Below are 43,829 nucleotides of genomic sequence, written 5' to 3' on the forward strand. Positions count from 1 at the left end.
TGCACTCATTCCCTAATACCCCACCCCCAACCCCTCCCCGCTTGCGGGGAGGGGAGCGTTTGCGCTCTTCAAATGCGGGGTGGGGTTCTTTATTTTTGATTTATGCAAGAGGTCTAATTATTAAAACATCGCCAACGAGAAAATCTAATTGTCCCTCGCCAATGGGACGTCCTTTATAATTTACTGCTACTGGATGTTTAGATTTATGAGGTATGCCCCGCATCTCAAATTCCACCTTCAGCGCCTTATGATACACCTCCTCCAGAAATCCAGGTCCCAACAGCCGATGCACCTCAATCGCTGCACCAATCACCTCCCCCGTCAGCCGATACATATCCTCTCCTAACTCTCTTCTCTCTGCGCCCTCTGCGCCTCTGCGGTTCGTTTCCATATGGCAAAATTTATTAAAGTCCATCTTCCTTAGTTTTCCCAGCATGACCGCAACAAACTCAAATCTCCCCAGTCTCTACGACCCCTTCTCCACCGAAGCCAAATGGCAAAAGTTTTGGGAAGAAAACCAAATTTACAAAGCAGACCCCAACAAAGGTGGCGAACCCTACTGCATCGTGATTCCCCCACCAAACGTCACCGGCAGCTTACACATGGGTCATGCCTTCGGGGATGTGCTAATGGATACTTTGGTGCGCTATCACCGCATGAAGGGATGCAACACCTTATGGCTACCCGGAACCGACCACGCCAGTATCGCCGTACAAACAATTCTGGAAAATCAACTTAAGGCAGAAGGTAAAACTCGCTACGATTTAGGACGTGAGAAGTTTCTCGAACGCGCTTGGCAATGGAAGCAGGAATCTGGGGGAGCGATTGTTAATCAGTTGCGACGTTTGGGTGTCTCGGTTGACTGGTCGCGGGAACGGTTTACTTTGGATGAGGGTTTATCGAAAGCTGTTTTAGAAGCTTTTGTTCAACTTTACGAAGAAAAGCTGATTTATCGCGGTGAGTATTTGGTAAACTGGTGTCCGGCTTCGCAGTCAGCGGTGTCTGATGTCGAGGTGGAAAATCAAGAGGTTAATGGTCATCTTTGGCACTTCCGCTATCCGCTAACTGACGGTTCTGGTGATGTAGAAGTGGCGACAACGCGACCAGAAACGATGCTGGGTGATACGGCTGTGGCGGTTAATCCTAATGATGAGAGATATAAGCATTTAATTGGTAAAACTGTGACTTTGCCAATTATGCAGCGAGAAATTCCGATTATTGGTGATGAGTTTGTTGATCCGACTTTCGGCACCGGTTGCGTAAAGATAACTCCGGCACATGATCCGAATGATTTTGAAATGGGTAAGCGTCACAATCTGCCGTTGATCAATATTATGAATAAAAATGGGACTCTCAACGAAAATGCTGGCGAGTTCCAAGGACAAGACCGCTTTGAGGCAAGAAAAAATGTGGTTTCTCGCTTGGAAACTGACGGCTTTTTGGTGAAGGTGGAAGATTATAAGCATAGCGTTCCTTATAGCGATCGCGGAAAAGTCCCCATTGAACCTCTCATCTCTACTCAATGGTTTGTCAAAATTCGCCCCCTCGCAGATCAAGCGCTGGAATTTCTCGATGAGAAAAATTCCCCGGAGTTTGTCCCCCAACGCTGGACTAAGGTTTATCGTGATTGGTTGGTGAAGTTGAAAGATTGGTGTATTTCTCGCCAATTATGGTGGGGACACCAAATCCCGGCTTGGTATGCTGTTAGTGAAACCGACGGCGAAATTAAGGACAATACGCCATTTATTGTGGCAAAATCAGAAGCCGAAGCTTGGGATAAAGCTAAATCACAATTTGGGGAAAATGTCAAGCTACAACAAGAGCCAGATGTGTTGGATACCTGGTTTTCTGCGGGATTGTGGCCCTTTTCGACTTTAGGATGGCCCGAACAAACTCAGGATTTAGCAACTTATTACCCCACCAGTACTTTAGTAACTGGCTTTGACATCATCTTTTTCTGGGTAGCCAGAATGACAATGATGGGTGGGCATTTTACGGGGCAAATGCCATTTAAAGATGTTTACATCCACGGGTTAGTATTAGATGAAAATGGGCAGAAGCAGTCTAAGAGTAAAGGTAATGGCATCGATCCGCTGTTGCTGATTGACAAATATGGCACTGATGCTCTGCGCTACACTTTAGTTCGGGAAGTAGCGGGTGCTGGTCAAGATATCCGCTTGGAGTACGATCGCAAAAAGGATGAATCAGCATCGGTGGAAGCATCGCGCAACTTTGCTAACAAGTTGTGGAATGCAGCGCGATTTGTGATGATGAATTTGGATGGATTGGGGACTAGGGACTGGGGACTGGTGACTGGGAAAGAGTCTTTGCCATCCCTCGAACTGAGCGATCGCTGGATTCTCTCCCGGTACAACCAAGTTATTAAACAAACCCGCAATAACATCGACAACTACGGACTAGGTGAAGCGGCAAAAGGACTTTACGAATTTATATGGGGTGATTTCTGCGACCAGTATATTGAATTGGTGAAATCTCGCTTGCAAAAAGATGCCGATCCTGCATCGCGTAAAGTCGCACAGCAAACCTTAGCTTATGTGTTGGAAGGCATTTTAAAACTACTTCATCCTTTAATGCCTCACATCACTGAGGAAATTTGGCAAACTCTCACCCAACAACCAGAAGAATCACCGCAAACGATATCTTTACAAAGCTATCCAGAGGTAGAGACAAATTTAATCGATCCCAACCTAGAAGAACAATTTGAATTGCTGATTGGTACTATCCGCACAATTCGGAATTTGCGAGCTGAAGCGGATGTGAAGCCAGGGGTGAAGGTAACGGTGAATTTGCAAAGCGACAGCTTAAAAGAACGAGAAATTCTTACCTCTGGACAGTCTTATATTAAAGATTTGGCAAAGGTTGAGACTTTAACTATAGCTGGCGAACATCAACAAACCGTAGTTGCGAAAAACCCTTTGAGAGGTTTGAAGACAATTGGTTTGATTATTGTGGTGCTTGTTTTTACTCGGTTGGCTTTGGTTATTGGAGATGAAATTAACGATATTCCTATTTTAGGAACTTTCTTTCAAATGGTTGGTCTTGGTTATACGACTTGGTTTGTCAGCCAAAATTTAGTCATGGCTAAAGCTAGACAAAAGTTATGGGGTGCGTGGTTCAAGCCGACTACTGATACTAATATGCGGGTGATAGAATCACCACAGCCACAAGAGACTACTGAAGCGATCGCTGGTGTTGTTGGTACAGTACAAGTGCTACTTCCTTTAACGGGTGTGGTAGATATAGAGGCATTAAGTGGCAAAATACAAAAACGCCTCAGCAAAATAGAAGGGGAAATTAACTCACTCACTACCCGGTTAAATAATCCCAAATTTGTGGATAAAGCCGCAGCTGAGGTAGTGCAAGCAACGCGGGATGCTTTAGCAGAAGCTGAAAAACAAGCAGAAATTTTGCGCGATCGCCTGCGTGGTTTAGCATAACTAAAAGTGAGAGTTAGGAGTTATGAGTTATGAGTTATGAGTTGAATTTTGTTTTTAATTCAAAACTCAAAACTTAAAACTCCTCACTCCTCACTCTTAACTTTTAACTTTTACCATCATGCTCTATCTAGCTCAGGTGCATAAAAACAAATTTCTCGATCAGCACCAGTTGCGTTTGTTGGCACGTCAGGAAGCTGACAGCTTCTGGGCGATAATCCCAGAAGAAGCTTTCATTCTCCTGGGAAAAGGCAGCTCTATAACTGAGAAATTGCTCGTTTTAGTTGAGCTTTCCTCCACAGGAGACATCGAAAGACTCGAAGATGCCACCAATTGGGTAATGGATCTGGTACAAACCTACCTCACCACTGGCATCACTCCGGAATTTTTGCATCAAGAAGCCGAAAGAGCAGAACAATGGCGTCAATCTTTAACTTTGCAAAACCAAGAACTAGCGCGTCGTTCCCTAGAGTTAGAAGCGCGGAGAGAGCAAATTCAAGCTCTAGAAGAAAGTCTCAAACGCGATAAAAACGGTAATCAGCGCGAGGATGATTGTGGTTAAATTACAGTTATCAGTTAATCGCAGTGGAAATAGGTTCTAGACAACAAAGGTAACAGTTTTCTATCTCTCTCGTGTTTAAAATATCTTCCCATAGGCAGAGGTGCGTGTTTTATCAAGAATATTTGTATAACCAAATACTTTTAATTAAAAAATATTTATAATAAAAATAAATATAAAAATACTCCTTAAGTTTGATATAAGACATGCTTTTAGTATGAAGTTGTAATTTGCAAAGCCATAGAGAATGTATAAACATCATCAATAAATTCTTTTTGGCTGGGGAGACAATTATGTTTAACATTGGAGATTACGTCCTAAATAAAAAAAATGGATATCTGGGCAAAGTGATCGGTTATGGACACCAATTAATCGATAACGTCTATACAACTACGCTTCAAGTCCTAGTAGCTGAAAATAAAAATTCTCAGAAAAGAGAAGTTGTCATAGAAGACATCATTTCTGCATGGACTCTTAATGTAGCTAATTAGCGTTTGTACCTTTTTATAAGCTAAATTTTTTGGCTGGTGCAATATGTTGTTATTGCCTGACAGAAATTAGATGATCTCATAAATGAGCGCAAAACATATCGTCAGTAGCGATAATTCATGAATTATCGCTACAAAAATTAAGGAACTGGCAATATTTTTTTGCGTAGTTGATTCTAAATTATTAATATATTCAAAGGATAAATTTTATGATGACGCGAGACATTATTTTTTGTTTACAAGAAGCAGCTTTAGAGTTTATCTTCCAAAAATCATTTAAACCTAAAAATCCTTCTGAATGTTTCATAAATCCGGACTGTGGCTGTAAGAATCCAGGAAAAGAACTTAAGTGTGAAGACTGTCCTGACCTTGAAGCTTGCTTGTCTGGTTTCAAAAATGCAGTCAGTTCTCGAAACAATATCAAATATCAACCTTCAGATGGTTGCAGCAAGTGACCGGAGCGCGATCGCGCTGCGAATATTTATGCACAAAGAAAGAATTTTGTTTAATTGTTTCAATGCCTATACAATATCTAGGGAAATTTTCAATTTGATTTCTGAAAATATTTTAAAACTTTCTTTTGCATAACTTAAGTAAGATGCCGAACTTCGCATAAGTTCATAATATTTAATAAAGCTGATTAAATTGATATCGCCGTTTTCTCCAATCAATAATCTCAAGAAATCCAAAACTTTAAAGGGAAAAATAAACATGAAGCCTTTTGACTTATCTAAAACCGTTTTGGCTAGTGTCTTTGCCGTCAGTTTAGCTTCTATATCTTTACCTCCGTCTGTTTCTGCTCAAACTGGAAGTTCAGGTAGCGGTAGTGGCACTGGTACAACAGGTACAACAGGTACTGGTACTGGTACAACAGGTACTGGTACTGGTACAACAGGAACTGGCACAGGTACAACCGGTACTGGTACTGGTACAACAGGAACTGGCACAGGTACAACCGGTACTGGTACTGGTACAACAGGAACTGGCACAGGTACAACCGGTACTGGTACAGGCACTTATGGAACTGGCACAGGTACAACCGGTACTGGTACAGGCACTTATGGAACTGGCACAGGTACAACCGGTACTGGTACAGGCACTGGTACAACAGGTACTAGCACTACAGGCACTGGTACAACAGGTACTTATGGAACAGGCACTGGTACAACAGGAACAGGCACAGGTACAACCGGTACTGGTACAGGTACTTATGGAACAGGCACTGGTACAACAGGCACCGGCACAGGTACTTATGGAACAGGCACTGGTACAACAGGCACCGGCACAGGTACTTATGGAACAGGCACTGGTACAACAGGCACCGGCACAACTGGCACTGGCACTGGTACAACAGGCACCGGCACAACTGGCACTGGCACTGGTACAACAGGCACCGGCACAACAGGCACTGGCACTGATACAACAGGCACTGGTACAGGTGGCATTCCGGGTACAGGCACAACTGGCACTACGGGAACAGATAGCACGGGTACAGGCACAAGCGGTACTGGTACTGGCACTACGGGAACAGATAGCACGGGTACAGGCACAACAGGTACTGGTACAACCGACACCACGGGCAGTGGTACAACGGGCACAACGGGTACTGGTACAACCGACACTACAGGCAGTGGCACAACGGGTACTGGTACAAATACTACTACCACGACTTCCACTCAAGTAAGACGCGATCGCCATTCTAACTGGGGTTGGCTAGGATTGCTTGGTCTTGGTGGTTTAGCAGGTTTAGTTCGCAAAAAAGAAGAACCTAAAGTTTACCGCGATCCTAATGAAGTCACAAGTTCTCGCTCTAAATATTAATTTAGTCGGCATTTAATTAGAATTCACAAGTTAGAAGTCGAAGTTATAACTTCTAGCTTGTGAGTTCTGACTCTAAAAATGCTGCCGTAGCAGAATTCACATCTAAAAATAACGTCGCCTGCGGTTGTTGACGTAATATAGAAGCGGGACATTTAATGTTAATTGACTCCTGCAACATCTGCTTTACTACCTGAGCTTTACGTTTTTCAGGTGCTAGGCAGATAATTTTTTTTGCAGAGCAAATCATTGGGATGGTGAGGGTAAAAGCGTACTGGGGTACATTTTCCAGATGAGGAAAATAACCAGTGTTGACTTGTTGTTGTCGGTTTGCTGCATCCAGTTTTACCAATTTAACGCTATATGAATCTTGGAAATTTGCTACAGATGGATCGTTAAAAGCGATGTGTCCGTTTTCACCAATACCGAGACAGCATAAATCAATTGGTTGTGCTTTGAGTAAATTGGTATAGCGATCGCACTCTGCCAAAGGTTGTAATGCATCACCTTCTATATAATGAAATTGCTTAGGCTGTACCCGCTTCTCTACACGCTCTTGCAAATAGCGTCGAAAACTCGCAGCATGGTCAGCAGCAATTCCTAAATATTCATCTAGATGAAACATCGTCACTCGTGACCAATCTACACCACCTAACTTTATCAAAGCATCCAGAAATTTCAGTTGAGAATTACCAGTCGCTAATAATATAGTCGCAGAATCTCTTGAAGTCAAAATGTCTTGTAAATACTTTTGGGCGATTTCTGCTGCATCTTGCGCCATTTCGGTTTCAGAATTGTAAATCTGCACCGTCAGATCATCGACGCGAAAAAATTTTGTAGCGGATAACATTCGATTACAAGGAATTTGGTCAAAATTGTCAGAATTAAGACAGTAATAAAAACACCGCAATCCCGTAGAGACGTTCCGCACCGAACGTCTCTACAATATACCGGAACGTCTCTACAATATATATGATTTATCGGACATGATATTAATCATATTTCTTTTTCCTGATTAACAAGAACAAAACAACAATGTAAACTATCTACATCAACTTTACAATATTTTACATTAAAGCAAAACACCATGCTGACTGCAATTCTCTTTGACCTAGACGGAACTATTGTTAATACTGATCCTATCCACTACATAGCGTGGCGGGAAATGCTTAAAAATTACAGCATGGAAATTGACGAAAACTTATACAAATTAAGAATGAGTGGACGGCTTAACCCAGCAATTATCAAAGACATCCTGCCACAATTATTACTAGAAGAGGGGGTAAAACTTGCCGAAGAAAAAGAAGCGCTTTTTCGCGAATTTGCCGCAGATTTGCAACCGCTAGCCGGATTTTCTCAACTTATAGAATGGACAAAGACACATCAATTAAAACGAGCTTTAGTAACTAATGCCCCTAGATTAAATGTAGAATTTCTGCTAGAAATTTTAGGAATTAAAGAAGCTTTTCATACAGTGGTGATTGCAGGAGAAGATATAACAGGTAAACCCGATCCTGCACCTTATCTAGTTGCAATGAATAATTTGGGGATACAAGCAGCGGATGCGATCGCACTCGAAGATTCTCCCTCAGGTATTCGTTCTGCTGTTGGTGCAGGTTTACGCACCATCGGTATCACCTCGACCCACGACGCTTCAGTATTACAAGAAATTGGCGCATTTATGGCGATTTCTGATTTTGCAGACTTGCAACTGTGGACTTTGCTAAATTCGTTGATTGATGAGGATGTGAGTGCGATCGCTAACCCCACATAAATAGAAGGAATCAACAAACACCCAGCCCCCAGACAAAGCAATCTCTACAATATCTGTATAAAGCTTCCCTACTTTCACAGAGAAGCTTTTTTTGTCATTTAAAATATCAGCATATTCACTGCACTGTATTCTTACAGTATCAGTTAAAGTTTAGATGAAGCTTAGTAAGGTAATATACATATCCCTTCAACAAAATTTTCACATAAATTCAATTTCAAGCAGGATAGCGCCTATGTATTACTGTTTGCAATAAAAAATAATCATTTTTGATAATTTTTCCCTAGTCATCCTGACGACTCAGAGTAATCCATGTCTGCGGATTATACTGATACGTTTTCTCTGAAGATGGCTTTGTACATATGGAACTACCCAGGAAGGGTAGGTGCTTTGTTGCACATATTTTTATAAAAATACATAACTAGCACAGGGTTTATATATATGTCTGTATTAGAAATGCAGTCTATCTCAAATTCGCTGCAAAATTTGAAAAGCCTTGATGTACTCAAAAAATTATTTTGGAGTCAATTAAACTACGAAAGAGTTAATAAACAGCTTGGAGTACGAAAATTAACAGATGCAGTCAAAAATGAACTGCTAGACGAACCCTTATTATTAGCTTCCGGGGGTGCAAACAACGCTTTCCATATTATTTATGCGCGTTTAAAATCAGAAAATTTATCCAGACAAAGCGAAAGAAGCGTTGTCAATAATCTTCTGAAAGAACATCCCTACGCTTTATTTGTATTTTCCAATAAATCACAATCGCGGTGGCACTTTCTCAATGTTAAGTATGACAATTCGGCTCAAAAGCGTAAATTATTCCGTCGCATTACCGTTGGAGAAGGTGAACAATTACGCACAGCAACAGAAAGAATAAGTTTGTTGGATTTGGAGTTAATCAAGCCAGATGCATCACCTTTAGATATTCAGACATGCCATGATGAAGCGTTTGATGTTGAAAAAGTAACTCAGGAATTCTTTAAACAGTATCGTCAAACATTTGAGAAAGTTGAAAAATTAATTCAAGGAATGGGAGGAGATGAACGTAAGCGTTTATTCACCCAAAAGCTATTTAACCGTTTGATGTTTATTGGCTTTATTCAGAAAAAAGGTTGGCTGAAATTTAAAGGAGAAACTGATTATTTATCAGCTTTGTGGTCAGCTTATCAAGATGAATCCGGCACATCAAACAAAAACTTTTATAGAGATAGACTTTCACACCTTTTCTTTTTTGGACTAAATAATCCTCAAGAACACGATATAGCCGGAATCAATAACGGCGGTTTTCTTAAAGAGTTAATTGGTACTGTTCCTTATTTAAATGGTGGTCTTTTTGAGCAAGATGAAGATGATAAAAATCCTCAAATTATCATCCCAGATGATTGTATAGACAGTATTCTTCACGACTTATTTCAACGTTTTGCTTTCACGGTTACAGAGAGTACACCGCTAGATGTCGAGGTAGCGGTAGACCCAGAAATGCTGGGTAAAGTCTTCGAGGAACTCGTAACAGGAAGGCATGAATCTGGAAGTTATTATACTCCCAAACCGATTGTATCTTTCATGTGTCGGGAAGCTTTGAAAGGGTATATCAAAACTCAGGTTTCCGGAGATAAAGCCGATGCGATCGCACAATTTGTAGATGAGCATATTCCCGATAATATTAATAATCCAGAGGCAATTTTAGAAGCATTGCGGCGCGTTAAATGTTGCGACTTGGCGGCAGGTAGCGGCGCTTATATACTAGGAATGCTTCACGAGTTATTAGATTTACGTCAATGTTTATTTGCGAATAAAGGACTAGATTCAAAAACAGTATATGAACGCAAGTTAGATATTTTAGAGAATAATCTTTATGGTGTAGATATTGACATTTTTGCAGTCAATATTGCTCGATTAAGGTTGTGGCTATCGCTAGCGGTGGAATACGAAGGAGATAACCCGCCACCGCTACCCAATCTCAAATATAAAATCGAAGTTGGAGATAGTTTGATTGCGCCTAGTCCTGCAACCACAGGGATGGTTAGGTCTGAATTTATCAGCCAATATCGCCAAAAGAAAGCTGAATATATGCGAACTCATGAAGGTGGTAAAAAGCGAAAGTTAGAAGAGGAAATTAATCAGTTAAAAACTCAAATTGCCTTAGTAACTCATGGTAGTACCAAGGTAGCTGGGTTTGATTGGGCTGTAGAGTTTGCAGAAGTGTTTGCAGATGGTGGGTTTGATATTCAAGTAGCAAATCCACCGTATGTAAGACAGGAATTAATTAAAGATTTAAAGCCGACATTACAAAAGGTTTACCCGGCTGTTTATACTGGAACCTCTGATTTATATTGTTTCTTTTATGCCCGTGCTTTGCAGCTTTTAAAACCTGGTGGAATGTTGGCGTTTATATCTTCTAATAAGTGGTTTCGCGCTAAGTATGGGGAAAAATTGCGAAAGCATATTGCTGATACTTGCCATGTTCACAGCATCACAGATTTTGGAGAGTTACCAGTATTTAAAAGTGCTGCTACTTTTCCAATGGTTTTTATTGGTCAGAATGGAAAAGCTAATAAATCAACTATTTTCACACAAGTTAAATCTTTAGAATCTCCTTATCCCGATGTTTTAGCAATTATTCGAGAGAAAGGCGAAACTTTACCGAATAATGCTCTAAATGGTTCAAACTGGACGCTAACTGATACCTCTTCTGCAAATCGTCTAAAAAAGATGGAAGCAGCAGGTATTCCGTTAGGTGAGTATGTTAATGGTCAAATTTATTATGGTGTTAAGACTGGGTTTAATAAAGCATTTGTAATTGATGGTGCAAAACGAGCAAAATTAATTGCACAAGACCCTAAAAGTACAGAAATTATTAAGCCATTAGCTGTAGGTGATGATGTTCGTCAGTGGAGAATTAACAATCAAGATAAATGGTTAATTTTTACGCGACGAGGAATTGATATAAATGCTTATCCTGCTATCAAAGCTCATTTAGCGCAGTGGCAAAAAGAATTAACACCTAAAATGAATAGTCAGCAATCTATAGGACGTAAACCGGGTAGTTATAAATGGTACGAAATTCAGGATAATGTAGCTTATTTTGATGAATTTAATAAACCTAAAATTATATATCCAGACATTGCTAAAGAATCACGCTTTACTTTAGATAACAATGGGTTTTATTTGCTGAACTCAATTTACTTTATCTGTTCAGACGACCTTTATTTACTTGGTATATTGAACTCTGCTGCTGTATGGGAGTGGTTGAAAACAGTTTGTTGGACAACAAGTGATGAAAAGAAAGGTCGAATACAGATATTCCGTCAATATATAACGCAACTTTCTATTCCCAACGCTTCAACTACAGAACGAGAAGCCATATCTAAACTAGTCCAAAAATGCCTAGATGCAAAAGGCGTTAACTGTGAAGCATGGGAGAAAGAAATAAATGAGCAAGTCGCCGCTCTTTATAATTTATAATTCATGATTCAGCTACAATTATAAATTATCAATTATTAATTATGAATTAGTTATGTCAGTCCCATTAACCTACCTAACTGTTCAAGAATACCTCAAAGCCGAAGATAAAAGCGAAATTCGCCATGAATATATCGCCGGTCAAGTCTTCGCTATGTCTGGCGGTAGCAAGGAACACAATACAATTACGTTAAATATTGCCAGCAGAGTGCGATCGCATTTGCGGGGTGGTTCTTGTAGCGTCTTTATGGCTGATATGAAAGTGAGGATAGAACTAGCTAATGAAGGCAAGAATATATTTTACTATCCTGATGTTATTGTTAAGAGCGACCCCGAAGATAAAGACCGCTTTTTGTTAAATTATCCCTGTTTAATTATAGAGGTGCGATCGCCAAGCACTGAGACTACAGACAGACGATAAAAACTCGTTAATTACCAAACTAAGATAAGCTTGCAAGAATATGTATTAGTTTCTCAAGATGAAATCAAAATAGAAGTTTATCGTAAAGATGCTCAAGAAAATTGGTCAATACAGACTTTGGGCAAAGGTGATGATCTAAAATTAAACTCAATAGGGTTAACCCTAACAATGGCAGATATTTACGAAGATGTCCTGATATAAGGTTTAAGAAATCATGCAACCAGCTTTACGTATCACAACCAAAGTTTTACCAGGAAACAAAATAGAAATCGAAATTCCACAAGCTGAAATAGGCGATAGTGTTGATGTATTTGTGATTTTACCAGAGAAAACTGAACCAAAAAAGCGTTCTGTAATAAAGATATTAGAAGAAGTTCACGCTAAACGTCCTGCAAAAAGTGCTGAAGAAATAGACAAGCAACTACGAGAAGAACGGGAATCATGGGACAGCTAATACTTCCTTCCCCTAGTCTCGTATATGTAGACACCTCACCTGTTATCTATAGTGTTGAGTGGAATCCTAATTATTTCTCGCTTTTGCAACCCCTATGGTTAAAGCTTCAAGCAGGATAAATCGAGGTTGTTAGCAGTGAATTAATCTTAATGGAAACTTTAGTTGTTCCTTTAAGAAACGCTGATACATTTTTGATGAATGCTTACGAAGAATTGTTATTGTCCGGAGGAATGCGACTAATTCCTATTAGTCAATTCATCCTACGACAAGCTGCAAATTTACGTGCAACAACTAGCCTAAAAACACCAGATGCAATTCATGCAGCGACAGCTTTATCTGTTAGCTGCAATCAATTTATTAATAACGATAAAGGCTTTCGTAATTCATAATTCATAATTTATAATTCATAATTTATAATTTAAGAGTGTAATGGTGAGTAGCAATAACTTTGTTTCAATTAATGACAGAACGAAAAATTTTGCAATTAGGATTATTAAAGCTTGCTCTTTTCTCGATGATAAACCTGGGGTTTGTCGGACTTTAGGCAAACAATTGTTAAGGAGTGGAACTTCGATAGGTGCTAATGTTCGAGAAGCTCAAAGTGCTGAATCTAATGCTGATTTTATTCATAAGTTACAGATTAGCTTAAAAGAGTGTAGAGAAACTCAATATTGGATAGAAATCTTAATTGAATCAGAAACTGTACATTTGACAAAGTTTAACTCCTTGCTTCAAGAGGCTAATGAAATCGGTAAAATACTAGTCGTTTCCATCAATAAGCTAAAGCTAAAGCAAAAACCAAAATCATGAATTATGAATTATGAATTATGAATTATGAATTATGCATGACATTATAGACAATCGCAATCAAAAATTAGTAGACCAAATCAAGCGCATTCTCGACTCATCATCAGCGGCTCATTTTGCAGTCGGTTACTTCTTCCTTTCTGGCTTCACCGCAATTGCAGAATCCCTCACTCATCTTAAAGAATTACGCTTGCTAATTGGCAATACTAGCAACCGCGAAACTATTGAACAAATAGCGCAAGGATACCGACGATTAGAATTAATTGAAGATAAAATCGAAGCGCAAAAATATCCCAAGCGCAGTGAAGAAAAACGGATGGCAAACGACACAGCAGCTAATATCCGTTCTAGTATCGAATTAATGGATCAGACAGATGAAGCCGAGACACTGGTAAAAAATCTAGTGCAGATGATAGAAGAAAAACAACTTTTTGTCCGCGTTTACACCAAAGGAACTCTACACGCTAAAGCTTATATTTTTGACTACGGTATCGTTTACGATAATAAAGGTAGAGCCTTAGAACGTACAGAAAAAGGCATTGCTATTGTCGGTTCATCAAATCTTACCCTTTCCGGCATTACCCATAATACCGAACTTAATGTAGTAATTCACGGTAACGATAACCATACAGAATTAACTTCTTGGTTTGATGAATTGTGGGATGAAGCGGAAGATTTTAATGAAGCCTTGATGAGAGAAATGAAACAATCTTGGGCAGCTTCACCAGTCCGTCCCTATGATGTTTACATGAAAACTCTTTATACTTTAGTCAAAGACAGATTAGAAGATACAGCCCCAAAAGATTTAATGATAGAAGACGAAATTAGCAAACAATTAGCAGATTTTCAAAAAGTAGCTGTTAATCATGCCGTGCAAAATATCAGAGATTATGGCGGTGCATTTGTTTCTGATGTAGTTGGGCTGGGAAAGAGTTTTATCGGGGCTGCAATAGTTAAAAGATTTGAACAAACAGAACGCGCACGTCCTTTAATTATTTGCCCTGCACCACTAATAGAAATGTGGGAAAGATATAACGAAGTTTACCAGTTAAATGCTCGTGTTCTTTCAATGGGAATGTTAAGAGAAGACGACGAAAGCGGGGTAAAACTTTTATTAGATGATTTTAAATATAAAGATAGAGATTTTCTCTTAATAGACGAAAGCCATAACCTGCGAAATCACAGCACTCAAAGATATAAAGTAGTAGAAGCATTTTTAGCTAATGGTAAACGTTGTTGTTTATTAACAGCTACTCCCCGCAACAAAACTGCTTGGGATATTTATCACCAGTTAAAGTTATTCCACCAAGACGATAAAACCGACTTACCGATAGACCCACCTAATTTAAAAGAATATTTTCAATTAGTAGAAAAAGGTGAGAAAAAATTACCAGAATTACTCTCTCATATTCTCATCCGTCGCACTCGCAACCATATCTTACGTTTTTACGGTTTTGACTCAAAAACCCATCAACAAGTTGACCCAGCTAACTTTAAACAATACCTTGATGGAACCCGACGTGCTTACGTTATTGTTGGTGGTAAACATCGCTTTTTCCCCAAACGCGAACTGGAAACTATAGAGTACAGCATTGAAGATACCTATCAAGGATTGTACCAGCATTTACGTGAATACATAGGGAAATCTCGCAAAACCCTAACCCCTTCCCTAGGAGGAAAGAAGTCAAAAGTACCAACAGATGAACTCAGCTATGCGCGTTATGGACTGTGGAATTACGTTTTAAAACCGAAACAAAAGCAAGAACCTTATAACACTTTGCAACGTGCAGGTGCTAACCTACGCGGTTTAATGCGGGTGCTATTATTCAAGCGCTTTGAGTCTAGTGTTTACGCTTTTAAAGAAACTATCAAAAAGTTATTGCTAGTGCATGAAAATTTTTTCAAAGCACTGTCTCAAGGATTTGTCCCCGTAGGAGAAGAAGCACAAATACTATCAGAAGATTATAACGAAGAACAGGACTTGATGGACGCATTGCAACAGGTATCTAATAAATATAACTTGGCTGATTTTGATGCAGAAAGATTACAACAGCATATCGAACATGATATTAAACTGTTTAGAAATATTTTGGATTTAGTAGAACCCATTACCCCTGATAAAGATGCTAAATTACAGACTTTAATTAAGTGGTTATCTGAACCCAATCTGAAAGACAAAAAACGCCTAATTTTTACACAATATGCCGATACAGCAAAATATTTGCATGATAATTTAAATCCAGGTAGTAAACGCGATGATATTGATGTAATTTATAGCGCTAAGAACAAAAATAAAACACGTTTAGTAGGAAGATTTGCCCCTAATGCCAACAAAGAATATAAATTCAAACCCGGAGAATCAGAATTAAATACATTAATTGCTACCGATGTTTTAGCAGAAGGTTTAAATCTGCAAGATGGCGATTTAATAATTAATTACGACTTGCACTGGAACCCAGTTAAACTAATTCAGCGTTTTGGTCGGATTGACAGAATTGGCAGCGATAAAGATGTCATTTATGGATATAACTTTTTACCAGAATTAGGCATCGAGCGTAATTTAGGATTAAAACAAAAGCTGAAAAACAGAATTCAAGAAATTCATGATACCATTGGTGAAGATGCTGCTATTCTTGACAAAACAGAACAACTCAACGAAGAAGCTATGTATGCCATTTACGAACAACAAGGCAAACAGTTGAGTCTATTTGATATCGAAGATGAAGAGAATTTCTTAGATTTAAATGAAGCTGAAGAAATCCTCAGAAAAATACAAAAAGAAGACCCAGGAGAGTTTGAACGCATCGCCAATTTACCGCATGGTATTCGTACTGCTAAATTTTCCATGCAAAAGGGGACATACGTTTTCTGCGAAGCTTCCGATCCAAATCGACCTGATATCAAAGGCTATCAGCAATTATTTTTATTAGATGATAAGGGAAACATAATTTCTAGAGATATCCCCCGTATATTAGGTGCAATTAAAGCTGATAACACGACACCTACATTAAAACTTCCTTCAGACCATAATTCTGCTGTCATGCGCGTCAAACGCCAATTTGCAGAAGAAGTTAAGCATCGTCAAGCAGAAAAAGAGTTTAACCAACGTTTGACTCAAGGACAAAGATATATTCTACGGGAATTAAGGATATTTTTTAAGTCAGTTACAGATGAAGATGTAAAAGCTCAAGTTAATATTTTAGAAAAAGCGTTTCGCGCTTCTGTGAACCAAGCTGTAAATCGAGAGTTAAACAAACTGCGACGCGATCGCTTTACAGACAAAGAATTGTTTAACCAGCTAATACACATTTATCGTCAGCATAATATGCATCAGTTGCAAGATAATAGCTTGCCTACATTATTTCAAGCAATTCCTATAATTATTTGTAGTCAGGCATTCGTGTGATTTGATGAGGACTTCAGTCCTCACCCTTCGGGTTCGCCAGTCGCTCATGGGGGAAACCCCCAAGACCGCGCTGGCTCACTACGAACTTATTAAGGTAGATTGGGCAAGCGCTACCGCACCCCAAAGCGGTGCATCATCCCCTAAAGCCGCCGGCACAATTTCCAAATCCACCTCAGGTAAAGCCGTCTCCCGCGCCGTTTTTCTAACCACCTCCCACCATCTTTCCCCTGCCTTCGTCACACTTCCACCCAACACAAACCGCTGCGGATTCATCAAATTCGCCACATTCCCAATACCCACACCCAACCCCCAAGCACCCCTGTATAAAATCTGCTCCGCCAACTCATCCCCCAACCCCGCAGCCTCACTCACCACCCTCCCCGTCACCAACTCCAAATTCCCCCCCACCAAATCCCTCAATATCTCCCCTTCTCTGCGCTCTCTGCGCCTCTGCGGTTCGTTTTCCAACATCTCCCTTACATCCCGCGCCATATACACACCCGACGCCAACCTCTCCACACATCCCCGCTTTCCACACAAACACATCGGTCCCGACGGATCTACAACCATGTGTCCAATTTCACCAGCCATTCCCCCAACACCCCGCCAAGGCTTACCATTAAGTATCCAACCACCACCCACACCAGTACTGACAGTGATATAAAACAAACTTTCATACCCCTGTCCCGCACCAAAGCGATGTTCCCCCAAAGCCGCAACATTAGCGTCATTGTCTACACTAACAAAAACGCCAAACTCGGCTTCTAACAAGTCTTTTAAGCGAATATTTTCCCACCCGCAGACATGATGAGATAGTCGCACCGTTCCTGTAGTTGCGTCAACCGGTCCCCCAAAACTGACACCAATAGCTGCTGGTTTTGCTGATTGTAGAAGAAAATGGATAAGCTCACGCATCATTTCTAAATCACTGCTAGCATTCGCATTCCTTGGTGAAAAGCGACGTTCACAACGCAACCATTGCCGAGAACCCACATTTGCGATCGCCGCTGCCAGCTTGGTTCCACCAAAATCAAGCGCTAAAATTAATGTCACAGTCTTTACACTCCTCCCACACCATCACTCTCAAGAAAGATGTTTGTTATCTAGATATGACAAACACTAAAATAAATAGCGCCCTTTAGCAACTTATGACTTCTGACAAAGCAAAACCATTCTTCGATGTATCTAGTGCCAAAGAACCTCCTCGTTCTCTTAATCTAGATAAAGAAGCAGATCCAATTGAAGCCGAGAAAGACTTAAATCCTGACGATTTAATTCATGAGCAAGAAAACTCAGAAAATGTTGGAGAGCATCAAATTATAACTGCTTTTATTCCGGGAGGGGGTATCATACCATCTGAAAATCAGTAATATAGAGTTATTCAATCACTGTCTTTGAGTCAAGTACTTGCTCGATAAACTGTTGCAATCGCTGATAATGAGTTCCTTGCCAATAAATTTGAGCGCAGTCTTCGCAGCGATGGAACTCATTATTTTGCCATCGCACAGTTTCTGGTAATTGATCAATTACAAATTCCTTCGCTACAGGTGTTAACAATCCATTGCAGCGCAAACATCTTTGAAAAGGCGATACTATTTTAAATAAGTCGAAACGTTGCAATACTTCCACAATTTGCTGTTGAGGATTAGTGCTTCTGACATAATATCCGTGTGTCACCAAACTCCGCATTAATAAACCCTTATCACGAGTCAAGAGAATGCGTGATTGACTGCTGGAAATTTCGGCTAATTCTTCATCGTCATAGTCATTCCGATATAAAGTGTCAAAACCTAACAGTCGCAAAGATGTCGCTAACTTACCTAAATGAATATCTAAAATGAAGCGGATGACACTTAGCGGTAATGGTCGAACAGAGACGCTTGGTGTAATATCAGGTGTAGCCGAAATTGGATAGACATTGATAGTGTCTTTATCCTGAACAATGTAAGAAAAATTAACAAAATTATTGTTAACTTCCATACTATCAACTTCAGTATGAGGCACACCCAAAGCCTCAATCATGTCTTTTATTGAGGCTCTTTCACTAAAAGAATGGGATATTATTACTTGTCTTTTATACCGTGGTAAAAAATCATTCAATTCTGCATGAAAGCAGAAAGAAGCAACAGCCATAGCTACAAATCAGGTCTATTTTCTCCATCATACTAGGGACGCTTGGACTGGGGACGCTTGGACTGGGTAAGAGATACAGAAGTATACTCTTGACAAAGTGCCGCACGAAGCGCATTCACCGCTCTGAACAACATCTAGTTTTGACAAATTTTATCTATTATATAGATAGGAGTGATGGTTACTATTGTAACTATTTTCCGCTATAAAAAAGCACATAACCTTGATTTTACAGGCTTTTGGTAATTTCTCAGCCAAGGAAAAATCAGAAATGTTATCAAATACTTGCTTTTGTTATTGACTTCAGTTACAGTCAATGCAGATCCCCACCCGAAACTTGTGCTGTAATGTCGGGGGTGAGATGTCAACGACTTAAACCAACGCCGATTTATTTTTTTATTTTTTATTGAGAATATTTAGCAATATGTTCTTCCAAAAGAAAATATTAAAACCATATAGTCTTGAAGAATTGTTAAAAAAATCCGGAGCCAGAAAAGCAGTATTTTTTTGCCAAAAGTTTACAAATATTTTCAATTTATATCAGTTAAAGTACCGACAGCAGCGCTTAGGATTAGATAAAAAAGTTGGGGATGAAAGCATAAATAGCAATTTCATTAAGTGGCGTAAAAAAGCTGATTGGGATTGTGCGATCGCTTTCAATCAACTAAGCCTGCATTTAACTTTACAAATATTTTGGCAAATTGGTATTGACTTTTTAGCAAAGCTAATTAAGCAGTTGATTTTATTAGCGTGGCATAAGAATATACCTTTAGGTGTAGAGACAAATGTTGTAGTAAATTATATTCATAGATTAAGAGATAATTTAAATAAAAGCGTTATTTTGAGAATTTTTTGTGATAATTATCACAAGTGTCTCGATAGCTTCAGCAAGCTGAAAGCTAGATACTGTCTAGATTATCAGGCAAGGTTCAATATATTTGACTTTGGCAGTGTAACAAACTTTATAAAGTACAAGTTTCTGCCATTAAAAATTCATGAACAGCCAGATAGCATTGTATACAAAATAAACATTGCAGTCCAGAAAGTATCTATTTGTACGTTTAGCTCTTTTGGAGAAAATATCTTCAAGAAAGAGACATTTCCTATAAATGATGTTATAAAGTGGCTACCAGGTTTGAGGTGGGGAATATACATCTTTCCTTCATTGTCTTGCTTGGTATCAAAGGCAGCAGTTTATGATTGATGAGCAGTGGAAAACATTGTTAAGAGGAAAATTTTGTCATGAAAATAACACTTTCATTTAGAGAACTTTTGTTTATAAAATACACAATTCAGTACAGGTAAATGACTCATTTATTTTGTTCCGACCATTCCAAACAAGTAGGAGAGGATGTTATTGGTAGCGCCACCAACTACCAAACTTATGTTTTAATAGAGTGTCCCCCACCTTGGCATTCCGAAGTTTTGAATTCCAGATGGGTGCCAAATAGTCTGAAAGTTTTAGCAGAAGAGGTGAAGCGCACTAAACAGCCGATAAGATTTCTCTTGATTGCTAATAATGAATCACATAAAATAGACCACACCACATTGTTGATTTATCATCAGCAAGAAGGTCTTGGCAATGGATATCGCAAACAAGAGTTTAAACTGCCAAATATTGAGCAAGCAGCACCTACTATCAGAAAATGGTTATCGGGTAGCACTCCCAAATATGAAGTAAAAACAAGTGTAACCAGAGATATTTTAGTGTGTACGCACGGTAGCCATGATATGTGTTGTGCTAGATATGGCAATCCGTTTTACTATCACGCAGACGCTACTATTTCTGATTTGGGTTTGGATGAGGTGCGGATTTGGAAATCAAGCCACTTTGGTGGACATAGATTTGCACCAACAGCTATAGACTTACCAGAAGGAAGATACTACGGTGCGCTAGATCAAGAGTCATTCAAGTCGATTTTGACCCGCAGTGGTGATATTAATTGCTTGAATAAAGTCTATCGAGGTTGGGGAATTTTGCCACCTGCGATGCAAGTTTTGGAAAGAGAACTAATTCTTCGCTACGGATGGGATTGGTTTGACTACAAAGTGGCAGGCAAAATCATTAAGCAAAGCTTAGATAATTGTACAATTGAAGCAGAGATAACTTTTGAAAAACCATCTGGTCTCTACACTTATCAAGCTAGACTTGTCAAAGACGAAAGTAAAACTAAGGAATTGAAAGGTTCTTGCAATGCTACGAAAGAGTCAGTGTTTGCCAAATATGCTGTAACTAGTCTCAATCTTCTTGCTAGCAAGGTTCCAGCTTATTGTGCATTGCCAAGCAGGTAATGTACAAATAATCCAAGGGTTTTCATCTACCACAAAACTGAGTAACTTGTAAATTAAAGTACTAGTTTGCCTGATTAATATCAAAATTTTAGTAAGCATGTAGTAAGCGCTTCAGCGCTTTATGGAAGCGCTGAAGCGCTTACTACGAAATTAAGTAGTTCCTAACATTTGTAAGTTGTGCAAAGTGGCGTAAAGTCCTTGTTGTAGCAACAATTCTTCATGGCTTCCTTGTTCGATTAATTCTCCTCGCTTCAAGACAAAAATTCGATCTACATTGCGAATGGTAGATAAGCGGTGAGCAATAATTATCGCAGTACGTTCAACTAATAGCTGATTTAATGCTTGTTGAATTAAAGCTTCTGTGCCTACATCTAAACTAGCGGTTGCTTCATCTAGTACCAAAATTTGCGGATTGCGAATTGCAGCACGGGCAAAGGCTAAAAGTTGCTTTTGTCCGCTGGAAAGATTTGTCCCTCTCTCCCTAAGTTGGCTATCATAACCTTGGGGGAGATTTTCAATAAATTCGTCAATGTTTGTTTTTTGTGCTGCTTGTTGAATTTGCTCAAAAGTGTAGCTGTCTCCTAAAGTGATGTTGCTTTTAACATCACCTGCAAACAAAAAGCCTTCTTGCAAAATTACTGCCATATAACGTCGCAGTTCTGCTTGAGGTACTTCTTTAATATCTACACCATCTACTAAAATGCGTCCTCTACTCGGTTCGTAGAGACGACACAAAAGACGGATAATCGAACTTTTACCCGCACCGGTGGGACCAACTAATGCTATTTTCTCACCTGGATGAATGGTAAAGTCTAAGTCTTTAATGACATATTCATCGTCTTTGTAGGCAAACCAAACATGTTCAAACCGGATTTCTCCTCTTGCAGACTTACCATTTGCTGTTTGAGGATTTAAGTTATCTACGATATCGTCGATATAGCCGAATTCTGATTCTAAAAAGGAGTATCGCGGATTAGTGCGATCGCGTATTTCTATTGGTTCATCTAAAATATCGCTAACCCGCTCAATCGCAGTAAAACCAGCTTGAATTGTTGTGAATTTTTCCGCAAATTGCCGCAATGGATCGAACAATCGTTGGGCATAGAAAATGAATGCAGATAATGTGCCAAATGTCAACTGTTTATCTAATAATAACAAACCGCCGACACATAAAACACTGGCGATCGCTATTAAAGAAATCCATTCCAATGTAGCGGAAACTGCCGAATCAAAAAAGATGGTTTGATCGACTTCCTTGACGTAATCTTTGTTTGTATTGCGAAACAATTGGGCGTTAAATTTTTCCCGCCTGAATAACTGTACTATATTAATCCCGGTAATATTTTCTTGCAGTTGGGAATTAAGAACAGAAAGTTCTTCCCGCACTTTGTAATTAGCTTTGCGAAACTGTTGCTGAAAGAAAACAATTAACCAAGTGATTGGCACCAGCATCAACAGCAATAACAAAGCGAGTTCCCACTCGATAGAAAACATAAAACCGAGAATCACCAGCATTGAAAACAAATCCGAGACAATGCCGATCGCTCCAGTGGAAAAGACATCACCTAACACTTCCACATCGCTGGTGAGTCTGGTAATTAGTTTACCAACAGGTGTCCGGTCAAAAAAACGTACCGCCAAAGATGTAACATGATGAAATAAATCTCGGCGAATTTCGGCGGTGATTTCTTGTCCTAGCTTTTGTACAACATAACCCTGAAAACCTGTAAATATCAGGTTGATGCTCACCGTTAAGAGCAACAATCCTTCAACGATACTTAGCCCTTGCATTAAAGGGCGATTTCTCAGAAACTCGTAAGTGCTTGGTTCCGAGCGAATTAGGGATATGGCTTGTCCGATTAGCAAAGGTTGTATCGCACCGGCGACAGCGATCGGCACGAGTAACAACATCGAAAGCGCTAGCAGTCGTCCGCGTTTTCGCGCATAGGGTACTAAACGCAAAAATAACCGCCAGTCATTTTCACGCCGACGGTTCCCTGTATAGAATCTTTTTAGAGGTTTGGTAGTGCTCATAGTAAGAGCATTATATTAATTTTTACAATCAGAAAAGCAACCTTTCCTAATGTATCGTTAATATTCATACTCCCACATTATCCCAGAGATTGAAACCGTTATTCACCTACATGTTAGATTGCGTTCGTGAAGAAAGCGATCTGCGCTTCTCCTTGCGGAGAGGCTTCGCCAACGCAGCAGCGCTTCGCTATCGCATATCCTCAACCAACTTGTGCAAATTACCTGTATTCAGGCGATAACTTAGAGGATGGGCAATCAACCGTGCCGTGCTTTCATACAATGTCGCAATTTCAATCAAACCATTTTCGCGCAACGTCCGCCCAGAAGAAACCAAATCAACGATCGCCTCTGACATCCCCGTAATTGGTCCTAATTCTACTGAACCATATAACGGCACAATTTCTACAGGTAAATCTAAACTTTGGAAATATTCACGAGCGCAATTCACATACTTTGATGCCACTCTACCATCAGCAGGTAATTCCAACGCCGAACGGTAAGCACTCGATGCTTTCACCGCCACAGACATGCGACAATAGCCAAACTGCAAATCAACCAAGTGAGCAACTTGCGGCTTTTTCTCCCGCAGTACGTCGTAACCGACAATACCCAATTGTGCCTGACCATATTCTACATAAACAGGCACATCTTGCGCCCTTACCAACAAAGCTTTTGCTTTGCCACTGGTATCAGGAATTTGAAGTTGGCGAGTTCCGGAATCTAAAAAAGCGCTAAAATCTAATCCCACAGATTGTAACAAATGAATGCTATTTTTGAGTAGTTCCCCTTTTGGCAGTGCAACAGTAATCATAAGTAGGTAGATGTTAAATTTTCAGTTTTGAGTTTTGAATGTAAATAGCTTACTCATAACTCATAACTCATAACTCATAACTTTTAACATGCGGATTCTTTTAGTTGACGATGAAGTTGAACTAACTGACCCCTTAAGTCGCGTGTTAACTCGCGAGGGTTACACTGTGGATGCGGTTTATGATGGGACAAATGGTAGCCAACTGGCTTTATCTGGCAATTATGACTTACTAATTTTAGATTGGATGCTGCCAGGAAAAACCGGTTTGGAAATTTGTCAGCAATTGCGACGCAGTGGTAAAGTTACACCCGTGCTGTTTCTCACCGCCAAAGATACTTTAGATGATAGAGTAGAAGGTTTAGATGCCGGTGCGGACGATTATTTAGTTAAACCGTTTGAATTGCGGGAGTTATTAGCGCGAGTGCGTGCTTTATTGCGTCGCTCCGGTACGGAAGCGCAAACTACCACAGCCAAGCTGACTGTAGCTGATTTAGAACTTGATAGCGAAAATCAAGTAGCCTTTCGCCCAGGACGGATTATAGAACTATCAGAAAAAGAAAGTCAACTGTTGCAATACTTCATGGAAAACACCGGACAATTGCTGACTCACGCGCAAATTATGCAGCATTTGTGGTCAGATGACGAACAACCCAGCAGCAATGTGATAGCGGCATTAATTCGCTTGCTGCGTCGCAAGATTGAGGTAGCTGGTGAAACGCAACTAATTCACACCGTCTACGGTAAAGGTTATCGTTTTGGTGCTTCTTCAGTGGACTAAGTACAACATTTCATTAATTTGTCGCGAATTAAAGGAAGGCAATACCCGATGCATTATGAATGCATCAACTTGTGTTGTGAACCAACGGACTTGTTTTGTGAACCAACAGACTTGTGTTGTGAACCAACAGACTTGTGTTGTGAACCAACAGACTTGTGTTGTGAACCAACAGACTTGTGTTGTGAACCAACAGACTTGTGTTGTGAACCAACGGACTTGTGTTGAAAAACATTGTATAAACGTTAAATTTCGCGTCTATACAAGGGTTGTAGACAACGCACAATTAATTTATACGCCTATATCTATTTAAAAACGCTACGATTTTAGGCAAAACTGTACTAAGTTGAGCGATATTACAAAGTTATCAGTTAGGGAGATGGTCTTATGGCTAGCAACAGTCAAGCGTCTGAACTTCTTCGCAAAATAGAAGAGCAACACAAAGAAGATATAGAGACAATTACTCAGGTGTTGGCTCGGATAACTAGCCGTAGTCCATCCGAGATTAAATCGCAGCTTGGTATAATGCTTGAGCGGTTAGTGGAACCTCAACAAAAGCGTTTTTTGTACGAAACGGCTACACCATCTCAATTAAAGCAAGCTTTTCGGCAGTGGGCAGAAAGTCATGAACATAATACACCACTTTTATCTGATTATGCTGTTAGCCGCGAAAGTATCTATGATGATGAGGTGTAAAGCGTGGCTTTTCTCGTAGACACAAACTTACTTTTACGTAGTGTCGAACCAACTCATCCGATGTATGGAGATGCAAGTAATGCGATCGCTACTTTGTTGGGACAGGGTGAGCTACTACATATTGTACCGCAAAACTTAATTGAGTTTTGGAATGTTTACACTCGTCCGGCACAGAAAAATGGCTTGGGACATACCGTAGCTGAAGCTGAAGTAGAAATTAACCGCTTAAAGGCGTTTTTTCCCTTGTTGCTGGATACTGAAGCAATATACCAAGAATGGGAAAGGCTTGTAGTTGCTCATGCAGTCATGGGAGTCAACGTGCATGACGCGAGACTTGTTGCAGCAATGCTTGTCCATGAGTTAACCCACATCCTCACGTTTAATATCAGCGACTTTGCCCGTTACTCTGAAATTACCGCTGTTCATCCAACAACCATAATGCCTTAGCGATCAAAGGTTATCGTTTTGGAATTGGTAATGGATAGGAGTTAGGAGTTAGGAGTTAGGAGTTAGGAGTTAGTAGTATTTTGACAACCATCTACTAACAACTATCAACTAACAAATAACAACTATCTCCTACCGAAGCTGATTAATTTGACTTTGCAGCTTTTCTCGCAATTGTTGTGCTTTTTGATAAACCACAGTTCTACTTAATTTTTCGCCGTTATCCGTAGTATACAACGGCTGAATAAAGTAACGCAAATCAGTTTTATTCGCCCAAACTCCCATTGAAGGAAAGAGAAGAAAGACGAACATCAAAGGTGATAAAGGCAAAAATGGTAATTTTACTAATCTCTGCAATTTGCGGAAATTTACAGCGAAGGGATGTAGATTTTCGCTACCAATACAGACAACTGGAAGAATCGGAATTTGATAGCGATCGCTTAACTGAATAAAACTCAAATCAAACTTTTGCAACTGATAGCGCTTTACCCAACCTTTCTGAGGTCCGCGTACACCTTCTGGTGCATATAAAATAATTTTACGCTCTTTTACCGCCGCTTCAAAGTCATCTTTTTGGGCTTTCACACCACCTAATACTTGTGACCATCCAACCGGCAACCACCAAATCACCCAAGGATGCTCAAATAAAGATACATTCGCTAAAGGTTGTATCAGCCATTCACGTGTTTTACTTAATAAATAACCTAAACTTAAAAAGTCCCAAGGAAAAGACATCCCCGCATGATTCATTGCCACAATCATCGGTCCTGTTTGCGGCAAATTCTCAAGTTGTTGCAACTCTGCTTGAAAATAATCTTTAACAATTAAACTGAGAATTTCTTCTCTAAAAGCTAGTTGATACTTTGGTTCAAATTCATCAACTTCACGACGCGGTAAACGACATCCAAGACGCAACCAGCGAATTAATACCGCGAGATAAAATCCACCCGGAATTAAGAATAATAGATACTCTAGCCAATTCCAACCATCTGGATCGGCGTGATAATGTTGCCAATGGCGGTTAAATAAAATCAGCCAACCTGGAGGATACCACAGGCAAAACCAATCAAACCAGGTGAATTTATAACCCTTAGTCGATAGTTTTTCAATGTGAGGGTTTAAAAGGTTTTCAGAAGTTTGATTAACCACAACACCTCAGAAAATCACAAAAGTTGGCTTAGTCTAAAATTGTAGCTTTATCTGCTGAAAAATGACATCATACTATAGATAGAAAATTAAAACGTAGTAACGGCTAAAGCCGTTAAAATCCGTACTCGTCGAGCGGTAAACCGCTCACTACGAACCAAAAGACTCTATCAACTTTATTACCCGCTCTTTCACTTCATCACGAACGCGGCGAAAAGTTTCAATTGGTTGTCCTTCTGGATCGTCTAATTGCCAATCTTGAAAAACTTCTCTTAATACCCATGCTTGGGGTAAATTCACACCACAGCCACACAAAGAAATCACACCATCAAAATCTTCCGGATGAAAATCGCTTAAAGGCTTAGAAGTTTGATTGCTAATATCAATGTTAATTTCTGACATGATATCAATCGTTTTCGGGTCTACATGACTTGCTTCCAAACCCGAACTATTAACAGAAATTTTGCCTTCTCCTAAAGTGCGTGCAAATCCTTCTGCCATTTGCGATCGCCTAGAATTTTTCTTACAAACAAACATTACTCGTTTCATGATGTTGTTATTTATTGGTATAAGTGGTTAAACTTTTATCAACTTCTAGCGCACTATTCGCTACTAACTCCCTTCTTTGCGTCTCTGCGACGGCAGTTGCTTCAAGCCGGGAGACCCGTCCAACGCACTGCCTCGTCTTTGCGTGAGATAAAATTTCAATCTTATTTATTTAACATCCCGAAACCCATCCGAAAGCACTGCATACACCACCACCGCTAACTGCGCTCCCAAAATCGGTGCAACCCAATAAACCCAGTGATATTGCCAAATTCCCCCCACCAAAGCAGGACCAAGCGATCGCGCTGGATTCATACTTGCACCGATAATCGGTCCCATAAAAGCAGCTTCTACCCCCACCGTAAGAGCGATGCCTTCGGCAAGCCGCAGAGCGGCAACGCCAAACCCGCAAAATTGATATGTGCGCGGCGATCCAGTCCCGAACCCAAAATCACAAACATCAAAATGAACGTCAGAACCGTTTCCAGCACCAAAGATTGCCACCAATTGCCATTTAGTGGTATAGTTGCACCCATATTCGCAACTCTTCCCAAACTAGTTAGCAGCAAACTTGAAGCACAAATTGCCCCCAATAACTGCGCCATAATATAAATTAATACCCGCCGTTTCGGGAAAAAACCGCTAGTCCAAAACGCCAAAGTCACTGCCGGATTGAAGTGTGCGCCGCTCAGATGTCCTATAGAATAAATCAAAGCAGCCACAACCCCACCAAAGACAAAGCTAATTCCCACATGGGTTACAGCACCACCGCTGATGTCATTCACCATCACCGCGCCAGTACCCGCAAAAACTAAAATAAAAGTACCAATTGCTTCTGCTAAAGCTTCTCGCCGAGATTGAGAAACTTCCCTGATGAATGATTTCATTTTTGCTGATGTAATTATCTTCACTTCATATCAAAAAAAATTGATGAATTAATTAGATAATAATACATTTACCGAAATATATCAAAAAAACTTGATTTATTAACAACCAGAGTCGCAAGAACGCGCCGATAATATCTGATTCAAGCGGCTGTACTCTGCTAAATACTGTTGTAGAACAGCGAATTGAGGCGGATTGAGACTGTAATAAATCCAACGTCCTTGTTGGCGGGAGTTTACTAAACCCGCTTCTTTCAGGGTTTTCAGGTGAAAGGAAAGCTTAGATTGTGTCACATTCAACACTTCGCACAAATCGCATACACATAGCTCTTGTGTTTGCAATAGTTCCAAAACCCTCAACCGCAGCGGATCGGAGAGAGCGTGAAAACCGGCAACTATATTTGTTTGGGAGGTTTGCATTGAATTTTGACAAGGGTACGTCTCTATTGTGAATCCCCAGAGATTCATCTGCGGTTATTTTAAAGAAATCTCACGCCAAGGCGCAAAGGCGCAAAGAAGAGGTTTATCTGCGGTTATTATTTGTTTACGTAATTTTACTATTAAGTCATGATATTCATAATATAAACGACATCCAAAGTAGCGGTAATTCCCTAATTGCCGCATGTATCTGTAGGAGTTACCAATGTCCCACCGTCTGAAAGGTCTTACTGTTACTAGCTTAGTAATTTCCCTAATTTGTCCAGTAGCTTTAGCGGCTAATCCTTTAGTCGTCAAGTATACACTTGCACAAACTGCGACAACTTCAAATAGCAAAGGGGAAGCTGACAGGCTGTTTCAAGAAGGTGTGCAGCAGTATCGGCTAGGAAAATATCCCCAAGCGCTGCAAACTTATGAAAAAGTCTTGGAAATGCGGCGACAGTTGGGGGATAAAGCGGGAATTGGGCAAACTCTCAATAATATCGGCGAGGTTTATCTAGGTTTGGAACTAGATGAGAAAGCTTTGGAAGTATTGCAGCAAGCTTCAGCTATTTGGCGGGAATTACCAGACAAGGTGAAAGCGGGAGAAACCCTAGATAATATTGGTGGGGCTTATTTGTTGCAGGAACAATATGATAAAGCCTTGGAAATCTTGCAGCAAGCTTTGGCAATTCGTCGTGAAGTAGGAGACAAAACTGGTGAAGCTAAAACCCTCAGCCGAATAGGAGCAGTTTATGATAGAGGTTTCAAACAATATACCAAGGCTTTGGAAACTTTAAACCAAGCTCTCAAGATTCAAGAAGCAGCAGGAGATAAGTTACAAACAGGCTTAACCCTCAACAGGATAGCAGAAGTTTACTCTGATTTGAAAGACTATCCCCGTGCTTTGGAGGTAGCACAAAAAGCATTATCGTTGAACCAAGAGATAAAAAACCACGCCAGAGAGGGTGAGAGTTTAACGCGAATCGGTATAATTTACTTAGTACAAAATAAATACGATCAAGCCCTACAATTATTACAGCAAGTACTACCTATAACAAGAGAATCGGGAAATCGCTCTCAAGAAAGTCAGATTATCAGACGGATATCGGGCGTATACTGGTTGCAAAAGAAAATAGACACTAGCTTAGAATTTGGGCAGCAAGCATTAGTTTTGGCGCGAGAAAATCAGTTACGCCGCCAAGAAATGAGAGCTTTAGATTGGTTAACAAGAGTTTATGGACAAAGATTATCTAACAATAAATTAAAAGGAGATTACACCTCAGTAAAATCAGATGCTACTCGCATTATTGAACTTTCAAAAGCTACCTTAACCATCGCTAGAGAGTTGAAATTTCGGAAATATGAAGCTGATGCCTTATGGTATATGGGAACAGCTTATGGCGAACTAAAAGAATATCAAAAAGCGATTGAAGTTTTGCAACAATCGGCGAGCATTGCTAAAGCAATAAAAGACTTAGATAGTGAATCATCGGTTCTTACCTCTCTCAGTAATATTTACATTGACCAAGGTGATAAGCGCAAAGAACTTGAGGTAAAGTTACGTCTAGTAGAAATTTACCGAGAGCAAAAAGATAAATTATTTGAAGCATCTAGTTTAATCGGTTTGGGCGACATCTACATTAATATAAATGAATATCAAAAAGCTGTGGAAGCTTACCAACAAGCTATAGCCGCAGCGCGACAAGTCGAAATTGGTAAACTAGCGACAAATTTACAAAATTATCCATTGTCACTTGAGTATAGAGCCTTAGATGGATTAAGTCGCAGTTATACAGGTCTTGGGCAATTTGACAAAGCTGTTGATTTTGCCCAACAAGCACTGAAATACACTCAAACTATCCGCAAACCGGATTTAGAAGCAAATGCACTGCTACGATTAAGTTTTTTATACACCAATAGTATCAAGGATTTTAATAAAGCGATCGCATTCAGTCAACAAGCTTTAACCATTGCAAGACAAATCAAAGCACCCAACTTAGAAGCAGAGGCATTAGACAACTTAAGCTACGCATATAACAACCAAGGAAATCAGCAAAAAGCGCTCTTAACCGCAAATCAACTGTTAGAAATTGCCAAGCAATTAGAAAACTCTACTCTAGAGCTTCGTGCTTTAAAGAAACTTAGTGATATCTATAAAAATCAAGGTAATTACAAACAAGTATTGGAGTTAGCACAGCAAAAACTAGCGCTGGTGCAAAAAGCAAAACTTGGACTCTTTGAAACTTCTAGTTTAAATGATTTAAGTGAAGGATATCGCTTAACTGGAGATACCACCAAAGCAGTGGAGACAGCGAAGCAAGCCATAACTTTAGCAAAACAACAGAATGCTCCTAATGATGAAGCGATCGCTTTATTAGAACTCAGCCTAGCATACAAACTTCGCGGAGAATACGATTTAGGAATTGAAACAGCGCAAAGTGCTTTGGGGTTGTTCCACACAAAACAATACTTTGGAGGAGAAGTAGCAGCTACGGCTGTAACAAGTGAAATTTATGAGGCTTTGGGAGAATATCAAAAAGTCATTGCAGTTGCCGAACCAGCCCTAAAATTATCGCAGAAAATAAACAATCGCATTTCTAGCGCACAATTACTAACAGACTTAGGTAGTGCTTACACAAATATCGGTGACTATACAAAAGCGAAAGATTTTCTTGACCAAAGTTTGAAAATTGCCAAAGAATTAAAAAATCCTCGTTTAGAATTAACCGCTCTCGATAGACTAGGTAGATATTACAGACAAATTAAAGATTATCAAAAAGCGCTGTCATTCAGCGAAGAAAGTTTAAAAATTGCGAAATCACTTGACAATCTCCCTCTTTTAGTATCCCCCCAAAACACTCTTGGTAGTATTTACAACGATTTGGGAGATTACAACAAAGCCAAAGAATTCTATCAACAATCACTCATTACATTGGAAAAATTGAATAACCGTGAAGATAAAGGAGTAGTCTTATTAAATTTAGCTAACATTTCTTTTGCTGAAGGGGAACCACAAAAAACTGTGGAGTTATCCCAACAAGCTTTAACTCTTTTTCAACAAGTAAAATCTCCCCGACTGGAAGCTTTTGCATATCAAATACTGAGTCTTGGTTACGGTGAATTGGGTAATGATGCGAAAGCAATGGAATCAGCCCAAAACTTTTTAACCTTTTCTCGCAAAGTGCAAAATCCTGTCTTTGAAAAATTAGCACTCAGCAATATTGCAAGTCTGCATCGCAAATTTGGACGCAAAGATGAAGTAATTTCCACTTATAACGCTGCTTTAGCAATTGCAGGTGAGAATGCTTACATTTATGCAGGTTTAGCCCGTGTTTACCAAGATAAAAATGATGTCGATCAAGCAATTAATTTTTATCAAAAATCTATAGGTGGATTAGAACAACTTCGGACAAACATTCAAGGTTTACCACCACAGTTACAAACATCATTCTTGCAAGCAACGATTGATTTTGATAAATTTAAAACCTCTGATATTTATCGTCAATTAGCCGTCTTACTCTTAAAACAAGGACGAGTTGAAGAATCTTTACAAGTTAGACAACTTGCAGGAATTCAAGAATTACGCGAAGCGATGGGACAAACTACAAATGTTGTCTTGAGTGAGACGGAGAAAAAAATCATTGCTCAATATGGTAGCTTAATTGCATTTGAACAAAAGCTGGAAGGCTGTAGAAAAAATAAGTGTAGTGAATTCAAACAATTACAGACAGTTCAAGATGAAATAAACAATCAATATAACACTAAATTAAATAAACTTGCGATGGGATTACGCAATCGTTTTGCAGAAGATAATAAGGGGTTTTTCGACCCCGAATTAGGTGGCAAAATCCGGGAAATCGTCGAATCTCAACCAGGTACAGTTTTCATTTCTCCCATAGTTTACGATAACAGCATTTGGTTAATCTGGGCTTCTGAAGGTGGTGTTCGCAAAGCTTGGGAAATTAAGAATGTTAGTGAGGAAGAATTGCGACAAGCTGTACAAGACTTTCGCACTTCCTTAGCAAGATCCTTCACACCTGTTAATCAGGTGCAACAAAAAGGTAAAAAATTGTACGATTGGCTAATTAAACCTTTAGAAAGCGAACTGAGTAAAAATAAAACTCAAAACTTAGTTTTTGCACTCGATAGACAAGTGCGTTATGTGCCGATGAGTGCTTTATATGATGGAGAAAAATATCTCGTTGAACGCTACAACGTCTCTGTAGTACCGTCAGCAGCGTTAATTGATATGAAAGAAAAGCTGCCTCCCGGTACTCAAAATGTCTCTGTTTTAGGATTAGGACTTACTAATGCAGTTCCTGGTTTCGATCCTTTACCAAATGTCCAAACAGAGTTAGATGGAATAGTCCGCAAATCAACAACAGATAAGAAAGGTATTTTTCCCGGTAAAGAGTTTTTCAACCAAGCATTTAACTTTGACACGCTGCGAAATAATTTACGCGATAATCAAATTCTCCACATCGCTACTCATGGAGTATTTGAACCTGGTAGTGCTGATGCTTCTTATATTGTATTGGGAACTGGTAAAAAGCTTACCATACCGGAAATTACTAATTTGTCAGATTTATATTATGTGCATTTAGTAGTGCTGTCTGCTTGTGAAACCGCAGTTGGTAAAAAGGGACAAGATGGTGTGGAAATTAACAGCATTAGTTCTAAGTTTTTATCACAGGGAACTAAAGCTGTAATTGCTTCGTTGTGGTTAGTGAATGATGAAAGCACTAGTTCATTGATGCAGAATTTTTACGGTAATCTGGCTAAAAGTACTAATCAAAAACATGTTACAAAAGCTGAAGCTTTGCATCAAGCGCAATTGAGTTTACTGTATAGTGCTAAGAATCCGCAACAAAATGATTTGTCGCATCCATATTATTGGGCGCCGTTTATTTTGATTGGTAATGGGTTGTAGTCAGCTAACGTATTTGTTAAACGTGATAAGCAGTTAATACAGTATTTCTACTAGGACTATAGATAGATTCTACCCTAGGGAAAATATCGTGTGACCACCATACTTTTATTCTTCCACCTTGCGCGGGCGCGGTTCCCACTTCGCAATAACCCGCGTTAATCATTCGTTTTTCAAATTCACTTGATGGTAATGTTTTGCTGGTAAATGCTGATAATCCCTGGATAGTATGCTTATCAAGCGTCATAGCTACCCTGGTAAGTTGTAACTATTTTGTATCCGGGTAGCACCAGCGCCACGCCCCAAAAACTATGAATTTTACCAGGATATTTATAAGGGTTATCATCTGGTATAGCGCCGCCAATTCGGACAGTGAAATATGGACACCAGAAATAAAATCCGGGGATTAGTAAGTCCATACTGTATGCAATAGCTCTAAGTTTCTCATGTCTATTAATTAATGATTGTTTTATCATTATTCTTTACTCTCTAACATCTGTATTCCCTGTTTGCAAGTCTTCTATAGCACCTATACACTGTTTTGAGTTATGCATTTTTCATCTGTTTTAATTCCTAAAAAACAGAGTAAAGCTCTTTCTATTAAATCTGCTTTAGAACAATAGAAGCGTTCAAACCAAACAGAGTTAGATAAACTTAACAATTTAGTTCAGACTATCATTGAAGCTAACAACTTAAAAACCGAAAAGGTTTAAAATCAAAATTAGCCTCACGCAAAGCCGCAGAGTCGCAGAGAAGAGGGTCATTATGTAGAGACGACGGCTTCTGAGTGATAGCGAATACCGGCTTGCTGGAAGCGTCGCATGGCTTCACCCAAGCGATCGCAACATCAGAATTGGTTAAGTGCAAATTCAAAATCAGTAATTCTTATAAAAATCAAACTCTTTTCTCTGTGACTCTGCGCCACGCCAGTCGCCACAAACTCCTCCACCCCCGCAAGGCGCTGGCTCCTCTGCGCCTAGTAAGGTTTAAAATCAAAATTAGATGTGTAACAGCTAATTAATAAGCCTCACGCAGAGACGCAGAGGCGCAGAGAAGAGGGTTATTATGTAGAAACAACGGCTTCACTTTGATAGCGGATACCGGCTTGCTGGAAGCGTCGCATTGCTTCACCCAAGCGATCGCAATCAGCAATCAAGCTTATCCGCACGTATCCTTCACCAGCAATTCCGAAAGCGTTACCCGGTGTCACTACTACACCAGTTTGCTGTAAGACATTCAAAGCGAAATCTGTTGAACCCATACCAGGAGGACACGGAACCCACAAATACATCGTCGCTTTGGTTTTGGGAACATCCCAACCCAAGTGTCCTAACTCTTGAATCAAAAAGTCGCGACGGGTACGATAGCGTTGCTGGACTTCATGCAAGTATACATCAGGCAGTTGTAAAGCGGTTTCGGCGGCAGTTTGCAAAGCGGCAAAAATGCCGTAATCAAGATTGGTTTTCAGAGTCCGCAAACCTTGAATGACATGGCGATTTCCTACCACAAAACCGACGCGCCAACCTGCCATATTATAGGTTTTAGAAAGGGTGTGAAACTCTACACCGATTTCTTTCGCACCGGGAATTTCTAACAAACTTGTGGGTTGATAGCCATCAAAAGCTAACTCAGCATAACATAAATCGTGTACCAAGAGGATTTCGTGTTTCCGGGCGAAAGCGACGATTTCCTCAAAGAATTCGCGGGGGGCAGTCGCAGCGGTAGGATTGCTGGGATAATTGAAGTAAAGAATTTTCGCGCTTTCGGCAACTTCATCGGGAATTGCGGCTAAATCAATCAACCAGTCATTTTCTGGTTTGAGAATCAAGCTGTGGACTTTGCCTCCAGCGATCGCAGGTCCGCGAAAATGTGCCGGATAAGCGGGAGAAGGTACCAAAACTAAATCGCCAGGATTTATATAGGCGATCGCTAAATGTGTCAATCCCTCTTTAGATCCAAGTAGCGGCAAAGCTTCGCTATCAGGGTCAAGAGTTACACCATAGCGACGATGATACCAATTGGTGATGCTGGTGCGAAAGCTCGCAGTACCTTCAAACGGTGGATAACCGTGATTGGCGGGATTTTGCAAAGCAGCGATCGCTGCTTCTACAACTGGCTGCGGTGTCGCACCATCGGGGTTTCCCATCCCCAAATCAATCAAATCTAATCCTTGTTCCCGCGCTTTCGCTTTCAGTTCATCTAACCGTGCAAATACGTAAGGTGGTAGTTGCTGTATACGTTCCGCCGGGACAATCCAATCCAAACTCATTCCTGAACCTCGTCAATTCCCCTTATTGATACCCGCAAAGCTGTAGTATCTATTGGTGCAGTGGTGGAAACCATCGCTGCCATCAACTGTTCCAACGCCACTTTAAATGGTAGTCGATGGATGTCAGAATTAGGCGTTAAAGCAATTTCTGCGGCTGTTTGCAACTCACCTAAAGTGATGTTGCCCAATCCTAAATCGCTCAACTTTTGCGGCAACCCGATTTCTGTATAGAATTTCAACAACTGTTGCCTTGCGGCAGCAGCTAGCTGACTTCCCTGTACCATTTCTTCTAGACGTAGTTGCACCAAGATACCGTAAGCGACCTTTTCGCCGTGAATACTGTCGTGTTTGCAAATGTGGGTTAAACCATTATGCACTGCATGTGCCGCAACAGTACGACATTGTGCCCCACCAATTCCGCCAATTACCCCAGCGAGTAAAACGGTAGCGTCTACAACTTCGCGCCAAATGTCGCTTCCTGGGGCTTCTAAGGCTGCGGCTGACTTTTGAAAAAGAATATCCCGCAAAACTCGCGCTTGTTGGACTGCGGAAATAATTAAAGTTTGTTCTGAGTGTCCGCTGCTAACTGAGGCTTCGTACCATTTAGCGATCGCATCCCCAATTCCCGCTATCAAAGTACGTTGAGGAGCAGTTTCAATTAAATCATAATCGAGTATCAATAAATCTGGACACTGAGAAAGCGCCACATCATATAAAAACGCACCCTTGTCAGAGTATACGTTTGAGAGGGCAGTCCAAGCGGCACAAGTTGCGCCAGAGGTAGGAATTGTTACTACGGGTAACTGTAATTGATGCGCGATTAACTTCGCTGTATCGAGTGCTTTACCACCACCAACACCGATAATGACATCAGCAAGATGTTCTTTAGCCGCTTTGCGTAAAGAATTTAAACTATCTTCACAACAATCTGCACCATAAGATGCTTGAGCAACTTGCAATTGCTGTAAAACTGGTTGTAAGTGAGTTTGAATCAGAGCGAGAGTGCGATCGCCTGCTAAAATTAACGGACGAGTTCCCAAACGAGAAATTGCTTCACCGCAAGAAGTCAACGCACCCGCACCACGGATGACCTTTGCTGGTGCGATCGTCAGAGTAAATAATGAATTAGAAGTTTGAGTAGACAAAGTAGGATTAGAAAATTAACTAAGCATATATTCTAGTTTGCCAAAAAAAGTTTGATATTATTTAACTTATATTTTGCACCTGCACCCTGGAGGAGCCAACAGCTAGTATCAATTTTTGGAGAAACCGCAAATTTCAATTTCTTCTTGGCTAAAAGTATCCTTCAATATCTTGCGGAGAACACGCTGAATATGAAGGTGTTTTCCAGGCTTGACCTTTGTCAGCGTCAGCAGCAATAGGTTATTCTCACCAAAACTTTCTAGTCCAGCTACTCTTGTAGGTTCCAGAACATCCTGTTCATCCAGCTTTAACTGCTGTCCTATCTTCTCAACCACTCTATACACATGATCTAAATTCGAGTCATAGGAAACGCTAACTTCCACCCTTGCATATATATACTGCTTGGAGTAGTTGATAATTGATCCAATATCCCCATTACGAACAATCTGCAATTGACCATCAGGATGGCGGACGTGAGTGGTTCGCAGTTCAATCGCTTCTACAAGCCCCTCAATATTTCTCTCTTCCACTTTCCCAACTTCAACATAATCACCTACCAAGTAATAGTTTTCAAATAAAATCAAAAATCCACAAACGACATCATTTATCAGGTTTTGCGCCCCAAGACCAACTGCTATACCTACAATCCCTGCACCTGCTAAGATAGGTGCTGGATCAATACCAATAAGCTTGAGTATGGTAACTCCGGCAGTGAAGTAGACGAAATATTTGGCAAAACTCCGTATTAAGGGAATCAGTGTTAGTCGTTTTTGTCGCTGTGAGTCATTTGTATCTGTAGTTTTTAAGTAGAACTCATCAAGAATGAAGTAAGCGACTTCAATCAAAACATTGCTAATAAAATAAACCCCAATAATCTGCACAATTCTAGGGGTATAAGCACTTATCCAAGCAATAGGTTCTATTTCTGGAACAACAAGATTTATTATGCCAACATAGAGGACGTATTCCAAACATTTTTTGAAGAGGGGAATTAAATGACGTAAACGCTCATATAAACGCAGTAGATCGTTAGAACTGGAGAATTTAAGACTCAGCGCGTCGAGAGTGTCAACAATAGTAGCAACAGCTTTAACAATGAGTAAACCAACTGTGACAATAATGTATATTTTTAAGGCAATGTAAAGATATTTAGTAACGACTTCTGGTAGGTAGAGAAATTTAGCGCACAGGATAGCAGATGATATCCAAAGAGTATGAATGATAATTCTTTTTAAGACCCGAAAAAAAGCCTCGGTACTTTCATCATTAGCCTTGATTTGATCGGCTTTCTTGGCGTAATCGCAAACCCAATCTATACCCCGGCTTAAGGGTGGTATGCTAAATTTAACTAGCATCAGCAAACTCACACTTTTCAAGCTTGCAGTCAAGAGATTGAGCCAAAACTGAGTAGGAAGACTGCGAATAAGATTAAGTTGAAATTCTTGAATGTTTCCACCTCGATAAATCACCATCCCATTCACACCAATCAGCACAAGACACAGAATCACACAAGTTAAAATCAAAAGTCTGCTGATATTCCTCTTCAGGAAGGTGATATTTCTAGTTTTTCCTTGAAGCCACGAAACTTTAGCGACTTGCTTGAAGATGATGCCAATTAGCCAGTTAAACAGCGAGAAAATAACTATTAAAAATATGACTTCACCGAGGATAATTAGTATATTCATCTTTTTCCTTCTAAATATCTGAAAAAAGGCAGCTATATCCCCGACTTCTTCAATAAGTCGGGGATATGGTAGCCCAGAAAAATTAATGATCGTAGGCTACTAACTCCAGAAACCACATCAACATAGACAATATCACCTGTGTGATACTAACCATCTCGATCAATTGTGTTAGCGGTTCTGTTACCTTAGCCAAAATAAAAGGATTAGAGATAGATAAAAAAGCTAAATACTTTAGACAGTAAGGGTTTCGAGCTTTTAAATCAGGTTTTAAACCCATAGCCCGAAACCTTTATTCTTCGATTAAGCTAAAACCTCAGTTTGTAGTAACGCTTTACGTAATGCAGTTACTGCTTCTTCTGTTTCTACCAACCTATTGAGAGCAAGCGCAATATCATCTTCAACCTTCAACAATTTAGCTGCTTTTTTTACAGCAAGTTGCTCTTCAAGTGAGTAATCGTCATCGGCACGAGACATTTGAATTGCATGATATAACAATGACCTTGATTTCGACCAAGTAGAAACATCAACTGTAATCTTACTCAGCAAATTTTCTAAGTCAGCATTTTTGTATTCAAATGTTTTGTATTTTTCTATTACTTCTTCAGGAGCGCCGACAAGACGCTGATGATTTAGTAACCAGTTAAGTTCAGCTTCTGAAACCTCTCCATCTGCTCCTGCAATAGCGAGCAGTGCATATCCGTAGTTCAAGTATGCTTCAAGGGGAGCTGAGGAAATTCCTAAGTTTTTCCTCATAAATTCTGAAGCAGGCACTAATTCTTTGATCTCGCTCATCAGTTACCTCTTTAATTTTTTTGAGAATTTACTATTTGGCAGACGCTATTTATCAGTGAAAGAATTATTGTCCAGTTTTCTTGCTTAGTGTTTACCCATTAAATCCCTCGTAGAATTGCTGATGTATTACTATTGGTATATATGCCTGAAAATATTATCAGCATCAAAGCGAAAATGCAAGGACAGTTAAGACACTTAAGCAAATTTTTCAGACAGTTAAGACACTTAAGCAAATTTTTCAGACAGTTAAGAGGATGTTTTCAAAGTGGGGGCTATTGTAAGCAAGCTCACTTCGCTAATCGCTTCATTGTGTAAGCATCAGCACTTCATAGGTTGCAAGTGACCAAGCATCATATCCGAACGATCGCGCCGTGGCTATACTAGTGCAAGATGAACCGCGACTTCAGTCGTCGGGAACTAAAAACAGCGACTTTTCACATAATCCGCCAGCCGCACAGCCAAAGCAACAATCGTCAGGGTAGGATTAGCAAAGCCGCCTGTAGGGAAAACCGAACTACCAGCTAAAAATAAATTCGAGACACCGTGAACTTGACAATTTGCATCGACAACACCCTGTTTGCGATCGTCATGCATCCGTGTTGTACCCATATGATGATGCGTGCTGATAGATAATACTTGGGGAAGTTCTCCATCCGATGCAATCTGAAATTCACCCAATCCAGCGCGAGCAACTTCTTGTGCTAAAATTGCTTGCGAAGTCTTTATACTATTAATATCAGTTTCAGTCCAGCGCCAATTTAACTGCGCTTTTGCACAACCAAGCTTATCAAGTTTACTACTAAGCATCACCCGGTTATCAGGGTGCGGAGCTTGTTCAGTTTGACTCACCACTTCAAACATTGTAAACTTCTTATCTTTATTTTTTTGATACGACCATCCACCCTGACTTAAATTAGAAAACATCAGTTGCTTTTGAAAGTGACGCTTATACCATTGAAGAAAAAGACTATCAAAGTCTTTAATTACATTTGCTAAATGTTTAGGAACATCTTCAGGTATTTCCCCGCGTTTAGTTGCGGCAAGCAAGATTTTTAAAGAAGCTTTTCCCGCAGTTCTAAATTCGTTATGTGTCGGAAAAATCGCCGTTGTAAATTTGTTATGTCTGGGAAAAAGCAATGCACTCATATTGAGTAATTTTTCCCGACGCATAACTTCTTGAGCTAAAGTAATTTTTCCCATTACAGGGACATTCTTTACCAAGCGTAAGTCATATAAAGCTGTAGAATTGAAGATTTGGGGATTATTAGGCAAAATCACACCCGAACGAATTAAAGGATGATCCATAAAAAATCTGCCTACTAAATCGTTTTCATTGCCTAAGCCATTTTTTTGCGTTTGGTTTGATAGTAATAACAACCGGGCATTTTCAATTCCCCCAGTCGCTAATATAAATACTTTTGCCGCTATCCAAAATCTATTTTGTTGCAAAGAAGCTACTTTGACACGAGTTACAGTTTTCGCGGTTTCGTCAGTTTCAATTTCTACTACATTTGCATTTAAATAAGTCGTGATATTCCCAGACCGATTTATTTTTTCTCGATATTCATTGAGAAAAATATCGCGAGTTCCAAACTGAAACATACTAGTAGTTACATTATCACTTTTAAAAGGTAGCTGAGGAGATTTATTATCTGACCAAGCTTCAGCCTCATAAGCAAAATTTCCCAGCTTGCAAACTGCTTGAGCGCGTTCGTAGAAAAAATTAAGATGAGATTTATTAAAACACCATCCGCTATATGGCAACCAATCACGTTTTTCAAAGTCTATTTCGTCCAAAGGCATGTGTCTCAGACCAATTTGCTTGTTATATATTTCAATACCCCAAGCATTAGCCAGTCCACCATACTGACGCCGACGCATTTCATGTAGTTCGGGAAAATTATCGGCAATAGTTTCACCTTCACTGAGAGATTGTGTTTCTTGATTAAATTCCAACTCACCACTTTCTAATAGACAAACTCGAAAATCTTGTCCAATAAATTCTCGTGCCAAAGTAATTCCGGCTGGACCTGCACCGACAATACAAACTTCAGTTTGAATGACTTCATCTGTAGGTAAATTACGGCTATCAATTAGCATTAACTTAATCTCTCTAGTTTTTCGGCACTGTTATATAGTTATCTGCTGAAAATATTTCAAATGATTTATGCTAATCTTTCAGCATTAAATACCGCAAAGCGCATAGCAGTGAGGTAGTTGAATCGATGCAAAAAAATGCAAGTATCTCTACAAACAACGACGATACTTGTTAAGTTGAGAAATGTAGTTATCAATTGAGTGCAATAGACATTTGTTGTCAAAGATGTAGAGACGTAGCACTGCTACGTCTCTACAAAGGTTTCGGGTAACGCACAGTTCATTTTCACCATATGTCCAATACACCCAGGCTGTTTACGAACCAGAAGAGAAAGCCTTGGCATTACGTACTACATACAATTTATGACAGCGATACATTTAGTAACTTTAGATAAACGAAGAGAGCGAATAATTCAGCTTATCTAGAAAAAGAAGAATAAAACAGGATAAAATATTTAAAGATATACTAAAGCTTTATCTTTGGTGAGATTCCCGACAACTTCTGTGAAGTCGGGAATGTTGCAATCACCCAGTTAGGCAATTAAGCGGTTGGTTTTGGCAGTTGCGCGAATTTTTCTGGATAAATTTCCAGCGTCATTTCTGAGTCTTCACGAGAAGTAAGCGATCGCTTGACCTCACCCAAATATAGTGGCACAGAAACCCCTGCTTCTGGATGGATAATAGTACGCGATCGAATCGTCAGTTGGTTATTTCCCTGTGAACCTAAGCGACCGTAAGAATATAGATTGCTGGCTGCTTGACGTAGAGTAGCTTCTAATTCCGTTGGGGTAATACTCGGTGGTATAGCAATCACTGCTTGTGTAGACCCATTGTCATAAACTAGAGAATACTTCAGCGCACCCGGAATTACCGTGCGGCTTAAAGGTCCCAACGAGAGTGTAAACAAACCAGCCGTCATCACCAGCATAAAGCCAGTCGCACCCACCAGCCGAAAGCGGATGCCCCATTTTAAAATAAAACCCAGGATTGCGATCGCAGCCAAAACCAAGGTAGCAATTCCTGACCATTGGGTATATTGAAAAAAATCACCTGTTGTGAACATAACAGTTGGTTATAATGGTGTCTTTCTTTTGTTGATACACCTATTTTAGGGGGAATGGGGAATGGGGAATGGGGAATGGGGAATGGGTAATGGGTAATGGGGGAATGGGGATTTTCTTCAGGGGAAAGGTGAAGAAGTAATTTTAAACATTTTTGTAGCGATAGACTACTCCACAAACAGAAGAAAACAGCAACCAAGCTAGAGTATTCAAGCGGAAATCGAATAAAGTTACGTCTGCCGTATTAAATAGCACCCACCCGACTAAGACAAGAAGGTAACTCAAAAGTATCAATTTGTCTTCTTGGTCGATATCTTTTGACCTTCGCAACACTTGGACACCGGCAAATAAAATCCAACCGAGTAAACCACAATATAACAGAGTACTCAGAAGTCCTGTTTCGGCGGAAAGCATCAAAAACAAGTTGTGAGGATGACCCAAGCGAATCTGTGAATGTGCTTTGTAAAGAGCAGTAAAATTGCGTAAACCCCAACCAGTCCAAGGACGCTGTTGTGCCAAAGACCAAGCAAATTGCCATTGGGTTTTTCGCATTAAGGCTGTTGGTCTATCGGGATACATTTGGTCGTTTAACCGTGCCCAAAAGAAAGCAGGAACGACTTTACGAAATATAACTGCGATCGCTTGGGGCGCAAAAGCAGCTAACATGACGCTACCGACGACACCAGAAACAAAAGCGATAAGAATCCGCCAACCTTGGTTGACAGCATAAGCGAAACAAGCAGCAATAGCGATCGCCCAAGCATTGCGCGAGTTAGTTAAAATCAACGCTACAAAGTTGGCAATTAATACCGCAGTGAGGAAGAGGAAGGAAAGAGGAGGAGAGGGGGAGAGGGGGGGATGGGGAGACAAGGAAGACAAGGGAGAGGGGGAAGATAAGGGAGATATAGAAATTTCATCCTTGTCCTCCTTGTCCTCCTTGTCTCCTTGTCTCCCTGCCCCCTGCCCCCCCCCCCCCCCCCCCCCCCCCCCCCCCCCCCCCCCCCCCCCCCCCCCCCCCCCCCCCCCCCCCCCC

33 protein-coding genes and 3 pseudogenes are annotated in these 43,829 nt (G+C 40.1%); 19 read left to right on the top strand and 17 right to left on the bottom strand.

Going from position 1 to position 43,829, the window contains the following annotated elements; translation table 11 throughout:
- Positions 1 to 115: 115 nt before the first annotated feature.
- A pseudogene (locus PI95_RS20870) lies at positions 116 to 391 on the bottom strand (GxxExxY protein); the annotation flags it as partial.
- Between the two features lie 43 nt (positions 392 to 434).
- On the opposite strand from PI95_RS20870, the gene PI95_RS20875 reads away from it, so the two are divergent.
- The 5 genes from PI95_RS20875 (at position 435) to PI95_RS37230 (ending at position 6,323) form a co-directional block, all read left to right on the top strand.
- On the top strand, positions 435 to 3,458 hold the full coding sequence (locus PI95_RS20875) for a valine--tRNA ligase (RefSeq protein ID WP_039737387.1): 3,024 nt from the start codon (positions 435 to 437) through the stop codon (positions 3,456 to 3,458).
- A 118-nt stretch (positions 3,459 to 3,576) separates the two neighbouring features.
- Complete coding sequence (locus PI95_RS20880; RefSeq protein ID WP_039737386.1) at positions 3,577 to 4,017, top strand: HmpF-related protein; 441 nt, start codon at positions 3,577 to 3,579, stop codon at positions 4,015 to 4,017.
- Positions 4,018 to 4,307: 290 nt separating this feature from the next.
- A complete protein-coding gene (locus PI95_RS36085; protein ID WP_039737385.1) occupies positions 4,308 to 4,505 on the top strand; it encodes a hypothetical protein in 198 nt (65 codons plus the stop codon).
- Positions 4,506 to 4,711: 206 nt separating this feature from the next.
- The gene (locus tag PI95_RS20885; protein ID WP_236117132.1) at positions 4,712 to 4,957 is read left to right on the top strand and encodes a hypothetical protein; all 246 of its coding nucleotides are present in this window, start codon (positions 4,712 to 4,714) and stop codon (positions 4,955 to 4,957) included.
- Between the two features lie 256 nt (positions 4,958 to 5,213).
- Entirely contained in the window at positions 5,214 to 6,323 is a 1,110-nt protein-coding gene (locus PI95_RS37230; protein WP_039737382.1) for a WGxxGxxG-CTERM domain-containing protein, read from the top strand.
- A gap of 52 nt (positions 6,324 to 6,375) precedes the next feature.
- Here the strand turns inward: PI95_RS37230 and PI95_RS20895 are convergent, their stop codons facing one another.
- Positions 6,376 to 7,170 (bottom strand): glucosamine-6-phosphate deaminase, encoded by a 795-nt coding sequence (locus PI95_RS20895; RefSeq protein ID WP_039737381.1) that lies wholly within the window; start codon positions 7,168 to 7,170, stop codon positions 6,376 to 6,378.
- A gap of 237 nt (positions 7,171 to 7,407) precedes the next feature.
- On the opposite strand from PI95_RS20895, the gene PI95_RS20900 reads away from it, so the two are divergent.
- From PI95_RS20900 to PI95_RS20930, 7 genes and pseudogenes are all read left to right on the top strand, one after another.
- Positions 7,408 to 8,094, top strand: a complete 687-nt coding sequence (locus tag PI95_RS20900; RefSeq protein ID WP_039737380.1) for an HAD family hydrolase — start codon at positions 7,408 to 7,410, stop codon at positions 8,092 to 8,094.
- Positions 8,095 to 8,532: 438 nt separating this feature from the next.
- Complete coding sequence (locus PI95_RS20905) at positions 8,533 to 11,559, top strand: Eco57I restriction-modification methylase domain-containing protein (RefSeq protein ID WP_039737379.1); 3,027 nt, start codon at positions 8,533 to 8,535, stop codon at positions 11,557 to 11,559.
- A 52-nt stretch (positions 11,560 to 11,611) separates the two neighbouring features.
- Positions 11,612 to 12,178, top strand: a pseudogene (locus PI95_RS20910) (Uma2 family endonuclease).
- A gap of 13 nt (positions 12,179 to 12,191) precedes the next feature.
- Positions 12,192 to 12,431 carry a hypothetical protein gene (locus PI95_RS20915; protein ID WP_039737378.1) on the top strand — a complete coding sequence of 80 codons (240 nt, stop codon included), beginning with the start codon at positions 12,192 to 12,194 and terminating at the stop codon, positions 12,429 to 12,431.
- A gap of 149 nt (positions 12,432 to 12,580) precedes the next feature.
- On the top strand, positions 12,581 to 12,820 hold the full coding sequence (locus PI95_RS20920) for a type II toxin-antitoxin system VapC family toxin (RefSeq protein ID WP_236117133.1): 240 nt from the start codon (positions 12,581 to 12,583) through the stop codon (positions 12,818 to 12,820).
- Between the two features lie 40 nt (positions 12,821 to 12,860).
- Positions 12,861 to 13,241: a four helix bundle protein gene (locus PI95_RS20925; protein ID WP_039737377.1), complete on the top strand. Its 381-nt coding sequence runs from the start codon at positions 12,861 to 12,863 to the stop codon at positions 13,239 to 13,241.
- 31 nt (positions 13,242 to 13,272) lie between these two features.
- Entirely contained in the window at positions 13,273 to 16,644 is a 3,372-nt protein-coding gene (locus PI95_RS20930) for a helicase-related protein (protein WP_039737376.1), read from the top strand.
- A 78-nt stretch (positions 16,645 to 16,722) separates the two neighbouring features.
- On the opposite strand, the gene PI95_RS20935 is transcribed toward PI95_RS20930, so the two are convergent.
- Entirely contained in the window at positions 16,723 to 17,697 is a 975-nt protein-coding gene (locus PI95_RS20935) for an ROK family protein (protein WP_039737375.1), read from the bottom strand.
- A 95-nt stretch (positions 17,698 to 17,792) separates the two neighbouring features.
- Between PI95_RS20935 and PI95_RS20940 the strand changes: the two genes are divergently transcribed.
- The gene (locus PI95_RS20940) at positions 17,793 to 18,014 is read left to right on the top strand and encodes a hypothetical protein (protein ID WP_039737374.1); all 222 of its coding nucleotides are present in this window, start codon (positions 17,793 to 17,795) and stop codon (positions 18,012 to 18,014) included.
- A gap of 7 nt (positions 18,015 to 18,021) precedes the next feature.
- Here PI95_RS20940 and PI95_RS20945 read toward each other — a convergent pair whose 3' ends face one another.
- Complete coding sequence (locus PI95_RS20945) at positions 18,022 to 18,777, bottom strand: Mut7-C RNAse domain-containing protein (RefSeq protein WP_039737373.1); 756 nt, start codon at positions 18,775 to 18,777, stop codon at positions 18,022 to 18,024.
- A 421-nt stretch (positions 18,778 to 19,198) separates the two neighbouring features.
- Here PI95_RS20945 and PI95_RS20950 point away from each other — a divergent pair, with 421 nt between their 5' ends.
- Together PI95_RS20950 and PI95_RS20955 are read left to right on the top strand one after the other, a co-directional pair.
- Complete coding sequence (locus tag PI95_RS20950; RefSeq protein ID WP_052324633.1) at positions 19,199 to 19,978, top strand: hypothetical protein; 780 nt, start codon at positions 19,199 to 19,201, stop codon at positions 19,976 to 19,978.
- Positions 19,979 to 20,079: 101 nt separating this feature from the next.
- Positions 20,080 to 21,066, top strand: a complete 987-nt coding sequence (locus PI95_RS20955) for a ferredoxin family protein (RefSeq protein ID WP_039737372.1) — start codon at positions 20,080 to 20,082, stop codon at positions 21,064 to 21,066.
- A 150-nt stretch (positions 21,067 to 21,216) separates the two neighbouring features.
- On the opposite strand, the gene PI95_RS20960 is transcribed toward PI95_RS20955, so the two are convergent.
- Complete coding sequence (locus PI95_RS20960; RefSeq protein ID WP_039737370.1) at positions 21,217 to 23,100, bottom strand: ABC transporter ATP-binding protein; 1,884 nt, start codon at positions 23,098 to 23,100, stop codon at positions 21,217 to 21,219.
- Positions 23,101 to 23,287: 187 nt separating this feature from the next.
- Complete coding sequence (gene hisG / locus PI95_RS20965; protein WP_039737369.1) at positions 23,288 to 23,911, bottom strand: ATP phosphoribosyltransferase; 624 nt, start codon at positions 23,909 to 23,911, stop codon at positions 23,288 to 23,290.
- An 88-nt stretch (positions 23,912 to 23,999) separates the two neighbouring features.
- On the opposite strand from hisG, the gene rppA reads away from it, so the two are divergent.
- The 3 genes from rppA (at position 24,000) to PI95_RS20980 (ending at position 25,829) form a co-directional block, all read left to right on the top strand.
- On the top strand, positions 24,000 to 24,689 hold the full coding sequence (rppA, locus tag PI95_RS20970) for a two-component system response regulator RppA (RefSeq protein ID WP_039737368.1): 690 nt from the start codon (positions 24,000 to 24,002) through the stop codon (positions 24,687 to 24,689).
- Between the two features lie 384 nt (positions 24,690 to 25,073).
- On the top strand, positions 25,074 to 25,382 hold the full coding sequence (locus PI95_RS20975) for a hypothetical protein (protein WP_039737367.1): 309 nt from the start codon (positions 25,074 to 25,076) through the stop codon (positions 25,380 to 25,382).
- Positions 25,383 to 25,385: 3 nt separating this feature from the next.
- Positions 25,386 to 25,829 carry a PIN domain-containing protein gene (locus PI95_RS20980; protein ID WP_039737366.1) on the top strand — a complete coding sequence of 148 codons (444 nt, stop codon included), beginning with the start codon at positions 25,386 to 25,388 and terminating at the stop codon, positions 25,827 to 25,829.
- Between the two features lie 129 nt (positions 25,830 to 25,958).
- Here the strand turns inward: PI95_RS20980 and PI95_RS20985 are convergent, their stop codons facing one another.
- The 4 genes and pseudogenes from PI95_RS20985 to PI95_RS21000 form a co-directional block, all read right to left on the bottom strand.
- Positions 25,959 to 26,975 carry a 1-acyl-sn-glycerol-3-phosphate acyltransferase gene (locus tag PI95_RS20985; protein WP_039737364.1) on the bottom strand — a complete coding sequence of 339 codons (1,017 nt, stop codon included), beginning with the start codon at positions 26,973 to 26,975 and terminating at the stop codon, positions 25,959 to 25,961.
- Between the two features lie 147 nt (positions 26,976 to 27,122).
- Positions 27,123 to 27,521 (bottom strand): arsenate reductase, glutathione/glutaredoxin type, encoded by a 399-nt coding sequence (gene arsC, locus PI95_RS20990; protein WP_201280542.1) that lies wholly within the window; start codon positions 27,519 to 27,521, stop codon positions 27,123 to 27,125.
- 165 nt (positions 27,522 to 27,686) lie between these two features.
- Positions 27,687 to 28,405 (bottom strand): annotated as a pseudogene (locus PI95_RS20995) (MIP/aquaporin family protein).
- A gap of 99 nt (positions 28,406 to 28,504) precedes the next feature.
- Positions 28,505 to 28,822 carry an ArsR/SmtB family transcription factor gene (locus PI95_RS21000; protein WP_039737363.1) on the bottom strand — a complete coding sequence of 106 codons (318 nt, stop codon included), beginning with the start codon at positions 28,820 to 28,822 and terminating at the stop codon, positions 28,505 to 28,507.
- Positions 28,823 to 29,045: 223 nt separating this feature from the next.
- Here PI95_RS21000 and PI95_RS21005 point away from each other — a divergent pair, with 223 nt between their 5' ends.
- On the top strand, positions 29,046 to 33,752 hold the full coding sequence (locus PI95_RS21005) for a tetratricopeptide repeat protein (protein ID WP_039737362.1): 4,707 nt from the start codon (positions 29,046 to 29,048) through the stop codon (positions 33,750 to 33,752).
- Positions 33,753 to 34,812: 1,060 nt separating this feature from the next.
- Here PI95_RS21005 and PI95_RS21015 read toward each other — a convergent pair.
- The 7 genes from PI95_RS21015 to PI95_RS21045 all read right to left on the bottom strand — a co-directional run.
- Positions 34,813 to 36,018, bottom strand: coding sequence for an aspartate aminotransferase (locus PI95_RS21015; RefSeq protein WP_039737360.1), 1,206 nt, complete (start codon positions 36,016 to 36,018; stop codon positions 34,813 to 34,815).
- On the bottom strand, positions 36,015 to 37,163 hold the full coding sequence (locus tag PI95_RS21020; RefSeq protein WP_201280543.1) for an iron-containing alcohol dehydrogenase family protein: 1,149 nt from the start codon (positions 37,161 to 37,163) through the stop codon (positions 36,015 to 36,017). Before PI95_RS21020 ends, PI95_RS21015 begins: the two co-directional genes overlap by 4 nt.
- Positions 37,164 to 37,271: 108 nt before the next feature.
- Positions 37,272 to 38,846 (bottom strand): mechanosensitive ion channel family protein, encoded by a 1,575-nt coding sequence (locus PI95_RS21025; RefSeq protein ID WP_039737359.1) that lies wholly within the window; start codon positions 38,844 to 38,846, stop codon positions 37,272 to 37,274.
- 300 nt (positions 38,847 to 39,146) lie between these two features.
- Positions 39,147 to 39,638 (bottom strand): tellurite resistance TerB family protein, encoded by a 492-nt coding sequence (locus PI95_RS21030; protein ID WP_039737358.1) that lies wholly within the window; start codon positions 39,636 to 39,638, stop codon positions 39,147 to 39,149.
- Between the two features lie 417 nt (positions 39,639 to 40,055).
- Positions 40,056 to 41,738: a GMC oxidoreductase gene (locus PI95_RS21035; protein ID WP_039737357.1), complete on the bottom strand. Its 1,683-nt coding sequence runs from the start codon at positions 41,736 to 41,738 to the stop codon at positions 40,056 to 40,058.
- 538 nt (positions 41,739 to 42,276) lie between these two features.
- Complete coding sequence (locus PI95_RS21040; RefSeq protein WP_039737355.1) at positions 42,277 to 42,798, bottom strand: Ycf51 family protein; 522 nt, start codon at positions 42,796 to 42,798, stop codon at positions 42,277 to 42,279.
- 142 nt (positions 42,799 to 42,940) lie between these two features.
- Positions 42,941 to 43,829 (bottom strand): O-antigen ligase family protein (locus tag PI95_RS21045; protein ID WP_163519056.1); only part of this gene is annotated, 889 nt, incomplete at its 5' end.

Source organism: Hassallia byssoidea VB512170, assembly GCF_000817785.2.
Classification (GTDB): domain Bacteria; phylum Cyanobacteriota; class Cyanobacteriia; order Cyanobacteriales; family Nostocaceae; genus Hassallia; species Hassallia carrinoi.

Bases quoted from the DNA above. Each gene is read 5' to 3' on its own strand.
- PI95_RS20875 (WP_039737387.1), top strand. From the start codon at position 435: ATGACCGCAACAAACTCAAATCTCCCCAGTCTCTACGACCCCTTCTCC.
- PI95_RS20880 (WP_039737386.1), top strand. From the start codon at position 3,577: ATGCTCTATCTAGCTCAGGTGCATAAAAACAAATTTCTCGATCAGCAC.
- PI95_RS36085 (WP_039737385.1), top strand. From the start codon at position 4,308: ATGTTTAACATTGGAGATTACGTCCTAAATAAAAAAAATGGATATCTG.
- PI95_RS20885 (WP_236117132.1), top strand. From the start codon at position 4,712: ATGATGACGCGAGACATTATTTTTTGTTTACAAGAAGCAGCTTTAGAG.
- PI95_RS37230 (WP_039737382.1), top strand. From the start codon at position 5,214: ATGAAGCCTTTTGACTTATCTAAAACCGTTTTGGCTAGTGTCTTTGCC.
- PI95_RS20895 (WP_039737381.1), bottom strand. From the start codon at position 7,170: ATGTTATCCGCTACAAAATTTTTTCGCGTCGATGATCTGACGGTGCAG.
- PI95_RS20900 (WP_039737380.1), top strand. From the start codon at position 7,408: ATGCTGACTGCAATTCTCTTTGACCTAGACGGAACTATTGTTAATACT.
- PI95_RS20905 (WP_039737379.1), top strand. From the start codon at position 8,533: ATGTCTGTATTAGAAATGCAGTCTATCTCAAATTCGCTGCAAAATTTG.
- PI95_RS20915 (WP_039737378.1), top strand. From the start codon at position 12,192: ATGCAACCAGCTTTACGTATCACAACCAAAGTTTTACCAGGAAACAAA.
- PI95_RS20920 (WP_236117133.1), top strand. From the start codon at position 12,581: ATGGAAACTTTAGTTGTTCCTTTAAGAAACGCTGATACATTTTTGATG.
- PI95_RS20925 (WP_039737377.1), top strand. From the start codon at position 12,861: ATGGTGAGTAGCAATAACTTTGTTTCAATTAATGACAGAACGAAAAAT.
- PI95_RS20930 (WP_039737376.1), top strand. From the start codon at position 13,273: ATGCATGACATTATAGACAATCGCAATCAAAAATTAGTAGACCAAATC.
- PI95_RS20940 (WP_039737374.1), top strand. From the start codon at position 17,793: ATGACTTCTGACAAAGCAAAACCATTCTTCGATGTATCTAGTGCCAAA.
- PI95_RS20945 (WP_039737373.1), bottom strand. From the start codon at position 18,777: ATGGCTGTTGCTTCTTTCTGCTTTCATGCAGAATTGAATGATTTTTTA.
- PI95_RS20950 (WP_052324633.1), top strand. From the start codon at position 19,199: ATGTTCTTCCAAAAGAAAATATTAAAACCATATAGTCTTGAAGAATTG.
- PI95_RS20955 (WP_039737372.1), top strand. From the start codon at position 20,080: ATGACTCATTTATTTTGTTCCGACCATTCCAAACAAGTAGGAGAGGAT.
- PI95_RS20960 (WP_039737370.1), bottom strand. From the start codon at position 23,100: ATGAGCACTACCAAACCTCTAAAAAGATTCTATACAGGGAACCGTCGG.
- hisG (WP_039737369.1), bottom strand. From the start codon at position 23,911: ATGATTACTGTTGCACTGCCAAAAGGGGAACTACTCAAAAATAGCATT.
- rppA (WP_039737368.1), top strand. From the start codon at position 24,000: ATGCGGATTCTTTTAGTTGACGATGAAGTTGAACTAACTGACCCCTTA.
- PI95_RS20975 (WP_039737367.1), top strand. From the start codon at position 25,074: ATGGCTAGCAACAGTCAAGCGTCTGAACTTCTTCGCAAAATAGAAGAG.
- arsC (WP_201280542.1), bottom strand. From the start codon at position 27,521: ATGAAACGAGTAATGTTTGTTTGTAAGAAAAATTCTAGGCGATCGCAA.
- PI95_RS21000 (WP_039737363.1), bottom strand. From the start codon at position 28,822: ATGCAAACCTCCCAAACAAATATAGTTGCCGGTTTTCACGCTCTCTCC.
- PI95_RS21005 (WP_039737362.1), top strand. From the start codon at position 29,046: ATGTCCCACCGTCTGAAAGGTCTTACTGTTACTAGCTTAGTAATTTCC.
- PI95_RS21015 (WP_039737360.1), bottom strand. From the start codon at position 36,018: ATGAGTTTGGATTGGATTGTCCCGGCGGAACGTATACAGCAACTACCA.
- PI95_RS21025 (WP_039737359.1), bottom strand. From the start codon at position 38,846: ATGAATATACTAATTATCCTCGGTGAAGTCATATTTTTAATAGTTATT.
- PI95_RS21030 (WP_039737358.1), bottom strand. From the start codon at position 39,638: ATGAGCGAGATCAAAGAATTAGTGCCTGCTTCAGAATTTATGAGGAAA.
- PI95_RS21035 (WP_039737357.1), bottom strand. From the start codon at position 41,738: ATGCTAATTGATAGCCGTAATTTACCTACAGATGAAGTCATTCAAACT.
- PI95_RS21040 (WP_039737355.1), bottom strand. From the start codon at position 42,798: ATGTTCACAACAGGTGATTTTTTTCAATATACCCAATGGTCAGGAATT.